This window comes from Brevibacillus thermoruber 423 (assembly GCF_000454065.1).
Classification (GTDB): Bacteria; Bacillota; Bacilli; order Brevibacillales; family Brevibacillaceae; genus Brevibacillus; species Brevibacillus thermoruber.
In genome coordinates this window covers 366,828-421,997 of sequence record NZ_KE695652.1, presented here as the reverse complement: position 1 = coordinate 421,997, position 55,170 = coordinate 366,828, and the positions used below count along the sequence as shown (strand labels likewise).

Sequence of the window (55,170 nt, the reverse complement as noted above, 5' to 3'; positions counted from 1 at the left end):
ATAATTGTTTAAATATTTAAAAAATGCCGTGAACTGATTGTACTAAAAGGGAGGACCTCCCTGTGTAAATTGCTTAACGTTCCAATCCCTTTTTTCGAACCCTTCCGTCACGCCGGTTGTAAACCAGTTAACATTTTTTCAGACTTTTTTTCGCGACGAGAATGTTTACGTTGTACATATGCTCTTCGCCCATTTATAATTGTGCTGGTGGTTTCTAAAAATTTTGATTTATGAAACATGGGAGCTTGAAGGGTATGAGCCTGCTGGAAAGTGTCGTACACGTATCTTCCATCATGCACAGGATGGTTTTGTGCTTTGAAGATGATTTTACGCTCGGGATCACGGATAGGGAGAAATTTTTAACCTACCTGCCCGGAAAGACCTTGCAATTCGGATTATCGCCGCATGATCCAATCAAGGAAGGCAGTCTGGCCAATACGATTATCAAGCAGGGAAGACCGATGACGAAGCTGATGGATTCCTCGGTGTACGGAATCGCCTACATTGCCGGCGGACTGCCGATTGAGGAAGACGGCAGGATTTCCGGTGCGCTCGTCTTCGGAGTCAGTCTGGATCGCCAAAATAAGCTGGCACAGATTGCCGAACACCTGTCGGCCATTGTGGAAGAGGTTTCCGCCCAGTCCGTGGTGATGCAGTCAAGCGCTGAGACGTTGTCGTCACACAGCGAGAAGCTTCATCAGGTCATGACCGGAATGCTGCAGCAAGTAGAAACAACCTTTTCCGTATTGAAATCAATCTCGGACATCGCCAAGCAGTCGGGCATACTCGGGTTGAACGCCTCGATTGAAGCCGCCCGTGCAGGGGAGCAGGGCAGAGGCTTTGCGATCGTTGCGGGAGAAATGCGTCGTTTGGCTTCGACGTCCGGCGATTTGGCAAAGGAAATCTCCAAGAGCCTTTCTTCGCTGCAGGAGGAGATCACCTCTCTTTCACAAATGGTGCTTGCATCAAAAAATCTCGCAAAGGCACAGACAGAAGGGATTATGGAACTGGCTTCCGCCATTCAAGACGTTACCAAGGAGGCATGCCTGCTGCAGCAGATGTCGCAGATCCAAGCCGGCAGCTAACCACAGCCGTTGATCGTTTACAACCATATTGAAAGGAGTGTTCGATATGGTATCCCCGTTTGAAACCGACCTGAAGTGGGAGACGTTTCTGAAGTACGGGAAGAGGCAATTCGTGAAAGGAAAATCCGTCATTTACTACCAGGGCAGTCTGGGAGACGGGTTTTATTACCTTCACAAGGGCTTGGTGAAAATCGTCACCTCCACGGTAAAAGGAAACGACCGGTTGTTGAACATCGTGGTTCCCGGCCAACTGCTCGGGATTCAAACCATGGACCGGCAAACGCACTTTACCACCGCGATCGCCGTTAAGGACTCGGTGGTCTATCATTTTTCCTGCGAACAGTTTGCGAAACTGATGAAAGAGCAGCCGGAATTACTGCCTCTGTTTGCTCAAACCGTCAATCAAAAAATGCGGATTCTTCTTTATGCGATTAATATGAAAGCGCTTTCTTCTGAAGAGCAGATCGCCGCGCTGCTCCTCAACATCTGCGATGAGTTTAAAAACTATGAAGTCCCCCTCACCCAACAGGACCTGGCGCACTGCACCGGATTAACCCGAATCACCGTATACAAAATCCTGAAACAGTGGAAAGAAGACGGACTGATCGACATCGAGAAGCGCAAATTTGTGATCAAGCGTCCGGATGTGTTGCGGAAGTTGAATCTGTCTGCACCGACAGCGAAAACGGTTTAGTCTGGAGCGCTCATTCCCTGTCCAATGTTGCGCAGAGAATGATGTTGGGAAGGAAAGGTGATCGTATGGTAAACCTTCGCTACAAGTGGACTCCGTTCTTACCATATGGACAAAAACTGGAACTGAAAAAGAATACGTTCGTGTATCGCCAGGGAGAAAACGGCAGAGGCTTTTATTACCTGGAGCAGGGCGGGGTGAAAATCAGCCTGCTATCCGATAACGGCCACGAGCGTGTCATTGACTACGTCCCGATCGGGACCCTGCTAGGGGAACACGGGGCTCACAGAGGAACCTATTTGACAACCGCGGTTACCACTACACCTTCGATTCTCTATCATTTCTCCGATGAAGCCTTGTCAAGAGTGTGCAAGGATCATCCCCATGCGGCGATGATCTTCACCAACTCCCATATCTATAAAGTACGACTCCTCGCCGAAATCATTTCCTATCTGGACAGCCCGGTCGAACAGCAAATGGCTCACTTTTTGTTGAAATTGATTCAAATTCATGAGAATGAAAACATCCCCATCGACCAGACGTCGTTCGCCCGGTACATCGGCACGTCCCGGATCACGGTCAACAAGATCATCCAGAAATGGCGCCAGCAAGGCTTTATCCAATTCTCCAACGGCGTGATTCGGGTGATTCAGATCGAGCGGATTCGAGAGATACTGACCCAGATGGAAAGTGAGCAGTTTGAGCAAAGTACGTCCTTGTAACCCCCTCCGCAGTGGGAGGGGGTCTCCCTTTTTTGAAGAATCGAGACTGCTCAACGGGGTCTTGACCGGTGGGCCGGGTGGTTTTTTGCTGGTCTGAATTGTCGCAAAGGTGGGCATAACTGAAAGAAAACGACGAAAGGAGAAGGATCGCATGGATGACGACATGTTGGAGGCGTATCTGGACCGGAGCGTGCGCGTTCACTTCGCCCCGGGCATGATCGGTCCCGGCCTGTCTTCCTTCGAGGAAGGAAAGCTGCACGACTACAGCGCGGCGGGGATGCTGCTGGAGGCCGCGGACGGTTCGCTCGCCTACATCCCGTTCACTTCGGTCCGGATGGTGCAGATCAAACCGCGACCCGGCTTTTGGGAGCGCTTGACCGGCACCTCCTGATCCGTTTTCCCTGCAAACAACAAAGCTCCTCTCCCCCGTCAGGAGAGAGGAGCAGGAGCCTTGATTCCGTTACAAAAAGACGTCGAAGACCACGTAACAGGCGGCCGCGAGCAGTCCCGTCGCCGGCAGCGTAATGACCCACGTCACCAGGATCCGGCCGGCCAAGCCCCACTTCACCGCGGAGAACTTTTGCGACGCGCCCACGCCCAGGATGGACGAGGTGATCACGTGCGTCGTGCTGACGGGCAGCTTCAGCGTGGTAAAGATGGTAATGATCAGGGCAGACGACAAGTCGGCGGAGAACCCGCTGATCGGCTTGATCTTCATGATCTTGCCGCCCATCGTCTTAATGATCCGCCAGCCGCCAAACGAAGTGCCGAGCGCCATCGCGATCGCCGCCGAGATTTTCACCCAGAGCGGGATGGTGATCTCTCCCGTCTCCGAGGTCAAAAAGCCGCCGGAGATCAGCGCGAAGGTGATAATCCCCATTGTCTTCTGGGCGTCGTTGGCCCCGTGGCTGAACGACTGCCAGGACGCCGCCAGCACCTGCAGCGAGCGAAAGCCCCTGTTCGTGCGGTGGTACGGCATGTTGGCCACCAGTGCGGAGACCAGTTTGATAATGACAAACCCGACCACAAACGCGACGATCGGCGAGACGATCAGCGCCTGGACAATGCTGATGAAGCCCGCCATGTTGATCGCGCCGAAACCGGCTGCGCCGACAACCGCGCCGGCCACCCCGCCGATCAGGGCGTGTGACGACGAACTGGGAATCCCGAACCACCAAGTGATCAGGTTCCACAGGATGGCGGACGTGAGCGCGGCCAAGACGATGACCAGACCGTTCTCCAGCTTGAACGGGTCGGCGATGCTGCCCCCGATCGTTTTGGCCACCCCGGTGTAGGTGAGGGCACCGATCAGGTTCAGAACGGACGCGATGAGAATTGCCGTGCGCGGACTCAGCGCCCGGGTGGACACGGACGTGGCGATCGCGTTGGCCGTGTCGTGAAAGCCGTTGATAAAGTCAAAGCTGAGCGCCATGATGACGACAAGGATGAGAATGATCACGTCAGGCGAAAGACTAAGCATTCTTCAGCACGATCCCTTCTACCAGGTTGGAAACATCCTCGGCGAAGTCCGCACAGTCTTCCAGCTTGTCGTAAATCTCCTTCAGCTTGATGGCCTCGATCGGATTGGCGTCGGGCGCGTTGAGCAGGTCGGATACCATTTTCCGGTAGTTGGAGTCAGACTCATGCTCCAATTCCTTGATCTCGGCAGCGTATTGGGCCACGAGCTTGTGATCCAGTTTGCGCAGGGTGCGGATCAGCTCGATCAGTTTGGCCGAGCATTTCACCAGGATGTTGGCCTGAGCCAGAACGCGAGGGTCGGGCTGTCGCACCTGATAGAGGTACATCCGATCCGCTACCCCGTCGATGTAGTCGATCATTTCGTCCATCGTATGCGCGAGCTGGTGAATGTCCTCCCGTTCCAGCGGGGTGATGAACGTGGAGTTCAGCTCGTTCATGATGCGCCGAACGATTTCATCCCCTTCTTTTTCAACCGCCTTGATCGCTTTCACTTTGGCTTCCACATCCTGATAGTTGCCAATCATTTCGTAAAACAGGTGGGTCCCTTTGTGAACATTGGCGATTTGCTGTTCAAACAGGTCAAAGAAGATGTGTTTTTTGGATTTCAACATACGTTCCGTCGTCACTCCTTTGGAAAGATAACGCCTCACCGATTATAACCGAACAGCTTTCTAAAGGTAAATTTAAAAACAAGGACAAACGCGTGTTTTTTTCATTAAGATATTGTAAAGGTTTTGTAAAGGCGCATGACAAGCGAAAAACACCCGCCCTTTTCCGGATGCGAGTGTTCGTAACTGCCACCTGTTTCCTGGATTACTGTTCCGCCACCAGTATGCAGTCTTTCTTCTTTTTCGCTTCGTACATCAGGGTGTCCGCTTTCGCCGCCAGTTCCGTCGCCGTGGACGCGTGCGCGGGAAACGAAGCAATTCCGATGCTGACCGTCACGCCCCCCAGGTCTTCCCGCACATTGCGCTGGATTCTCTCCCCGACGGTCACGCCGTGCTGCGTGTCCGCATGGGGCAGCAGGATGACGAACTCCTCGCCTCCCCATCGGCCGACTGAATCCTGCGCGCGGATGCTGCGCTTCAGGATGTCGGCAAAGCGGCACAGCAGATTGTCTCCCGCCAGGTGACCATGGCTGTCGTTGAAGATCTTGAAATTGTCCAGGTCGATAAACAGCAGGGTAACCGGATAGTCGTGGCGGCGGGCCCGCTCCACCTCCCTTTCCAGCAGTTCAAAGAAGCGGCGGTTGACAAGCGCACCTGTCAGCGAGTCCAGATAGGCCGCCTCTCTCAGTCTGTCGGCGTACAGCCCCATCCGGTAGCCCACCGCTGCCTGCAGCACCGCGGCCGCTGCCGCCAGTACGGCCGTTTGCTGATTGGCGGGCAGCCCGTAGACGGCCGTCCACAGCAAGGTGAACAGGCAGGAAATCCCCAACCCTATCCAACGTAAGTCCAACGATATCCCCCTCCGACGTAGTTCACGAACAAAACGAGTTGAATATGATTCAAAAGACCTATTAAAACAGAAGTGAGATAGGACTTTTATCGTATTCATAGGAATATTTTACCTGCCTGTTCCAGCGAGTTCAAGGAAAAAAATCGCTAGCGCAGTGTCACGCGATAGCGTTTGAACTGGCTAGCGTATCCTTCGATCAGTTCGATATCCCTCTCATAGACGCCGTACAGCCGTTTGAGCGCGGCGCGGATCTCGGCATGCGTCCTGCCGTCGGAAATCGACCCTTGGACTTCCATGATCCGCATGCCCTTGTGCGTTTTGCAGGATCACATCGTACGGCGGCTCTTCTCCGCAGCGCTCCGTCACCACTTTATACAAGCCGTTTTCCACTGTCTCGGCGATCATCAGCCAGCCCGGTCCGTCCGCTTTGCGCACCGTCAGTTTCATCTCGCTTCCCCCTCTGTATAGTTGCATATACAACTATATGGCAGCAAAAAATTGATTGCATATGCAATCAATTTAATCGCCCAAGTGGGTGCGAAGCTTCAACAGGAGTCCCAACAGCACTTCCTGCTCGCCGTCTGTCATGGCGGTAAACACATGCTGAGCAAAGTGATCCCGCACCGCTTCCATCGACTTGCGGACGAGCGGCTTATGCTCCTGTGTCACGCGTACCAGATAGCTGCGAGCATCCTTTGGATTGGGCTCCGTCATCAGCCACCCCTTTTTCACCAGTCCGGGCAAAATGCGCGAGACTGTCGTCTTGTCGCGCAATGTACGTTCGCCCAGCTCCGAAGGCGTCATGCCGTCATGCTGCGCCAGCACCACCAGCAGCTGCCATTGCTCCGGCGTGAGCCGAAACGGCTGCAGGGCTTTCGCCGTCTCTTCCCGGACGAGCTGCCCGATCCTGTACAGGTTGTGTCCCAAACTGTCTCGAAACACGTCCGTCATGCTACCTCCCCTTCCCGTGTCGTTTTCTTCATCTAACCACATCTTTGCATCGATCTCCAGCGGGCCGGGAGAAACAAAAAACTGACTATTCCGATGGGTGGCAACCATCTTTCTTTTCACGCAAAAATCTCGTATACTTACAAAATATTCTTTTACCGGAAGAGAGGAATTTGCCAAATGGTTTGGCTTCAATCCGTCATCGCTCGTTATGACACGACCATCTGGATCCGCGTGATCGGGACGATCCTGACCACGTTTGCCGGATTCATGCTCCGTCCCTTCCTGGCCTTCTATCTGTATGAAAGGATGGACGGCAATCTGCTGGTGGCGGCCATGGTCACCAGCCTGCAGCCGCTGACCAGCATGATCGCCGGACTCTATTCCGGGGGAATGGCTGACCGCTACGGGCGAAAGCCGATGATGGTGGCTGCCCTGGCGATTGAAGCGATCTCCATGGCCGGCTACATCTGGGCGGAGTCCCTCTATGCCTTCGCCGCCTTGACCATTCTGAACGGGATCGGCGCCTCCCTGTTCTGGCCGGCAGCCAGCGCGCAGGTAACGGACGTGGTGCCGGAGGAGAAGCGCAGCGAGGTGTTTGCCCTGCTGCATACCGCCCTCAACCTGGGCGCGGCGGCGGGACCGCTGATCGGGGTTACCCTGTACAAAATCAACCCGGCGATCGTTTTCGGCATCTGTTCGGCCGCCCTCTTCACCTACGGGCTGCTGATCGTCTGGAAAGTGCCGGAGACGCTCCCCCGGGAGCTGCGGGAGCGCGGCGGCCAAGCGCAAGCAGACAAGCCAAAAGCACCCAAGCTGCGGCTGCACGAGCACACCACGCTGCTGTGGATGACGCTGGCCGCCGTTCCGGTCTCGCTCCTGTACTCCCAGGTGGAGATCATCCTGCCGCAGCACCTGCGGACGCGCTTTGACGATTTCCTGACCGTGTTTGCCACCTTGATCACGATCAACGGCCTGCTCGTCGTATGCTGCCAGATCGTGATCGCCAAGTTTGCCGAACGATTTCCGGCCCACCGCGTCATCCTGCTGGCCTACCTGCTCCTCGCCTGTGTCGGCATCGGCTACGGCTGGGCCCCCACCTTTTTCCTGCTCGTGGTGGCGGAGGCCATCTTTACGCTGGGCGAGATGCTGTACGGCCCGCAGATCCAAAAGGCGATTTCCGTCATGGCGCCGGAAGCGTACCGCGGCCGTTACTTTTCCATCTTCGGGGCCAACTGGGGCATCACCGGCACGATCGGCCCATCGCTTGGCGCCGTGTCGTTCCGCAGTATCGGCGGCGCCTACTGGTTTTCCCTGCTCGCCGTACTCCTGCTCGTCGCCGGCCTGTTCCAGTACCGGCTGGTGAAGCGGGCCATGAGCCAGCCGCAGCCGGCTCCTTTGGACGGTGCCAAGCCTCCGATTGCCGCCTCATAAAGAGCGCCTGCCGCCCGCCCGACGCCGCCTGTCGCGTTCCGGGCGGGTTCAGCTTTGCGCGGCGTAGCGCAGCAGCCGTTTGTCCCGCGTCGGCAGGAGGCGGACCGGCTCCCGGTCAAACACGTACGCCCGCTTCTCCCCGCTGTCCACGAATACGACCAACGATCCCCCACAGTCCGCGTACGCTTCCCCCACGGTCACAAACGAGAAGCAGGAATATTCGGAACAAACCTGCCGCTCTCCTTCGGCGGAGGTGAGTTTTCGCTCCGCACCCGGCAGATGCCGCACCATCGCATCCCCATCCCCCGGATACTCCAGGCCGTTATTGCCCGGCGTGGAAAAAATCAGCAGGTGAACCGGTTCGGAGCTGTCGTTGCGGTAGCCGTGAATCACCTGCTGCCAGCCGAAGACCACTTCCCCCGGTAAAACCGAAATGGTCTCGCTGTTGCTGACCCAGTAGGTGAGCACGCCGGACAGCACCAGCGCGCAGTCCTCTCCGGACGGATGCGTGTGCGGCCCGATCTCTCCCCCGGGGGCCAGAACCCCCTCGATCAGTCTGGTTTTTCCTCCCGCGCTTTGAAAGACAGTCCGCAATCCGTAACCGCCTGACTCGACCGCTCTCAGCTCAACCGTTTGCATCCTCGTTCCCCTCACCTTTCCATACTTTTTTATTTTATAACTTTACTATTCGAATTCCAGTGTACCACGAATCGGACATCCACGGCTAGGGAAAACTGGAACTACTTACCTGACGGAAGGGAGGGATTGCGATGCCCCGCATCGAAGCCGCGGCGACAGCCGTTCCCGAACACGAAATCACTCAGGACGGCTCCATGGCGGTCGCCCGCGCGTTTTTCCAACAGGCCTTCCCCGACATCGACCGCCTGCTCTCCGTCTTTGCCAACAGCCAGATCCGCAAGCGCCACTTCTGCATGCCGCTCGACTGGTTTCAAGAAGAACACGGGTTTGCCGAAAAAAACCGGCTGTACGTGGAGCATGCCGTCTCCCTTGGCGCCGAAGCCGCCCGGCGCTGTCTGGACAAGGCGGGAACGGCGGCGGCGGAGATCGACTGCCTGATCTTCGTCTCCAGCACGGGCATCGCCACCCCCAGCGTCGACGCCCGACTGATCAACCGTCTGGGGCTTCGACCGGACATCACCCGCGTGCCGCTGTGGGGACTGGGATGCGTCGGCGGGGCGATGGGCCTTTCGCGGGCATGCGAATACGCCCGGGCCTACCCCGCAAGCCGCGTCCTGGTGGTGGCGGTGGAGCTGTGCGGATTGACGTTTATCCGGCAGGATCTGTCCAAAAGCAATCTGATCGCCACCTGCCTGTTTGCCGACGGGGCCGCCGCCGTGCTGGTGGAAGGAGACGAGGTGAAGCGGCCGTCTACTCCGCCCCGCCTCCGTTTCATGGGCGCACGCACGACGACGTGGCCGGATACGCTGGACATCATGGGCTGGGAGCTGACCGAACCGGGCTTGAAAGTGATCTTTTCCCGCGACATTCCCAGCCTGGTCCGGCAGTCGATGCGGGACAACGTCGACGGGTTTCTCGGACCGATTGGCGTATCCGTCCCAGACGTGCAGCGTTTTATCTTCCATCCCGGCGGGGCGAAGGTGCTGGCTGCCTACCGGCAGGCGTTGGGGATTCCCGCCGAAGCCACGCGGTTGGCCGAAGACGTCCTGCGCGACTTTGGCAACATGTCGTCGCCCACCGTTTTGTTCGTGCTGGAAAAGTGCATGGAAGAGGGCTGGAAGCCGGGAGAAAAGGGGCTGCTGGCCGCCCTCGGACCCGGGTTCAGCTCGGAGTTGATCCTGTTGGAAGCGAGGTGAGCAAGCGTGGGCTTTTTTTTGGCCGTCTATGCCGCCGTCGTCGCCCAGCGCTTGCTGGAACTGGCCCTGGCGCGGCGCAACGCCCGCCACATCCGTTCCGCGGGCGGCCGGGAAGTGGGGGCCGGCCACTACAAGTACATCGTTGCCCTGCATGTGCTGTTTCTCGTAAGCCTGCTCGCGGAGGGACTCCTCCATGAAGGCAGGACCGCCCCGTGGTGGGCGTGGACCTTTTCCGTATTCGCGCTGGCTCAGGGACTTCGGTACTGGTGCATCGTCAGCCTGGGGAAACGCTGGAACACGCGCATCTACATCCTTCCCGGCGCCGAGCCCGTGCGGCGCGGCCCGTACCGCTTCCTGCGGCATCCCAACTACCTGGTGGTGGCGACCGAACTGATCGTCCTGCCGCTCACCTTTTCCGCCGTCGCCACCGCTGTCATCTTTTCCCTGGCCAACTTCTGGCTGCTGTGGCGCGTCCGGATTCCGGCAGAGGAGCGGGCCGTCTACGACCGGCCGTGAGCGGTACGCCGCGTCCCGATCGGGGAGGTTTCGGACCGGCTGCCGCTTTGACATGACAACAAACCCGGACGGGTACGCGGTCCGGGTTTTTGCCGTTTGCTGATCCTGCTGGCCGTCTCATCCGCATGGCCTTTTGCCGTCTTCGGCCCGGCAAGCGGGGACGGTCGGGAGCAGGACGTCAGTTCAGCCCTTGGGCATCGTCAATCGTCCCCATTTTGTACATGTCGCTCACCTGCTCCTGGGTGGCAGCCAACCCCTGGGACAGCTCCTCATCTGTCTCGGATGCCGCCGCAGATGGCCTGACGGCCGTGTCGGACGGGCGGTCGAAGCCGTATCGACGCTCATCAGCCATGCCTGTTCCTCCTTCCTGTCTTGGGTCAACTCGTAGTGTGTGCCGCTTCCCTGCCATTTAGCCAAAGAGACCGTCCAGGCACGTCAAAAAACCCCTTCCGAGTTCAGAAGGGGTTGGTAGGGTCAAGAAGATGTTTACTTGTCGCCGTTCGAATCCGGCACCGACCAGTTCCAGCCACGGGGCTGCTTGGCATCGTCGGCGCTGGCAGCCGGCTTCACTACAATCACGCTGTCCTCTACCGGAGCGGCCACCCAACCGTGAGCCACGGCGGTTTGCCCGCTTTTGGGCGACAGGACAATCGTTTGGTCTTCCACAGGCATTGCAACCCAGCCGTTTTGCGTGGTCACGTTCGCAGTGCTTCCCGGCTGAACTACCCATTGATCCTCAACAGGCAGGCTGATCCAGCCGTTTTGGGCGGCAACGTTCGCAGTGCTTCCCTGCTGAACCACCCACTGATCCTCTACCGGCATATTGATCCAGCCGCTTTGGCTGGTGACAGCCGCGTTGCTTCCCGGCAGAACCACCCATTGATCCTCTGCCGGCATGTTGATCCAGCCGTGAGCCTGTGCCGGTTGAGCGGCTTCGTTTGCAAAAGCAGCGTTCGCGAACAGAGTGGCGCTGAGAACCATGGTTCCCGTCAACAGTGTTGTCGCTTTTTTCATCGTCGTACACTCCCATCTTCTGTTTGTTCACGCTGTCCTGTGAAATATCCCCCGCCCGCTGCTCCGATGGCTGTATGTAGGTTACTGCAAGCCTTGCTTCACTTTTCGGAGATAGAGTGTAAACTGTTCCAGCTCGCTGTCGGTCAGGTTTTCCATCAGTTTGGCGATGAGTTCCCTCCGTCTGGACAACAACCGCTCCATCAGCGGAACCGCCTTGTCCGAGAGCGTCACCCAGACGACCCGCCGGTCCTGTTCATCACGGACCCGATTGACATAGCCCGCCTTGACCAGCCGATTCAGTGCGATGGTGGTGGCGCTGTTCGACTGCTTCAAGAGAGCAGCCAAATCGGACACCGTGCTGCGCTCTCTGTCGTAGAGCACCCGCAGCAAGATGAACTGCTTGGGACTGACTACCTCTTCTTCCAACAGCCAATGGCTGATAAAGAAGCGAGCCAATTCAACAAACACCTGATCCAGTTCCTCGATTTTACCGGCGCGGGACATTTCGCTCACATCATCACCCTTTTTCAAAGATACATACTTTTACTATAAAACTATATCGGCTGTCAACAGGTTGCGCAAGCATTTCTCGAGCCGGCCTTTGAAAAAGGGGATGTGAGTAGGACAATACGTTTACTATTTAATATTTTTACTGTAAAACTTTTTGCATCGTCATCTTACCGCAAAATGGGAAACATTGCAAGGGGCCAGTTTCGTGACAAATTCGTGACGGACGAATGGCCGTACCCCGTCTGTTTTCCACCCATTTCCATGAAATTGCTTCCGTATCTGTCCGTATCGTATGTATAATAAAAGATACGGCGGCGCGCCCCTGTTCTCGTTTTTGAATCGGCGGCCGCCCCGACAAACCTTGATACATAGGAGATTGGCATATGGAACATACGCAGAGCACGGCAAAATGGAAAACGGAATTGGCAGACTGGTTGAAATCGTTCGTCTTGATTGGCGGCTTGACCGCCTTTATCTATGTGTTCGTCATGGCCCCTTACGTCGTTCAGGGGCGCTCCATGGAGAGCACCCTGCACGACCGCGAACGGGTGATTGTCAACAAGGCGATCTATTACCTGCAGCAGCCCAAAAGAGGGGAAATCGTGATCATCCATCCCGACGCGAGCGGGGAAAACTGGATCAAGCGGGTCGTCGCCGTCGCGGGCGATACCGTAGAGGCGAAAGGCGATCAGTTGTACGTCAACGGCCAGCCCGTCAACGAGGAATACCTCACCGCCAACAAATTGAAAGCGGCCGCGAACGGCGTCACACTGACCGAAGACTTTGGCCCGATCACCGTACCGCCTGGCCACGTCTTCGTCATGGGCGACAACCGGAACAACAGCATGGACAGCCGAGTCATCGGCCCCGTCAGCCTGGATCACGTGGTCGGCCGGGCGGAACTGGTCTACTGGCCGTTGGGCAGCATCCGCCTGCCCAAGTGATCGCTGCCGGGACGCTTGGTTTCTGCACAGGAAAGACAAGCGTGACGGTTCCGGTGCACCTGACGATTTGACTGATAACCGCTCGAATTTTGCGCATGATAAGAGGGTAATCGCATGCAATCCCACAATCAGGAGGTCGTTTTTTCGTGCATACGATCACCCATGCCCAACAAGAGCTGGCTCAGTGCAGGCAGTCCATTCAGCAGTTGATCCAACAGACGATGCAGGCGAGCGCCACCTACCGGCAGCTTCTGCAGCAGGAACAGCAAAACGCCGCCACGCTGCAGCAGTTGGCCGCGCGCGAGCAGCAGGCGGTCCAGATGATTCAGCAGGCGCTGAACGGTCATGACACGGCGATTCGCCAGATGCAGCACGTGATCACGCTGTGCGATCAGATGGAGCGGGAGCTGCAGCAGTCTGCCGCGCAGCAGGTTCCCTTGCAGCAGCTATCCCCCCTGCCGACCTATCAGACCCGTCACTGATCCGGCCGCATTCACGGTGCGGCGGACACCGGCCGTCGGGAACAGCACACAGCTCTCCGCGTTTCCTGTCCGGATCACGCGGAGAGCTGTTTCCCGTTTTGGAGCAGGTGCCGTAAGCCGTACGTATACCCGATTACCGCCGGACAGCGGCGGCGAGGGAACGGGGAATCGTCAGTCGTTGGCGTTCCGAATGGGTTTCCCCTGCTTGCTGTTGTGTGCCGTGAGCACCCACTCGCCCCGCTCTTCCTCCCACGCGTAACGGTACAGGTGATTGACCGCATCGGACGACTTGTAGACGATCAGCGCTTCCTGGCCATCGTGTTTCAGAAACAGGCCGGGGATGATGTCGCCCTTTTCCAATTGGGTAATCACATCCCGCCAAGCCGTGTTCAACCCTTTCCGCGCTTCTTCCGGCAGGTCAATTTTGTGCCGCCCCTGTTTGAATCCTCGGTCGAATTCATACTGCCCCGGATCGATGCCGAAACTCTCAAACACATCCTGGTACACGTCGTGGAGGAAAAACATGTTTTTGAACGAAGCCAGGAATCCGCTCTTGTTCGTCAGCAGCAACAGCTTATCATGCGCGTACACATAGGTGGGGCCCGATGCTTTCATCGGAGTAAAGCCCGGCTTTAGCTCGGCGCCGGTGAAGGTAAAGGTAATGCGGCCCGGCACGGAAAAATCCTCGTCGATCTCCACCTTCTCCGCTTGCCCCGGATTGGGGAAAAACACGACGTCCAGCTTCCCTTGGTCGGTGGTCAGCCGGACGGCTTGGTCCGTAGCCGCAAAAACGTCAGCAAATGGCGACGGCTCGATTTGTCTGAGCTCCAGGTCGGTATACGCCTGCAGGAGATGGATGAATTCCGCCGCAAACGGGAACTGCTCCCCAACGGGCGGTTCAACCGGCTCCGCGACAGGAACGCGGCCTCCTCCCGCATCGCGCTGCCAGTCCGTGACAACAGGCGTCAGGAGGAACACGCCCGCCCCGCAGGCCGTTACCACGGCCGCGATGGGGACTGCGGCACGCCGGAACCTCCCCTGTTTTTGTCCGATCCTTTCGCGGATGTTCCGTTCCATCCGCTCCATGTCCGCCCTGGCCGGTTGAAAAGCCGCCCGCTTCGCCGCTGCCAGCTCGCGCAGCCTTTTGTCTAGATCCATCGCTCCTCCTCCTTGCGCATCAATGCTTTCACCTTTTCCCGCGCCCTGTGCAGGCGGGTGTAGACTGCTCCGGGTGTAATACCCAGGATTTCGGCGATCGTTTCCGCTCGCAGTTCTTCGTAGTAGTGGAGAATGAGTACCTGTTTGTGCCGAAACGGCAGCCTGTCGATCAGCCGTGACAACGCGGCCCGTTCGTCCTTCTGCACGACCTCCGTCTCGATGTCGGCGCATGCTTCACGGTTTGCCTGGGTGACGGAAAACCGTTTGCGAAACAACCCGGAGCGCAGGTACCGTTTGGACTCATTGACCGCAATCCGATAGAGCCAGGTCTCGATCCGGCTGTTTCCCCGAAACGCAGACAGATGCTTGTACGCCTTGAGGAAAACCTCCTGGGTGATGTCCTCCGCAGCCGTCCGGTCCTTGACCAACCAGCAGCACAGCCGGTACACCCGGGCCATCTGCGTCTGCATCAGTTGTTCAAACGCGGCATCCCTGGTCTGGTTCAGCACGGCACCGCCCGTCCACAGATGGTTCTGCTCCAGCGTTCTCCCCCCTTTCTCTTTATTTAGATACAAGCGGCCGTTTTTTCTTACAGAATGAAAAAAAACCGCCGGGACTCCTCGTTCCTGGCGGTTTCACTCCGGCGGCCGCACGGGCCGACGGCGAAAGAAGCGGCTGTCCGCCGTCCCCGGTCGTGTCCCCGGCGCGGAAAGCCGCTTCGTTTATCTGTCGGTATGCGGAAGGCTATTGTGCCTGCACCGGACCGGCGTCCTTGAAATACTCCTCCAGCGTCATGCCTTTGGACATAATCTCCTGGGCCACCGCTTTTCCGACGTAGCGCAGATGCCACGGTTCGTAGGCGTAGCCGGTGATCTCTTCTTTCCCTTTCAGGTAGCGGATGATGAACCCGAATTCGGCGCAGTGTTCCGCCAGCCATTTGCCCTCCCGCGTGTAGGCAAACGGCTCTTCCAGCAAGGTGCTGCGATCGGAGCCGGCTACGTCGATGGCGAGGCCGGTCTGGTGTTCGCTTTTCCCCGGCAGGGCGCTGTAGCGGGCCGCGTGCTCCGCTCCCTGGGTTTTCACGTAGCCTTCGTACAGGACCTTTTGCGTGTGGTACGAGCGGTAACCGGAGACGCCGTACAACTGGATGCCGTCCTGGTTCGCCTTGGCGAACAGTTCCTCCAGGGCACGGGCCGCTTCTTCCCGCAGCAGGCGCTTCTCCGCCTTGCCGGAAAACGTGAACGGCACGTTGGGTTCGACCAGACGGGGCGGCACGTAATCGGCCGGCAGGGCCCGTTCCTTGTTGACCACCACGACCAGATCGTCCGGATTGGTAACGGTCGGGACGCCGTTCACCATGGTCACGGTCGAAGCGAGCGACGGTTTGACGGTGATCGTCGCGGTTTTGCGTTCGCCCTGATACTCCACGGTAACGGTCGCTGTGGAACCGGTCGCCGCCCGGGAAGATACGGCGAGCTCCCCGTTGGGTCCGACTGTCACGACATCGGGCGCGGAAGAGCGGTACGTGACGCCATCCCCGTACGGCAGCGTCTGTTTGGCCCCCGGTGCCAGCACCAGGCTGGCCGGAACGGCGGCCAGGCTGATCGACGAGGATGACGGAGCGGCGGTCCCATCCGTCGATGGTTCCTCCGTCTTCGGCTGCACGTCTGCCGGAGCGGCCGGCTGCGGCTGGGCGCTTGCCCCCGGAAGCCATTGGCCGAGCTGCGGCGCTTCACATCCTCCCAAAAGCGCGGCGGAGAGTACGGCTGCAACTGCTAGACCGGCTGGTTGTCGTTTTCTCATGAGATGTACCTCCTGGTTCCTTGCACACACATGCGTCTTGTTCTACCTTACCATGTCGCATGACGTAATCATAGCTTCAAATGTCACGCTTTTTGCCGGGTTCGCTCCCTCGTCTGGACAAAAACAGGAAGCAGCCTTCCGACGATTCGAACGATTCCCCCCTATTATACACCCACGCCGAACCAACACAACGAACCGTTCCCTTTCTGGAAACGATTTGCCGGTTTCGCTGCCGACCGGCGTCTTGTGCTCTAGGGCGCGTTCGGGAAATCTTTTCGTTCCTGCTCCATCAACGTTTCCCCGTAGCTCTGCTGCAGGGAAGAAGCGGCCGGGTCGGCACGCCCTGATCGCCGCTTGGAAACAAACCGGTCACACAGCCATCCGACCGCCAACAGTCCTCCGCAGACAAGAAGCACAAACCCCCAGAGCGGCATCTTACTCTCCTCCTTTGCCCGAAACTTCGCCCATATGGATGAATGGTCGTATTCCTGTTTACGCGCGAAACGTCGTACCGTTTCTTCCCAAACGTGCATATCCGCCAAAAGGCCCTGCCGTTTTCAGCAGGGCCCCGAGGTGAACTGTCCGATTATGGTTTCTTGAGGAGGACGGCTGCTTCTTTCGCGTCCCAGCTTACCGTGTAGCCGAGCGCTTCCGCCACCGGTTTCACGGGCAAAAACGCTTTGCCTTCCAGCGTGACGACGTCCTGCTGGAACCGGGAGGGATTGCCGCCCAGTCCGATCAGGAGTTTTTTCGCCTCGACGTACGCGGTACCGTTGACCAACGCTTTCTGCTCCGCCGTGTACGGGTAGATGTGGCCGTTCACTTTCAGCACGAACGGTCCTGGCTTCGCCGGGGGGAGCGGCTCCGGTTCCGCCGACGTATACGCCACCGCGTCCACGCCAAGCACGGTTCCTTCCCGCGTGTTGTCGGCTCCCCCGTACATTTTGCCGGTCTCAAAGTCGTAGATGATCGCCTGCACGTTTCCGATGTGTTCCGGCTGTTCGTTGAACACGTGCCCCTTGGCCATCAGTTGGAGGATGACGTCCTGGTCGATGCCCGCCTCCCAGGTGACGTTGGGATAGCCACTGGTAAAGATGCGCGGCGCCAGGATGGCGTCCTGGATCTCCATGCCGTGCTCGATCACGTTCAAAATGGTCTGCGACACGGAGGCGATAATCGTGGAGCCGCCGGGCGATCCCACTGCCATGAACGGCTTGCCGTCCTTCAGCACGATGGTCGGGCTCATGCTGGAGCGCGGACGCTTGCCCGGCTCCACCTGGTTGGCTCCACCCGGCACGGCGTCAAAGTCGGTCAGCTCGTTGTTCAGCATGAAACCGTATCCCGGGACCATGATGCCGCTGCCGAAGACATCTTCGATCGTCGTCGTGTAGGAGACGAGATTGCCCCATTTGTCCATCACGGCAAAGTGGGTCGTCTGCTTGACGGGATGGGTGTCGGTCAGCTTCAGGGCCGGCACCGGCTTCTTGTCTGTTTCGTACTTCCAGGGATCGCCGGCTGCAATCTCAGGGTTGGCCGCGTCCGGTCGGATCAATTTGCGCCGCTCCTGTATGTAGTCGTCGTGGATCAGGCCCTGTTTCGGCACGGGGTAGAAGTCTTCGTCCGCCATGTACGCGGCCCGGTCCGCGTAAGCCAGACGGTTGGCTTCGATCAGATTGTGCAGGTATTCCACCGAGCCGAACCCCGCCTTTTTGTTGTCAAAGCCCTCCATCAGCTTGAGGATCTGGATCACCGTCAGTCCGCCGGAACTGGGAGGGGACATGGAGACCACCTCGTAGCCGCGGAACATGGCCCGCACCGGCTCGCGTTCCTTGACCTCGTACCGCTGCAAATCGTCCATGGTCATGGAACCGCCGGTCCGCTGTACTTCGCGCACGAGTGCCTGGCCGATTTCTCCCTTGTAAAAGGCGTCCGTCCCCTTTTCCTTGATCAGCCGGAAGGTCTTCGCCAAGTCGGGCTGGATGAGCAGGTCGCCTTTTTTCAGGGGCGTACCGCCTGGCACAAACACCTCTCCGGCCGTCTTGTGCTTCTGCAGTTTGTCCGCTGCGTCGGCGATGGTTTGGGCGGTCACCCAGTTTACCTCCACGCCCTTCTCGGCCAGTTCGATCGCCGGCTCGATCACCTCGGCGAGCGACATCGTGCCGTATGATTTCAGCGCCTTGTCCACGCCGAGCAGCGTGCCGGGCACCCCGACCGCCTTGCCGTTGGTGTGCCGCTCGGCAAACGGGATCGGCTCGCCGCGTTCATCCAGAAACATCCTGGCGTCCACTCCCTGGGGAGCCGCTTCCCGGCTGTCAATGACCGTGATTTTGTTCTGATCCTTGAGGTAAATCATCATGAACCCGCCGCCGCCGATTCCCGACATGTACGGCTCCGCCACGTTGAGGGCAAATTGAATTGCCGCCGCGGCGTCCACCGCATTGCCGCCTTTTTGCAGAATGTTCCGGCCCACCTGTGCCGCCGCCGGATGGGCGACAGCCACGATGCCCTGCGTCGCGCCGTCCGCACCCTCGGGAACTCCCGGCACGGCCGCCTGCACCGGCGCGGCCAGCGACACCAGCGCCGCCATGGACGCGATCAGCACTTTTGCCTTTTTCATCCAATCCCTCCTCGACCTTCCATCATCTATAAAATTTATTATATTTCTGAATATTTGACTTGGTCAACGTGAGAAAGGCGCGAGTGCGTCTGGGAAAAAAGAACCGGACCCAACGAAAAAAGCCACCCGCATGACGAGTGACTTTTTTCGGAGCGATGATCGATCCGGCCGGCCGTTCCCGGCAGCCGCCGCCGCGCCGTCTTGCTACGGCATGATCACCAGATTGCTGACCACCGGACGCTCTCTGCCGTCGGAGGGCCGGTTCAGAATCCTGCCTTTGTAGTAGAAGGCGCTGGAACCGCCGCCGTCTAGATTGTAGGCGTCCACCACGTGAAACTCCTGCAGTTTGCGCTGCGCTTCTTCCAGCGTGACGCCGCTGCTCCACCCCTTGCGCCGCCCGTCGATGACGATCAGCAAGAGGTCGCCGTTGTCAAAGTGGCCGATCAGCGTCCGCGGCTGCCGGGCATTGGCCCATTCGCGCGGGATCGGCATGCGCTTGCCGTCCTTGAGGAGCGTCGGCAGGAAGCTGGCCCCCTGCAGAATGCCCTGCTGGGCGATCTGCTGCTGCGAGGTGATTTTGCCGCCGACCAGCCGCCCTTTGTTGTTGAATCCGACGAAGCTCAGATTGGTATTCGTCGAAAAGGTGCGAATCTTGCCGTCAACGACCGTAATGCCGAGCGGGGTCAGATAACCGTTTTTGTCCTTCATGAAGCCGCCGGCGTTGATCGCCAGCACCGCTCCCGTGCGTTTGCCGGCGCTGCTGGTCGTCTCGCCCTTGCTCCTGACCGCGTCATGCGCCAGCACCATCCGCAGCGCGTTGGGATTTTTCAGCCGCACCTTGGCCATGTAGCCGCGGTATCCCGCTTCTTCCAGGGAGTACACTTTGACGATGGCGTTGGGCCCAAAGCTCTGCCCGACCGGATTGCCCAGCATGCTGGACAAAATCGTGTCCAGCACGTCGGCCGATTTTTGCGTCTGCGATTTGCTGGCCTCCAGCAGGTTGTTGATCGATTTGTGCTGCTCCTCGTACTCCTGTTTCTCCTTGTCTGCCCGGCTGCGAATCTCCCCGATGATGGATGACGTCTGGCGCAGTTGGACGTTGGCGTCATCGAGCTGCTTCATCAGCGCCGCCACCTGTTTGCCGGTCGCCTCTGCCGGCGGCGTCAACTGCTCCACCGGCAGCTTGTCCACCGGGTTGGCCTGGGAAAACGCCAGCAGAAACCCCACCGCCGGTGCCAGGAGAAACGCAAAGAAGCGATGAATCTTACCAGGCACGGGCCGCATCCTCCAGTTTTTTCAGCGACGCCTTCAACTCGACCAACTGCTTGTTGAGCTGATCGATCCGATCCTGCAGGGCCTGTTTGGTCTTGTTGGTGCCGCCGATGGTTTCGCCTGTCAATTGCAGATCTTCCTGGAGATTCGCCAGTCCGTTCTGCACCTGTTTCATTTCGTCCTGGACGAGCGCCAGTTGTTCTTCCAACTGCCTCATCTGCTGCTCGTTCTGGGCCTGCACCTCCTGAATGCGCTGGTTCACGAACTGCTGCTGCTTGTCCAGCGTGTGAACGGCAAAAGCGTATCCGGCGCAGGCCAGTCCCCCCCACAGCAGCACGGCCATGACGGCGGGCACAAGCGAGCGTTTTTCGTCCGTCCGGGGAGCGATCGCCCGCACCAGACTGGCGAACAGGCCGTTCCGTCTGCGCTTTCCCCCCTGCCTCCCCTGTTCCGGGAGGCGCAGCGTGGTCGATGGAGTCGATGACGCGGAAACGTACTTGTCGCTCACCGGCTCTCCCTCCTCTCGTGCGACATGAGTTGACATTTTATTATAGCATAATCACAGCATGCGACACCTCTTTGCAGAAAGATCGGAACGCTCCGATCCTTCCGATTACGGTCCGATCTTCCACTCATGCTGAAGCTGATCGTGCAGCTTCAACAAAAATCCGACCGGATGAGCCTCCGCCGTCTGCCGGTCGGGCCAATCCAGCCTGTCGCACAGCCGTCGCGTGATCTCCAGGGCCAGTTCAATCCGCCTGTCGTCCGCCAGAGTCATCAGGCGGCCGACAAACGCGGAGAGAAGCTGCCAGTCTTCCCGGGTGATCGCCTGTTTGTGCCGCTCGCTCAACACAAAGGACGGCGCATCCGCCATCCAGCGCGCAAGCTTCCGCCCCTTTCGTCCGCGGATAAGCCGCATCCCCTCGTTTTCCAACACGACAATCGTCCCCGCCACCATGTCGCCGATCCGTTTGTCCCGGGGATGAAAAAACACGACCAACCCGCCGAGAAAGTAGCCGGTCGGCAGACTGTCAATGACGCGGAACAGGTTGCGGATCACGGCGGACAAAAACGTCAGCGACTGGCCGTTTTCCTGGATGACGCGGATGCCCATCAACCGCTTTCCCAGCGTCTGCCCGCCGCGAAAGTACTCCATCAGTAAAAAATAGCCGAAATTCAGCAAAAACAGACCAATCAGCAGGATGGCCAAGGCGTAGCTTTTCTCATCCTGGAAAAATCCATCTCCGCTGCCAAATGCGACTATGCCAAACAGCACAAATACAGTAAGATTAACCAAGAGAAGGAGCGCCATGTCAATCAACTGGGCCGCCGCCCTGCTGCCCAGCCCGGCCGTTTGAAAGCGGAGCTGGACGTGCTCGGGCGTGACGATGGCGGCTTCCCTGTATGGGCGGTCGATGCTTCTCTGTTCGCTCATGGGTGAAACGTTCTCCCTTCCCCGAAAAGTGACTACCTTTTTATCCTGAAAACAGACCTTGCGAAACGGAGGGTTCCTCGTGAATGTGACGTCGTTTTGGCACACCCACAAATCCACCTGGGCCGAGCTGGACCGGCTGCTGGATCGCTTTCACAACCGGCCGCGGGAGATCGGAGCGGCCGACATCGACCGGCTGACACTCCTGTACAAAAAAACCTCCGCCCATCTGGCCTACATCCGCACCTATCACCCGCACGACGAAGTGACCCGCTATTTGAACCGACTGGTGGCCCGCGCCCACAACGTCGCGTACAAGCAGCAGTCGACCAGCGGCGGACAGCTCTCCCGCTTTTTCTGGGTCCACCTGCTGGAGCTGATCCGCAAACGCCTCCCGTTCATCGGCTGGGCGGCCGTCCTGTTTCTGATCGGCGGCGTTTCCGGGTTCGCCGCCGTCATGGCCGATCCGCTGAATCTCTACTTTGTCCTGCCGGAAGGGATGGCCGAACAGATCGATCCCGGCCGGCTCGGCCAGGGACACGAATCGATCGACAGTCCGATGATCTCCACGCTGATCATGATCAACAACATCAAGGTAGCGATCCTCGCCTTCATCAGCGGCGTGACGCTCGGCCTGGTTCCGCTCTATCTGCTGCTGTTCAACGGGCTGTTGATCGGAGCGCTGGCCGCCGTCTACTGGCAGGCGAACGCCAGCTACGCGTTCTGGGCCTACATCCTGCCGCACGGCGTGATCGAGCTGACGGCCATCTTCATCGCCGGCGGGGCCGGTCTGCACATGGGCTACCGCCTGCTCGTGCCCGGACCGTACCACCGCAAATACCAGTTCCTGCAGGCGGCCAAGGAATCGGCCCAACTGCTGCTCGGGACGCTGCCGCTGTTTGTCGTCGCCGGAATCATCGAAGGGTACATCACGCCCTCCGCGCTCTCCCTCGAGGCGAAATACGCGGTGGCGATCCTCACCCTCATCGCCATTGCCGGCTGGTACGCATACGGGCTAAAGCGGCAGCGTCACAGCGCTTCTCTCGCCTTGATCTCCAAGTAGCGGTTCACTACCGCCAGCGTTAGCTGATCGGCCGGGACGTCCAGCACCTGGATGCCCACGCCGATCATGTTTTGTTGGAACGCTTTTCGGTCGAGCTGGAAGCGCAGGGCCAGCGCCTTGATATAGGCCAGGCGGCTGCTGGTCGTCTCCGCCTGGTTCCAGGCGTGCAGGAGCGGGTCGGCGAGGGAGAGCAAAAGCAGCAGGTGACTGCGCCGAATCCGCCAGAGGTACGCGGCCAACTGGTCTTCCAGCAGGTAGTTTTCCATGTCGGAAAACAGCACCATCAGGCTGCGCCGCTTCTGCTGCCGGTGCAGGTACTCCAGCGCCTGCAGCGGATTGGATTCGACGAAGTCGCTCTCCAGGTCAAAGACCGCTTCCAGCAGGGTGTGCAGGTGGGCAAGCCCCCTGCCTGGCGGGACGTACACCTTGATTTCATGAGAAAAGGCGAGCAGCGCCACCTGGTCCCCCTGTCTCAGGGCGACGGCGGCCAGCGTCAGCGCCGCTTCCAACGACAAGTCCAGCTTCGTCCGGCCGTCCAGTTCCACGCCCATCATCCGGCCGCAGTCCAGGAGAATCGTCACCACTTTCCCCTGTTCGGGGCGGTACTGGTTGGTCATCAGGCGGCGCGTCCGCGCGGAGGCCGACCAGTTGATGTGGCGGGGATCGTCATCGGGCACGTAGTCGCGGATCGCGTGAAATTCCGAACCCGACCGCGCCCGCCGCATCACTTTCCTGCCGTCGACGATCAGGCTCTCCTGGAGCGAGTTGAGGTACCCGCGCACGGCGGACAGATCGGGATACACCTTGACAGACTGCTCGCAGGACAGTTTGGCCTGCTTTTGCCACAATCCGATGTTCCCCCTGTAGCGCAGATACAGATGGGACCACGTGTACGTCCCCCGCTCCCTGGCGTGGGTCTCGTAGCGGACCGTGATGGTGCCCGGCGGCAGTGCTCCCGCAAGCGGCTCCAGCCGCTCAAACGAAAGCGGGAGGTCGTCGAGCAGTTCGTACCAGACGATTTGGCCGCTCCTGTTCTCCAGGCGGACGCAGACGGACAGCGCCCGGCCGAGATCAATCTGCTCCGGCAGTTCACGCGACGCGGTCAGCTCCCTACGCCTGGGAAGCGTCGCCAGGTCGATTACGCTCGCGATGACGAGCAGCCCGTTCACAATCCAGAACGCGGCATACCCCCAGCCGAGCAGGTACCCCGCCGCCGCCAGCGGGCAGCCGGCCAGCGCCAGGAGAATCAGCCGCCTGGTGGGCAGCACGAAGTCGTCGAGGAAAAACCTAGCGAGGAACCGGAATCGCGGCCAGCGTCTCATCGATGATGTGGTCACTGGTTCCCCCCTCCAATTCCACCTGCGGCGCGAGAATCAGCCTGTGGCGCAGCGCCGGTCGGGCGACCGCCTTGACGTCGTCCGGCGTGACGTACATCCGCTGATCCAAAACGGCCCAGGCCTTGCTCGCCATCAGGACGGCGATGCCGGCCCGCGAACTGGCCCCCAGCAGCAGCCGCTTGGTCTCCCGGGTCTTGCGAATCAGCGTGGCGATGTACTCGAGGATCGAATCTTCCACCACCACGTCGGCCAGCTTCCGCCGCTCGCGAGCGATCTCCTCGACGCTGATGACCGGCTCGCTCGCTGCTGCCGGTTCGGCAAAGAACGGCACGTGCTGCCTGAGAATCTGCGTTTCCTGTTCATGCGACGGGTAGCCGACCTGCAGTTTGAACAGAAACCGGTCCAACTGCGCTTCCGGCAGGACGTACGTACCTTCGTATTCCACCGGGTTTTGCGTGGCGATGACAAAAAACGGATCAGGCAGCGGATAGGTGAGCCCGTGAATCGTCACCTGCCGCTCTTCCATCGCTTCCAGCAGCGCCGCCTGCGTCTTGGGAGGCGTGCGGTTGATCTCGTCAGCCAGAAGCAGGTTGGCAAAGACCGGTCCCTTCACCGTTTCAAACCGGTTTTGCTGCATGTTGAACACGACGTGGCCGATGATGTCGCTCGGCATCATGTCGGGGGTAAACTGAATCCGCTTGTATTCTCCGCCGATCAAGCCGGCCAGGGTGCGGACCATTTTCGTCTTGCCGATCCCGGGCACCCCTTCGAGCAGCACGTGACCGCCGGCGAGCAGCGCCGCTAGCAGCAGCCGGATGTTGTGCCGCTGCCCCAACACGCGTTTCTCCATTTCTTGCAGCAATTGTTCCACGTCACATTCACTCCTTTTCCAAGCGCTCTGTCATGTCATCCAGCATGCGGCTGTCGGCCACCAACTGCTTGAGCGAGCAGCGCCCCGCCGCTTTTGCCGCCTCGATCCGCTCCAGCAGTCCGATGAGCGCGGCCGCCTCCGCTTCGCTCCATCTCGCCCTGGCGGCCGCCGCGATTTCATGGGACGAAGCCCGGGTGTGAAGCCCCCAGCGCTCCTGCATCATCTGCCGCAGGTACGCCTCCCGGATCTTCAAGGCATCCAGGGCCAAGCGGCGCCGTTCGTACCAGCTCGCCACGGCCAGCAGCGTTTCGTCCCCGCGCCGGACCGTCCATTCCCGCAGGGTGTAGACGGGGCCGAAGCGTTTTCCCTTCCGCCACAGCCAAAGCAGGAGCACCACGCCCAGTTGGGCCAGGGCCGCCACCAGCCACCCCGGGTAGACGGCGAGAATGCCCGGCTGCTGCCGATAGCCGTGATGGTATTCATCCAGCCAGGTGACGCTCCAGTCCCCCTGCAGGTGGGGCCAGATCAGTTCGAAGTGGGAATGGTTCATCACCTGCTCGTTCGTCAGCCACTCGGGCACGAGAAACAGCGTGACCGTACCCGCCCCCACCTTCGTCCGTCCGGCGATGATGCCCAGATCGTCGGAAAGGAGCGGCTCCAGGTCCGGCGTGTTGTCCAGCCGCATGTACGCATGCACCAGACCGGTCCGGCCCTGACCGGCGGAAGGGCCGTGGATGGGCCTCTCTTTCGCCTCATCTCCTGCCTCGCCCGCTGCGGAGGCCGACAGGTGGGCCTCCTCCCATCCAGACGGATTGCGTTCAAACACGATCAGGTCGTTGCCGCTCTCCACCCAGCGGAGGATATCCTCCCGTTCGCTGTCCGTCACCTGGCGCGGTTCGACCACAATCAGCGCCTGGCCGCTGCCCGGCGGCAGAAAGCGCCACGGTTGGCGCCACTCCTTGACGCCGTTCCGCTTTTCCCCCAGCAGCGTCGCGATTGCCTTGAGACCAGCCGGCTGAGGCGAAAACGAGACGTACGGCGGATACGACGGGGCGGCCGGTTTGATCAGCAGCCAGCCCAGCGCGAGAAACAGCAGTACGGCGGCGGCGAGAGCCGCACGGTATCTAGTGACGGTCCCCATGTTGTCCCTCCCCGCTCCACTGCCGTTCCAGTTCGCTCACATGCCGCCAAAAGACCGCCTCGTCCACGCTCTTCCTGCCGTACCACACCTGTTCAAAGGCGTGCGCATGACGGCGAAAGAGCGCTTCCAGGTCCGGCTGTCGGTCGCGCAGCTCATCCATATACTCCCAGTTGGTCTTCCACGTTTCCACCCGAATCCACGACCGCTCCTGCAGGTACAAGAGCAGGGACAGAAACATGAGGCGAATGCCTTCCCGCCACTCGCCCCGCTGTCCCAGCTCCTTGGCTTCCCGCAGGCAATCCGCGTGCGTGCGGATGTGTTCCCCCCTCGCCAGCAGCGCGGCTTTTCGCTGTTCCGCCCGCACCATCCGGCGGACCAGCCAGCAGATCAGCACAACCAGGCCGATCAGGGCGGCGGCGATGATTGCGCCGGACAGCGTGCTGGCCGCTCCGGGCGGCACGTCGGCGTGCCGCAGCAGGCGGGCGATGGTCTCCACGATGTGCTCCAGCAGCGAATCCAGCCAGCTTTCCCCCTCCCCGGACTGGACGGCATACTCGTCGGCGGACAAAATCTCCGCCAGCCGTTCCTTGTCGCGGGAGAGTTGATTCGCATCAATCATGGCTGCCATCCAACTCCGCCGCAGCCGAAGTCTCCGCCTGCCTCCTCAGCATCGCTTCCACGTCAGTCCCTTCATAGCGGACCTTCAAATCCAGATAGGCAAGGGCGTAGACGATCATCATCCACGGGATGAGCAGACACGAGACCAGCACCTGGATCAACTGGCTCAGGATGGATACGCCAAAAGCGGCGATCGACAAGGCGGAGATGCCGCCGGAGAAGATGGTATAGATCACCGTCAGCACCAGATACAGCGCCATTAGACGCCAGAAGCTGCCTTTCGTCAATTTCCAGCTCCGGCAGATGCCGATCCCCTCATGATCCAGCAGCACCACCGGCAGGTAAAACCCCCAGCGAAGCAGAAAAAAACCGAGAACAAGCACGATTCCGGCGAGAAACAGCAGGTACCCGCCAATCATCAAAACGATGACGGCGACCGGCGAAAGATCGCTGTCTTCCGCCGCCAGGCCGGCAATGCCGAATCCGAGCACGGATAAGAGAACGATGGCCAGAACAAAGGCCAGCATGATGCCTGCCATGATCAGTCCGAACACAAACGTGCTGCCGGCCAGCGGCCACACCCGGCTCAGCGCCTGCTTTAGCGCCGCTTTCACGTTGACCGGCTCCCCTGTCACCGCCGCCCTGGTCATCAGCAGCGCCGCCGAGAGCATCAGCGGATAGACAAACAGCATCGTCACCGGCACCCAGACGAGCAGGTACAACAGCAGGTGCCCCAGGTTGTCCGTCAGGGTGGCGTCGGACGCCCCCAGGCGGTTTTGCCAGAATTCCCAAAAGGTCGACGATTCGTCATCGCTCGTCACCAGGGGCATGCTGCCGAGATCGGTTATCAATACCTCCTGAATCAGGAGAAACGGTCCAAACAGCAGCATCGTCAATAGAAAAAACGGGACAAAATGATGCCGGTAGACGGAGAAGCTCCGATCCAGCAGGCTTCCCACTCCCATGGGTTCAAGCTGCAAGTGATTCATGCACGAGACCTCCAGCATACGTTTTAGGGATTTCCCGATCATTATACACGATTTTCCTTCCTTTTTAAAAAATTCCTCTGCATTTGGAAAAATGCGTCGAATGATCTCCTTCCGCAGTTCATCCCGCCCCAAGCAGGCAATGCGCCGCTTCTGATGACCGGACTCGGCTTGATCTGCACGGTCCAGACCTTTCTGCTTTTCGCCGCCGCGGCAGTCTCCGCCAGTCTGTTCGGCCATCAGCCGGACGTCCCGCCGTGGGCAGGTACGTCCCTTACGCAAAGCTGCGCGATTTGCCTTCCTCGGAATCCGGCTGGCGATTTCGCACAAGTGGCGGACGGATCGGCCGACATTCGCGAACGCGCATATCCGGTACGGGCCCTGGCCCGTTCGGCAAGGACTGGCTCATTTTTTCGCCTGCTGGATATTTGTCCATTTCCGGCACTTCCGCCGTGCATATCCTACACCATGCACAGATGGAGGTGTCAGCATTGAAATCGGCCAAAGCAGCGAAAAAGAGGGGTGCCCGTACCGCGTCCCGCTCCCGTTCTCGCGCCGCCAGAACAACGCGGCGCAGGAAGAGAAGCGGCAAGACGTTGCGCGTACATGTCCGATCGCCGCGGGTAAACGTCACCACGCCTGTCCCTCAGGTGAACGTCGCGGCGCCCGAGGTTCGTGTGGACGCACCGCCGCCCGCCATCATCCCGCCTCCTGTCGTCAAGGTGAATGTCGACTCTCCGGAGACGGCGGATTGCGTCAGCATGAACAGCCTGCGAAAGGAACTGGAACGATACATGAAGCACAAGCAAACGGTCGAAGTCATCCTGTCCGTCGATTGGGGAGCGCAAAGCCGCCGTTACCGGTTCGGGAACCTGGTTCGCGTGGAAGACGGCATCATCGAGCTGAAGCCCGCTCCCAGCGACGAGACTGCCCCCGGCAGTGTCATCATTCCGCTGAATCGGATTGTGGCCGTCATCCCGACCTCCTGAACGCATGTGAAATCAGACGTGTCTGCCTGACGGCTCGGGCGAATCCCGGATCGATTCGCTGTCGCGCGTACGGTCCGCGCCCGAGCCGAGCAGCGTTTTCCCTCGATCATGCCCCTTGGCGTGTTCGCTTTCCACAGGCGGACAAGCCTGTTCCGCAGGTGCTCCCGGCGCCGCCTGGCCGTGGACCGTGCCTTTTCGCCGTTCCGGCTGACGCGCTGCCCCTCTGCGTTCCTCAAACGGCCCGGTGAGATGCTGATCGCGGGCCCGCTGAAAAAAGAGAACAGGGAGGCGTATCCCGGCACGTGCCAGCCGCGCGAATCGGTTTTGCACCGATAAACGATCCCGCAGCAAACGTGTGCCGGTCATACCCTCCCTGTATACTTTCCAAACGGACGCGCTTTTTGGTTTGCCATCCACAAGGCGGACGATTCAACGGGCAGCTATCCGTTCCAGACTTGCAGCACTTCACTTGCCACCCGGTTCCACGTGAATCGTTCCTCGGCCAAACGCCGGCCGGCATTGCCCATTCTCCGCTGCAGATCGCGGTTGGAGAGCAGCGTGTGCAGCTTCTCGGCAAACGCCTGCGGATTTTCCGGCTGTTCGACCAAAAGGCCGTTGCCGTTGACGATCACCTCCGGATTCCCGCCTCGCTGCGTCGTGACAAACGGCAGTCCGGCGGCCATCGCTTCATAGTGGACGCGGGCGAGCGGTTCCTCCCACTGCGAGGGGCAGACAAAAATATCGCCGGCCCAAAACCAGTGGTGAATCTGTTCGGCCGGCACGTATCCCGTCGTGATGACCGGAACGGGGGAACGCGCCGCCAGAGCGCGGACGTAGGCCACGTAATCGCTCACTTTGTCCACGCTGTACCAGGAACCTCCGACCAGGACGAGCGCAATGTCGGAATGGCGGCGTGACAGTTCGTTCATCGCCCGGACCAGGATGTCGGCACCTTTCTTCGGAGTGAGCCGTCCGACAAACAAGATGACCTGCTTTCCGTTCAGTTTGTACTGCGAGCGGAGCTGGTTGCGAATTTGCTTGGCCGCCTGCGACCGCTCCCAGGGAACGAACAGGTCCAGATTTACACCCGAATAGATGGTGCGTACCTTGGGCGCCGCCTGCGGATACAACCCGCAAATCACCTTGCCCACGTAATTGCTGATGGTGATGATCCGCTCCGTTTCTTCGATCGCCCTGACCGCTACGTCGGGATCAATTTTGGCAGGATCGAACATGTCGTTATGCATGCTTAAAATGATCCGCGCGCGAGGACACGCTTCCCGGATCAACGGCACCAGGCGCGGCCGGTTGAAGACGTGAATGATGTCGTACGAATTGCTGCGGAGAAATTGGATCACTTCTTTCGCGTACAGTTCATAGGCGCCCTGTCCGTTGACGCGCACGTACCGAACATTCCCTTTTGTTTCCTCCTGCGGAAGCGACGGATCCGACGTCCCCAACACCGTCACGTTGTGATGCTTGCCGAGAACATTGACGATACCGGCGATATAGGTTTGAATGGCACCGCCCCGGATTGGCGGTACGGGCAATTTTTCCGTACAGATTAGTAACCCCTTCATCCGAATTCTCCTTTCCCATCACGCCGCTTGGTTCAAGCCGGCGGTCAGTCTGGCTCACTTGTCGCCGTACGGCTTTCGGACGGCAGCTTTGGCCGCCTTGGTTCAAGTCGCCGCTGTTTGGCCGAAGAGGCGTTTTCTGTTTTTGACTGCCTGCTTTTTGTCTTTGTCCGCTCTCCTTGTCAATGCGGATGGTTTCTGTACCTTTCGTTTGCGCTGCACCGTTGAGGCCGCTCGTTTGATCAACTTTTTCAGCTTGATGACGCCGGTTTTGCTTTTCTGCTTCGGTTTGCGCTTCGTCGTCGACCGGGACGTCTGGACCGGTTTGCGCTTCGTCGTCGACCGGGACGTCTGTACCGGTTTGCGCTTCGTCGTTGACCGGGACGTCTCCGGTTTGCGCCGGCTCACGCTTGTCGCCGTTTTCACCGACGGCCGTCTTTTCTGCAGGCGGCTCTCTTCTCGTTTCACCTTGCGGACACGCTTGCGGTAAACGCCCTTGGCGCCTGCGGCTTTGAGTTTTACCCGCGCTTTATCCCGCACGACGGGTGCCTTCGATACGTCGGCGGGGTCTTTCACCTCGGTTTCGGACGGCGAAGCGCCGACCCGTTCCTTTTCCTTCAACACGGCAGCAGGCTCTTCTGCCGTACGCCGTTTCCCTTTCTTCGCCGATTCAGGCTGCGCGTCTGCTTGTGCCGGCTTTTGCAGGACCCATTTGTCCGCATCCGGCACGCTTTCCCTGACCGGCCGGCGCGGTTGGCGCAACGCCGCCAACTGCTCGTAATGTTCCGCTTTGTATTTGGATTTGTCCTTGGCCAGCTCCGCCAGCGCCTGCCACTTGGATTGGTCCGCGGCGACAATCCGCTGCTGGATGGCTTCCACTCCTCCCGTGCTCAAAAACGTCACCGGATCGAAAAACACCTCTTTGAGATGCTTGTAAAACTCGTTGGGGAGAGCCATGTCGATCAGCAGCACGTCGAAGCTTTCCGCACTGAGCGGATTCGCCTCGTGGTAAGCCTCGATCATGCCGCGCATCCAGGTGGTATCCCAGACGCCCATGTCATCCATCGTGCTCGTAATCAGCTTGCGCAGGTCGCGAAAGGGGAGGTCGTACGCGACCCCGTCCAGGTCTATCACCCACAGACCGCCCGGCCCCATCTGCCCGTTGGACCATCCGTAATCCTGGTGAACCAGTCCCCAATACGGTTCGCCCATCGCCACCATGTGCCGGTAGGGAGACTCGTTCAGCTTTTGCAGCGCGTCCCAGGCCTGCCGCTCAAACAGGTCGACAACGGAGAGAATGGACTTGCTGGCAGGAATGTCGTTGTACACTTTGGCGACTTCGCGCAGCCAACCGATCTTTTTGGCCACCTTCTTGTAGTAGTTGGGCCATTTGTGCAGCCGTGACGCGTTCTTTGCCCCTTGCGGAGGGACGTACCCCTTGGAGTAGCGATGAAACTCACCCAGCCCGTAGCACAACTGCTGGGCCCCTGCGAGGTCGATTTTGGTCGCCGGCGTGAGGGGTTCCACCCAGTCGGTGACGATCCAGAGCTTCCCGCCGCTCTCGACAAACAGTTTGCCGTCTTTTGCCGGGATGAGTGCGGGAACCCTGCCCCCCTGTTGGTGAATGTACGCTTGCGCCCCGACACTAAACATGCTCCTCGCCGGAGCGCGGTGCAGCAGCTTCAGGCTGCGCGGCCCCTTGTTGGTCTGGATCCGCCAAATGGCACCGCCCTTGTCAGGTTTCGAGGTGATCAACCTGCGATCGCTGACAGACATGTCGTAGTGAGTCATCACTTTCACCGCCAGCTCGTCGATCTCCGGCGGCACGTGCAAATCCCAATCTACAGGCTTCGGTCCTGTTGCCTCTGGGTTATCCCACGGCTTGATAACATATTGATCCATTGTCTCCCTCCGAAGTACGTTTTGTAAATCGGTGTAAATCTTTTATAAGGTATTCGTTGCGAAGGGATCACGTAACGGACAAATATCTATCCGCACTTGAGAAATCGTGCCAACCGCCCTCTCGTCCGCACCGGAAAAAGAAAAATCGATGCGCCTGCTCGGCGCATCGTCTCGACGCGTTGTGTGCTGATGCTGTTCTTAGTCGTCGTCCTCTTCTTCGTCCTCATCTTCGTCTTCTTCTTCGTCCTCATCTTCGTCTTCTTCTTCGTCCTCGTCTTCCTCGTCCGTTTCTTCGTCTTCACCGGACCCGTCTGCGTCTTCTTCCTCGTCTTCCTCTTCGTTCTCTTCCTCGTCGTCGCCTTCGTCCCCATCCTCGTCTTCTTCTTCGTCCTCGTCTTCCTCGTCCGTTTCTTCGTCTTCATCGGACCCGTCTGCGTCTTCTTCCTCGTCTTCTTCGTCCCCATCTTCGTCGGCTTCTTCCTCGCCGTCTTCTTCTTCGGATCCTGCCTCGTCTTCGTCTTCGTCGTCTTCGTCCTCTTCATCTGCGGCCGCTTGCGAGACGACGTTTTCCGTTTCTTCGTCGTCTTCCTCGTTCAGGTCCTCTTCCAGGACCGGGTCATGGCCGGACGAATAGATCAGTTTCTTCTTGTTGCCGTCCGCGTATTCGATCCCAACCTCCAATTCCTCGATCCCGTTTTCGCCCTTCAGCGTTTCGCTCAGATGCTCCAACCAGGTTTCTTGTGCCATCTGCCTATGACCTCCCACCATCAAGTGTCATGCTTGCATGTTGTCATCGGATTCCCCTTTGACTTGTAACACTATATGAACCTGTCTGCTTGTCGGTCTGAGCAGATGTCCACTCTCCATAGCGGAATTTTGGTTCCTGTCCAAAGGGGGGATCGAGGCGAACGACCGATTCGCTGTGCACCGCCGCCGGTGCTGTTCGCTGCAGTCGTTCAGGGAAGCACGGAACGGATGTCGGCGATCTGCCGGGCCAGGCCGTCTGCCAGGGAAACAACGGGCCGGTACCCCAGCAGCCGCTCCGCTTTTGAGATGTCAGCCCACGTGTGTCTCGGTTCCCCGTGGAGATTTCCCGTGAAACGGAGCGTGGCCTTCTCTCCCGTCAACCGCTCCAGCATGGCGATGACGTCCAGTACGGAGGCCCGTTCCAAACCGCCGATGTTGATCGTCTCGCCGATCACCCCGTTTGCCGTCAGCGCCGCAGCCGTGGCCTCCACACAGTCGGCAACGTACGTAAAATCGCGGGTCTGCCGGCCGTCTCCAAAAACCGTAATCGGTTCGTGGTTCAGCAGGCTGCGGATAAACAAATGGAACGCCATGTCGGACCGCTGGCGCGGGCCGTACACGGTAAAATACCTCAATATCACAATCGGCACCCCGTAACAAAGCCGATACACATTGCACAAATGCTCGCCGGCCAACTTGCTGACACCGTATGGGGAAAGCGGCACGGGCGGAGCGTCTTCCGGGACCTGTCCGGTCTTTTCACCGTAGACGGACGAGGTGGACACGTAGATGAACCGATCCAGCTTGCTCATGCGGGCCGCCTCCAGCAACCGCTGGGTAGCCAGGATATTGTGCGTAACATACAACTGAAAATCGCTGCCCCAACTGGAACGAACACCAGGCATGCCAGCCAGATGATACACCACATCGACTCCTTGCAGCAGGGCGGGGAGGTCGGCCTGGAGCAGGTCTTCCTGGATAAACCGAAAGCGCGGATGGTTGACGAGCGCGGCGATATTTCTCTGTTTGACAGGAGCGAGCGACGGATTGACAAACACATCGAGGCCCACCACTTCCGTTCCCTCCATCTGCAGCAGCCGTTCGCACAGATGGGAACCGACAAAGCCGGCGGCGCCTGTCACCAGTATGTTCATGGTCGCGATACCCCCTTTCTCGGAATGCACAATCGCTTCATAGCCGAAGCCTCCGCTCGTTTTGGCCGACAAGCAGCACGCTGCTGCAAAACGCTTGCTAAATAGTATGCAGACAAAAGACGAACACTTGGACGCATACCGCTTTCCGCGCAAATTTGGCTCTTGTCTACCCGGCCCCGGACAAGCGGATCAGACGCGGCACGGTCAGCGTCGTGGCGCCGGCAAGCGCCTGGCGTCCGCCTTCACGCAAAAAGGAGCCGGCGGTTTTTCCGTCGGCTCTCTCGCTTTGTACCGGCAAGTCGATTGGTCAGCTTGCCGGTCTTCAAATGACACCGGCTTTTTCCTGAAACCATGGCCCGCCTCATTCGTAAGCGTATATAACCAGCAGTCTGAAGGAGTGGTCATGTTGTTCAAAAAACTGATAAACAGCCTGCTCGGCAGCCGTCCCGCTTCCCGTACATACCGGCGGTACAGCAGCAGCGATTACAAGCACGGCGGCTATCACAAGCAGCATGATGGCCGCGGTCATGGACACGGACACGCGTACTACGGAAGCGCCCATTACAAGAAAAAGCATTCCAGCAGCGGCTTTTTCAGCAGTTGACTCATCCGCTCGGCAGCGTTTCCCGTATGGCCCCGCCGCGTTACGCGGGGCTCTTTGTGTTCCCGACCACTCCAAATTGTGGTATCATTAGAAATATTCTTTCGTTGGGTGGGAAATGGATGATCGAATACGTGAAAGACATGAGAAAGATCATCGGAACCAAACCGCTGATGAAACCGTTTCTAAAGATTTTGCCGCTATCTTTAAGGAATCCCAGGATACTCACGGCCTTCATTTTCAGCATCGCCGCACATAATAGCGCTGAGGTCTCAGTAAGGAGGTTGCTCGACTTTATACCAATCCGTTTTACCAAGCAGGGCAATCAGTCTCTCCGCATCTTTTTGCTTGTAAGAGTCAAGGTCAAAATCTGGCCTCATTTCGAACAGTTTGATGTAGTGGTCCCCCTCTTTTGTCTTTGCGTACATGAGGTATTTTCGTTGTGTGACGACCTCGTTCGTTCCATATTCTAAAATCAATACGGAAAGGGAGTTTACCGTTCCGTCAAGGTTTTTTTTGGTTCCTTTGTTCATCCAATTCACAAATTGCTTTCGTTTCGATTCTTCGGAAATGGTTGAAATCAGTTCCGGTTGAGCTTTTTCCGAGCCTTCTCTATACATTAGAATCGAAATCGCCGTCAGGTTTTCTTTCTGAATCACGGATTCCGCTTGACTCTCGGATGACGGCGATTCCAGTCTCCCAGAACATCCCGTAATAACCACAAAACAAGAGATCAACAGCAAAAAAACAAGTTTATTTCGAATCATATACGTTTGTCCTCCTCTTTAAGAAAGAAGCAACCTTCATAAGCATCGAAGGTTGCTTATAACGGGATGATCCTCTTAAGACCAATCCGTCCCCCAATAACCTTTAAAGATTTGATAGAACAAATAGTTTCCTCCACCGATTGTCGGCAGCAAATTAATATCCAATGCATGTGGCGTATACTTAAACAGTGCCCAGGTCCCCCAGTTCTTTGTCCAAATGTAGTTTTTATAGGTTACACCGTTTGAAGTAACCGTTTTATTATAATTGATGCCATCAAACCGAGACGGTTGATTGACTGGTGCTTGCCACCAGAGATCCTTGAGCAGTTTCGTACCTCTGTCAATTTGAATATCAAAGCCGCTTGTACCGTTAATGTCACCGCCATCAGTTGCCCCATACCCCATAGCGTAATAGAATCGACGAGAAGAATAACTCACGCTGCCAGGGGCGGCGCTAACTAAACTAGACTCCTTTTGCAAGGTAGCAATCACCACCTTGGGATTCATAACGTAGGTTGTAGCGGCAGTCGCAATAGCTTTCGAAGGAACGATTGTTTTCCCAGTATTATAAACATTTCCATTTGAGTCTTTTCGCCATATCTGCACCGGATCCTTCAAGATTGAGTTTTTGTTTTGAAAAAATGTCTGGATTTCACTCTCACTCATAGCACTTGCATAATTGAACCTTTCTTCTGAATGGTTCGGTTGGGAAACCGCAATATCATTCATGAGAACGCCATTGACGTAATAATTTTCGTATTCGGTTAAACTAAGAGAGCCTACAGAGTCGCTCGCCTTTTTCGCTTCCTCAATTTTTTCCATATCCATTTTTTTCTTTCTTCGGTTGTCACTTCAGGAAACTTGTAGTGCTTGGAAGAGAGTCCGCGTCTGTATATCTCTTTGTCATTCTCGTATTCTACGATTTCCACAAAATCATCGTTAGAAATATACTTCTGCTTTTTGCCTTTATTATCTATGGATGAAACCATTTTGCCATTTTGATACTCATAGGTCACTTCCAATCCGTCGGTGTGGAACTCATTCTCAATTTTCCCTTCTTCATTATAGAGCATGATGTTAACATGTTTCTCCAAGGCGTACTTTTCCAAGTCCTCGATACTTGTAACCTCTTTTTTCGCCAGTGCTGTGTTCAGAGCAAGCATTGACGTAACCGAAATACCAACAACCAATGCCGATAACAGTCCATTTCTTACTTTTTCAGCGGCATAAATCTAGATCAACCTCCCGTTATTTCTAATATTTTACATATTCATTCTGCAATCTATCCCTAAATCTTGTAAACTACTTTTTTGTAAAAAAATGTTGGTTTTTAATCTTCACAAATAGACGACAAATAAACTGCAGCCTCGGACATGGTTGTCACAAGCTCCCCGCTGCAAAAGCAAAAAGCCATCCGCTGCCTGAACGTGGATGGCTCTCCGATATACCCAAACGCTTTCCTACTCCCGGTACGGATTCTCATACGGATCATACAGCCACCGAAACAGCGTGCCCGCTACCAGCGCTTCCGGCAGCGAAAACTGGTCCATGTACGGGTCGGGCGGGTACGGTTTGGCTGGAGGCAGATTCACGGGCGGATAGCTTCCCGTCCCCGGCGGGTAAAAGCCGACCCGCGGGGGAAAGTGGCCTGCCCGGGTGACCGGATGCGGGCTGCCTTTGGCGGCGGTTTCGCGGGATTGTTCCTTCTTCATGCGCGCATCCCTCCTTCGTCAAAAATACTTTTTCGTCTTGTAGTGTTCTTCCACGATGCACAGTGCTTCGCGGAAGCGTTGGGAGTGGACCACTTCCCGCTCGCGCAGGTATTTTAAGACCTGGATCACATCCGGGTCGTCCGTCAGGTTGATCAGCCATTGGTAAGTGGCACGGGCCTTTTCCTCGGCGGCGATGTCCTCCGCCAGATCGGCGATCGGGTCGCCCTTGGCCTGGATGTACGCCGCAGTCCAGGGGTTGCCGTTGGCGTCCGTATAGAACAGCGCCTTTTCGTGTTCGGCGTACATCGATCCCAACCCGGCTGCCCTCATCTGCTCCGGCGTGGCGTCTTTGACCAGCTTGTGGACCAGCGTGGCAATCACTTCCAGGTGCCCCAACTCTTCCGTGCCGATGTCCGTCAGCAGCGCCTTGGCCCGCTCGTTCGGCATCGTGTAGCGCTGGTTCAGGTAGCGGAGCGCCGCAGACAGTTCGCCGTCCGGCCCGCCGTATTGTCGCAAAGGGATGAGTTTCCCGGACAGCATGAGCGCCCTCTTTGACGCGAAGGCTTCGACGATTGCGCATGTGCTTGTCCCGTTTTGCTGTACAATTCAATCGCCCACTCGTCCGAGGAGTTCATGGGGATTCACGGTCCATGACTCATATGGCACCATACTCTTCTTCGCCATCGCGTCAAGCGTTCGGGATTGAAAATGAGGTCGTGTGATGTACGCGTCTATGTTTGATTCGTGCAACGCTACAAATTTGGCTTCTTGGATTTTCTTCCGGTTGAATCTGGATCGTACCGCTTACATATTCGCCGTAGAACACAACGGTAAGAATATGACTGGCAGCATTATAGTAAACACCTGTGATGCCTTTGGGCTGTATGGTTACATTCGTTTCCTCCAAACATTCCCGAACAACCGCTTTGTCCAAAGGTTCTCCTTCTTCCACCTGGCCTCCCGGAAGCTCCCACGTATCCGAGCGCCGATGGGTCTTCACCAATAGTACGTGCCATTGTTGATTGGTCACAAAAGCCGAAACGGCTACAATATGCCGTGGAACATGATGGACGTGATCCAGTGAAAGCACCTCACCCTTCTTTGTTTTCTCAGGCTATGTGCGAAATGAATCAAGATGTGCGTGATTACACCTTCATCCGAATGAATGATCGATTTCCGTTCACTCAAAAAATGAAGTACGCTCCATACGTTTTCTTGCGGTATTAAGTTCATTGGTAATTCGCACATGCGAGAATGCTTTAGCCAAACCATATATTGGCATGTTAATATAAAGGGATTCATTTTTTTCAACTTTGTAGGTTTCATGATATAAACCTACCGCTCCGCTTTTCTCTATTTTTTGGTAAAACATTTTCATCGCTTTTGAGTGTGTAGTTCCATATGTATATGCTTCCAAGTGTTCATACGACTTCCAGTATTGAATCGTCGTTACTGTACGCCAGCCAATGACAGTTGTCTCTTGAAGGAATCCTAACTCTGGATTTTGATAAAGTTCCTTAAGCATTGGTGTCATTGCCTGTATGGCTGATATCCATTTAAAAAAACCAGAAAGTTTATTTAATCGCACACCGATAATAAATACTACAAATCCATCTTCGGTTTTTGCGGTGAACGCACCCTTATGTATACTTGTCGACATAGTTGGTCATCCCCATTTCTAAGAAATTTTGGATATATCATAGCATAAAAATCAGATAAAATTTTAAATATTACTTATTTTTATACCACTCTCTCCTTAAACCAGATTGACCGTTAGCGAAATGAAAAAACGGCTGCCACAGCAACCTTCTGTAATGCTTTTTTACTCATCCTTACCAGGATTTTGTAAAACCATGTTTGAAAACACGCTGGATTTCGTAATAAGTGAAGCTTTTGATAACAAATCAGAAAAGCATCTTGCACGATCTCTTCAGCCAATTCCTTATTCTGTGTAATCAGGTATGCAGCTTGTTTGGCTTTGTAGTAGTGCGTTGAAATTGAACGCTACTAACAATTTTTTCGGACATTTTGTGGGCAGGCGATGAACCAGGGACACTTAGGATAAGAATCAATTTGCACTGATCGATTACGATGACTCTTAAACGAAAATCGTCGTACGCAAATGCGAGAAAAACCATGACGACACGAAATCGCCTATGTGACTCATTACTCGTCTCCACGTCTGTTTATTTTTTTGCTTAGGAATTGGACACTCCTGTGGAGTCTGCCCACTTCCTCGTAAAACAACTGGGTGAGAAAGAGTAACGTCCCGATAATGATCCCACCGGCGATGATGACCCCAACCATTCCTGCAAAGGTTAACACAACGCAAACGAACGTACTGAGCAGGACAAAACCAAACCATTTTCCAAATACACGCATCGAATCCCCTCCTACCTTACATGGTAACATTCACCAGAAACAGTCGGCATCACCAATTTGGTTGCTTTCCACTCCCGATACGGCCGTCGTTTTCCTGTATCCGCCATCCTGGTGCCGCCTCTCCCATCCCCCTCCTGCCAGGGGTTGTCCCATCCGGCATCGGTCACCCGATGCCCAGTTCCTCCATCACGGAGGCTTTTGCCCATCGCACCAGGACGTCTGCACACTTCTTGCTGACTTGTTTTCGAAGGTCAGGGGTCATGTCCACCGTTTCACCTGCTGCCCGGATATAGACCTTGTGCGGCAAGACCACAAGCGGTTTTGGCTTTCTTGCCACACCATCACCCCCTCTCCGTACTCTTTGTATGCGGGGTGGACACGTGGACGGGACTGTTTGCTGCGAACACCTCGCCGAGGCGCAGATCGCCCGACGTCCCGGCATATACCTGTTCTATGAGGCCGCTTTGCGCATGGCGTACGCGTCTGGCCGTTTCAAAAGCATCACGATCGTTGGGATGCTTCCAGTGAAAAGACGGCGCGAACGCCCCTTGTCTTTGTGTTGATCGCGGCGGCCGAGGAGGAACCGACTGGCGAGGGGGGATTGCACCCATGACGATTGCTCTTTACATCCGCGTTTCCACGGAGGAACAGGCCCGCGAAGGGTTTTCCATCCCGGAACAGCAGGAGCGCCTGCGTGCCTTTTGCACCGCGCATGGATGGACGGATTACGCGTTCTTCATCGATGACGGTTACTCCGCCAAAGACACCAACCGACCGGCCTTCCGACGGATGACGGATGACATTCGGGCCGGCCGCATCCACATGGTCATCACGACCAAAATCGACCGGCTGACGCGGCGACTCATCGATCTCCTTACGTTCGTCGATGAACTGGACATGTACGACTGCACCTACAAGTCGGCATCCGAGACGTTTGACACCGGCACCGCCGTCGGCCGGATGGTGCTGCAGCTCCTCGGCGTCTTCGCCGAATTTGAACGGGAACGGATCGCGGAGCGCGTTCGTGAAAACATGTACCACGCTGCCAAACAGGGCAGGCCGGTCACCGCTCCCTGCTTTGGGTACGACGTGGCGGACGGTCAATACGTCATCAACGAGGAAGAGGCGCACTGGGTACGAAAAATGGTAGACATGACGCTAAACGGCCACGGCACCTGGAGCGTAGCCAAGATGTTGAACGAAAACGGCGTACGGACCAAACGGGGACGGGAGTGGACATTGAAGGCCGTCCGGGTCTTCCTCTGGAAAAACGAAATGCTGCGGGGCAATACGGTGTGGAATCAGCATGCGCGGAAAAACGGCAGGCTGATCCAACGCCCTCCGGACGAGTGGCTGCTGGTCGAGGGAACCCACGAGCCCATCCTTGACCAGGAGACGTACCGGAAACTCCAAGACGTCCTCGACCGCAGCCAGCGTGCCGCCCCGCGCTCCAAAGGGAGCCGCTATCTCCTCTCCGGGCTCGTGTTTTGCGGCCACTGTGGAGCGAAAATGTACGGCATGGACACCACCTGCAAAAAGAACGGCAGGGAGTACCGTCCACCGGCCCGATACCTGTGCGCGGGCTACACCAAAAAAGGCCAATGCTTTTACCACTACATCCCGTGTTCCGCTCTGGACCAACAGGTCATTCGGGAAATCGTCAGCCTGAGCCAGACTGACCTGGACGTTCCGCTGCATGCCGTCTCCGTGCAGGAAAACCACATCCGTGGGGAGCTTTCCCAGTCCAAACGGCAGCTCGCCTTCATGGACGAAAGGTTCCAGCGGCAGATTCGCGCATTCGAGCTCGGGATTCTGGACGAGGCCGACCTGCTGGAAGCCAAGACGAGGCTGAACGAGGAAAAACGGGCATTGCGTGAAAAGATACGGACGCTGGAGGAACGTGTGGAGGCCGAGGTATCCCCGGAGGCGGTACAGGCGAAGATACGGAACAGAATCACCACCCTCCAAGAGGCCGTGGAAAACGACGACCGGGAACGGCTGAAAAATGGAATCCGGGAGATCGTTCACCAGGTCACCGTATACGACGGCAGCCGGATCGAGATCAGCTTTTGGGTGTAGTCATACCTTTGCGCCGGTCCGGCCCGCCGTACTGGGTGATCAGAAATTTGGCCATTTGCAGGTCCGGCCTGCTTACGCGGACGGGGATTTCCAGCTTCTTTTCATAAATCCACATCGCCGTTCACCTCAATACTCGATTTCCCACGGCCACGGCGTGGCGGTCCACACCCAGCGGCTGGGGGAAGACGAAAAACCGTACTGCATCAGCGGGCCGCACTTCGTTTCATACTCCGCTTTCAAGACCATCAGCTCTTTGGACAAGCAGTTGTATTGATGAACGGCGCGCTGGTCTCCCGGGTTCACGTCCAGATATAATTGCAGCTCGACGAGCGCAAACTGCACCTCCTGCAATTTGCGAAGCGCATTGCTGGGCTCCATGAGACTCCTCCTTTTGCTTCCCGCTGCCTCTGCCGGTGACGGGGCGAGCTTGTTTGCTCCGCACGTGCCCGGCGGGCGCTTTTTCTTCTCGTTACCACCGTATGCATCTAGGCGTTTGTCGGTCCCTCTCGCCGCGGCACAAACAAAAAACCTTTCGTCGTCCCGCTTCCGGGATGAGAAAGGTTTGCGTGTGCGTATTCGTCTCTGTGCAGCGGCCGTGCGGTCTGCCCGCTAGGTGGTGACGGCCTTGGCCTTGGGTTTGGTGATAATGTGATGGCCGCGCGGCAGGCCCCGCTGCTGCAGTTCTTCTTCCGTCAGGATATGGAGCGTCTCGTCCTTGCACGGCATCGGCACCAATCCGCCAAACGGGCTCATGACCCGCCCGTTCGTGTCCGTTTCGATGACCACGTACAGTCCCTTGTTCTCCAACTGCTGAATAAACTCCGTCCAGCGTTTGGCGGTCATCTGCTCCGCGTGCCTGGTAAAAATGACACCCATTTCTTGTGCTAACATGTACAATCTCCTTTAACGTACGCATCAGGTCTTGATCGGAAAGATATCCTAACGATACTCTGAAACGTCCTGTTCTGGCAAAAAGCATTTCGCGCAAAAAACAGCGAAAAAATGCTGATTTTCCCCGCCTGCCGTTTCAGGAACAGCACGTCACCACCGCGCACGGCATTTCACCGTGCCACGCTGTTTTTTGCGGCTTGCCTTTTCCTGGCTGCCCGTACTGCTAGCGATAGGTAATGGCCTGTCTGCCCAGGGCTTCCCAGCTTCTTTTCAGGGCCTGGTGGGAGACGCGCCGCTGCTTGTCGCCGGACAGCGGATCGTTGACGTAAGCGTACCGCTGGTCATAGCCGACCAACAGCACGACATGTTCGTCAAAAGGGGCGGCGATTGGCCTGCCGTCCTTGTGCCATCTCTCCCATTCGGTCGGCAGGGTAAAATCGCCGGTCGTCCATATGACCACCGGCCGCCTCGCCGCCACGCTGTCCAGCAGCGCCTGATAGGTCCGCCCCGTCAAGTTCACCGTCCGTTCTCCCATGTAGCGGCGCAGCAGTTCTTCCAGGGGCTTGTTGTAGACCGCAAATCCCTTTCGTTTGCCGGTCATATCCCCGACGAATCCTTTGTTGGGATCGCCCCATTCCTTGATGTCGCCGTTTTTCTGCACCAGCGGCTCGGGGTCCTTTTTCACCTGGCGGGCCAGTGTCAGTTTATCCACATCGCGGCCGGCATACCGCAGCAGCATCGCCAGGCTGGTCACCTCACAGCCGTTCTTCAGCTCCGGCTTTTGGCTGATGATCGGGACATCGAGGATCATGTTGGACGGCCGGGGAGGCTGGGGAGCGGCAGGAGATGCCCCTGCGTACGGGGATTGTTCCGGAGCCGGCGCGCTCTGCACCCGGGGCGGCGGTGTACGCTCCCCGGCCTGGGGAGCCGTACAGCCCGCTGCGAAGGCGAGGGCTGCTGCGATCACAATCGGCCTGATGCGTTGGTTCACGCTGAACGCCTCCTTTGGTTTTATCCAAAGGGTGCCCCGCCGTCCGGCCGGCCATGTCCCCTCCGCTCAGGAGATTGCTGTCAGTTCCGCGTCCAGCAGGCGGGCAAACGGAATCCGCAGCGTCTTCTCCCCGCTCCTCAGCTTCAACTGCCGGCTGGCCGGATCGATGTGAACCACCCGGCCGCTCAGGCGGCGGGCCGCCTCGCCGTCGTAGTAGGTCAGGCTCACGACGCCGCCCGTCTGGAACGCTTCCCAGATCCGCTCGCTCACGGCCGCCAGTTGTTCCTCGTCCAGTTCCGGGGGGATGTAGCGTCGCTCTTCCGCCTTGATCCGCAGGTACATCTCCCGATGCTCGGGCAGTACAAAACGGCTGGCCGCAAACAAATTGTCCTTCTTCGACACGCGTTTTTCCCTCATGTTGCCTTCTCTCCTTCTTCGCGGCCGATCCGCCGCGCATGACGTTCCGGCACCATCGCGCCCGGGTCCTGGCAGGGGGCTTGCTGCCGCATGATCCACAGCCGGGCCAGTTCCTGGCATTCGGCGCGCAGCACCTCAATGGAGTAGACTGCCTCCCGCACGTACCCGCGCTGCCGGTACTGCACCACGTAGACGCCTCGCTCCCGGCGGGCGCTCAGCAGGACGCACCCCCGCTGCCGCAAATGGCGGCGCAGTCTGTGATGCTGCCGCTCCGCCCAGCGGGACAGTTCCTCGAAAAACCAGTGGTACGACAGCTTCAAGGGAACCTGCCGCACCTGCCCCCAATCCGCCATGGCGGTGCGAAACAGCAAACCGAACAGGATGTACAGGCGCAGCAGCTCCTGTTCTCCCTCCGCCGCCTGCCCGTCCCGCTCCGTCACTTGTAGTGCCCCCCGATCTTGCGGGCACGCTCCCGCGCCTGCCCCGCTCCCAGCAGGGAAACGGCCCGCAAAATGGCATCCTGTCCGTAGCGGGCGCGGATGTCGTCCATGGCGCGGGCGAGCGAACGCTGCCTGTGCGTGTCGGTAAACAGGTTGAGCTGAACCACATTGTCGGGCACCAACTGTTCCAGGCTGACACCGACGCTGCGCACCGGCGTCTGCTGCCAGTGCCGGTCAAACAGGCGGCAGGCCGCTTCGTACAGCGTCATCGCGTCATGGGTCGGCTCCGGCAGCTTCAACTGCCGCCCAAAGCCGGCAGGGGCATCAAAATCGGCCCCGCGGCATCCGACCGAGACGACCGATCCCATCAGCCGCTTGCTCCGCGCCCGGCGGCATACCTCCTCGCACAGCTCCAGGAGCACCACCTTGATCTCGGCGGCGGTGTGATAGTCGCGCGGCAGCGTCATGTGATGGCCGATGCCCTTTTGCGTCTCGTGGGTCTGAAGCGACACCGGCGAATTGTCCAGGCCGTGAGCCGTGCGCCAAAGCACCTCGCCGTTTACGCCCCAGCGGCGGGCGAGCACCGCCGGAGACATGCGGGCGAGCTGCCCGATCTGGTAGATGCCCATGCGGTGAAAGTGGCGCTTCATCCGCGAGCCCACCCCGAACAGCTTTTCGATCGGCAGCTTCCAGAGCGTGTCGGCCAGCTCTTCCCGCTTCAGCCAAAAGATCCCCTCCTCCCGTTTTTTGGCGAAGTTGTCGCAGGCCATCTTGGCGAGCACCTTGTTCTCCCCGATGCCGATCCGGGAGTTGATCCCCGTCTCCAGCCGGACGCGGCGGCGGATTTCCTCGGCGATCCGCCAGGGGTCGCCGAACAGCCGGACGCTTCCCGTCACGTCCAGAAACTGCTCGTCGATGGAATACGGCTCCACCAGATCGGTAAACGACTCAAAGATGCGGGTAATCTGCACGGAGACGCGGAGGTACGTCTCCATCCGCGGGCGAACGACCACCAGATGCCGGCACTTTTGCTGCGCCTGCCACAGCGCCTCCGCCGTGGTGACACCGTACGACTTGGCAATCGGGCAGGCGGCCAGAACCACGCCGCTGCGCCGTTCGGGATCGCCGGCCACGACGATCGGTTTGTCCCGCAGCTGTGGATGGGCCGCCTTTTCAATACTGGCGTAAAAGCTCTGCATGTCAGCCAGGAAGATGATCCGCTTGCTGTCCTTGGTCATGATGTTCATCCCCCAACAAGAACATTTGTTCTCATTTCAAATCTGTTCTTAGTATAGCAAACAGATGTTCGCTTTTATACTCCCTGCTTGCAAAAAAGGCGCTGGTAATTTTTTCTTCCGCTTTCTGCCGAACGGCAGGGAGGACGGCGACCGGCAGAGAATCCCGATAAGCAGGAAGCCGAAAGATAGCTTCGTCCACACGGCTGTAAAAGGCGCCCCAGGAGCAGGCGGCGGGCGGCGCGGGACGGAACCCCTTCGCCCGAGGCGAACACGATCCGGCATGCGTATCCGATCCCGAATGCCCCCACGCTGCAGCGAGCCGGTGGAAACCCCGACCGATCAGAAAGGAGAATCGCCCATGAGCGTTCAGCTTCGGCCAACCCGTCCGGCCGACATACCGTTTGTGTACGAGACCGAACACGCGGCGGAAAATCGCCCGTTTCTCCTTCCATGGACGGAGGAACGGCACCGGCAGGCCCTCGCCCATCCAGACATCCGCCACCTGATCGTGGAGGAAACGGAGAGCGGCAGAGCGGTCGGCTACGTGATCATCGCCGGGCTGACCAACCCGCACGGCAGCATCGAGCTGATGCGCATTACGATCTCCGCGAAAGGGAAAGGATACGGCCGCCGGGTCCTGCGGCAGGTCAAGCGCTGGGCGTTTGAGGAACAGCAGGCTCACCGCCTCTGGCTGGACGTGAAGGAGGAAAACGAACGGGCCCTGAACCTGTACCTGTCCGAGGGATTTGTCATCGAAGGAAAACTGCGGGAATGCCTGAAAACCGGCGAACGGTACGAGTCGCTGCTCGTCCTGTCGATCCTTTCGTCCGAGTACAGGGACTGACGCTGGGAAGCAGCCATCCGCCTTTTCCCTGCCTGATCAAGCATGCGAAGCGGCCAGGACCCGTAAAACCATCATCTGCCCTTCTCTCCTTGCCGGCCAAACGGGACAAACGGGAATTACACGCGCAAAAGAGACGTGAAAAGCCGTACTGAAAATCGTTCTGAAACATTACAATGTTGGTAACGATCAAGGCTTTGGCTTTGGCCCGTCCTTGGTCGCGCAGCACATCCAGAAAGGAGTTGACATGACGTTGCGACACATCAGGATGACCGCAGGTTTGCCTCCTTTCGCCCGTGTTTTTCTCGTTTCCCTGTTGGCCTTGTTTCCCTTTTTCAGCGCTTCTCCGCCCGCTCATGCCCAAGCCTCGATCACGATCGACTCGCACGCGAACGGAGATCAAATCAAAGCGGGAACCATCCGGGTGTCCGGCACATACGTGGACGGTGCGCGACGTTCCTGGACAATCCGCTTAGAAATGGGCGGCAAAACCAGGGGGCTCCCCACTTCGGGGGTCTAACTCTGTATCCGATTCGGCGGGGGAAGCGCCCGCCCGGAATGAAAGTCGGCATTCCTGCCTGATCCTCCGACATGCGCGGCCGATTTGCCTCGGACGCGTATGAAGCTCGGTGAAGCGCGGCGTCTTTGCTTCGGACAAAGGTGCCGGGGGGCCATAAAGCTGCTATGCCCAGGAGAACGCCTCGGCGTTGGCACGAATCCTCGGAAGAACGACCCGTCCGGCGGGGACATGGCGAGTCCCCTCCTCCCCGCGTTGCGCGGGGCAGTCGCGGAAGGAACTTCGTCCGCGTTCCTTCTGTTCCACTCCGGTAAGGGAATGGAGTTCCCCCGTCCATCCGACTGCGGGCGGGTGAACGGCTGACGGGTCAGAGAGGAGGGCTACGGCAGCAGATGCAAGGCTAGGGTACAGGGAACGTCGGAACTTCGGACGAAGATGCCAAGCGGGGCAAACCGCGATGCTTCGAAACGGCAGGAAATGGCCGTTGCATCCGAAGGACAGCAGCCCGTAGTAGCGAGGAAGCAGGGTAATGCCTGTGGAGCGAAGGGGCATAGCCATGCGCTCCGCTGGGGAGAACATGGCGGAACGCCGTGTGCGGTGAAAGCCGCATGCACGGTGTGACGTGGGGGAAAAGGGGATCCGCACGATGCGCGCCCCGCGCAGGCGAGGACGCACCCTTACCTATCACGGTCGTACGAGCTAATGCTCGTGATCAACGCCGAGACACTCGCAGACGTTCACACGGACGATCCTGACGGAGACGGATCCGGCACGTGGTACTGCGACATCGACGCCAGCCGGTACGACGGACCCGTCGAGATCGCCGTGAAAGGCTGGGACGCGGGGACCCGCTACGGGGTCTGGTCCCCATTTGTCACGCTGCAGGTGGAGAATCCCGCGGCCAGCAAACCGGTCGTCACCATCGACAGCCCGGCGGATGGCACACAGGTGGACGGGGCGGTGATGATCGAAATGTCGGTGCAGGCGAAAAACCCGCTCTCCTCCGCGGAAGTGAGGATCGACGGAGGGAAATGGCTCAAGGCCAAGGCAGACGGTTCCAGCGGCCGCTACAAGTACCTCTGGAAGCCGCTGTCCGGAGCCTCCGGAACGAGCCGGATCGAAGCGCGGGCCACCGACCAACGGGGAAATGTCGGCACCAGCCTGACCACGTACGTCCGCCTTGGCGGCGCCGCAGCCGAACCCGTCACCGTGGAACCGCAGGACCGGGCCATCTGGATCTGGGAAAAAGCGTCGTACAACCTGTTTTACAACGACGGCTCCAAGGAGGTGCTGGACGCCCTGGCGCAGGACACCGCCACCTTCCAGTCGGATCCCGTCACGACGTTTTACCTCGGCATCGACCAATTGTACGGAACGCGCGTGATGCAGGAAGCGCCCGAGAAGGTGCGGGCGTTCGTCTCCTGGGCCCACTCCAGGGGGTACAAGGTGCACGCGACCATCGCGGGCGGAACGATCCTGCCCTACATGGGCGCGTACAGCCGCTACCACGAGATCGCCGTCCGCACGATGGAAGACGTGATCAACTACAACCTCTCCGCCGCTCCCGACGAACGCTTTGACGGCGTCAACGTGGACATCGAGCCATACATTCTGCCCGATTTCAAAACCGCCCAGCCTTCCGTCCAGATTCAGTACCTGGACGGTCTCTCCAAGATGATTCAGCGAAGAGACGCTGCCGGGATCAACCTGCCGTTTGGCACCGTGATCCCCAGATGGTACGATTCAGCCGCCCAAGCGCAGAACATCCCCTGGAGGGGAACGGCGACATGGCTGTCCGAACACGTCCAGAACATCAGCGACTACGTTGCCATCATGGACTACCGGGACACGGCCGACGGATCGGCCGGCATCATTCAGGGAGCGCTGGGAGAACTGGCCTACGCCAATGCCATTGGCAAGCCCGGGTCCGTCGTGATCGCGGTGGAGACGCTGGACATCGCCGACGGGGGCGATCCCGAGACGATCACCTTCCGCGAAGAAGGGCGCACGCACATGGAAAGCGAACTGGACAAAGTGTACGCGGCAGTCGGGAGCGATCCGGCTTTCGCCGGCATCGCCATGCACCACTACGATCCGCTGCGCCAGCTCCCCTCCGACTGGGGGCCGGACCGGATCACGTGGGAGCCGCCGGCCGACGACAGCTCGCCTTCCGCTGTGAGCGTCCGGCCGACCGCCGCCGCGTTTGATCACCAGCGGATCGACGTCACCTTTGGCCGCGCCTTTGACAACACGGAAGTGGAGGAATACTACGTCTACCGCAGTACCGACAGCGGGTTTGAACCCGACGAGTCCAACCTGGCGGGCAGTACGAGAGGCCTCCTCTTCTCCGATACGGGGCTGTTGCCCAACACCACCTACTACTACAAGGTGGCCGCCGTCGACGTGAGGGGCAACCGGGGCCCCGCCTCGGACGAAACGTCGGCCGTCACCGGCGACACGCCGCTCGCGCCGATGGTCGTGCGCGGCATGGAGATCACCCATACCGGCACCAGCGCCAAGGTCAGCCTGCGGGTCGTCGACAAGGAGACGAACGCACCGATCCCGGCCGCCATTGTCCACGGCCGGTTCGCGTACGGAGCCGGAAAGTTTGTGGACATCGTGACGGATGCGGACGGCATGGCGTCGGCCACCTCCGAAGCGGTCGCCGCTGACCGGCAGGTGGACTTTATCGTGCGGCGGATCACCGCCCCCGGATACTACTGGGCGAAAGCCTACGACGTGCGGGAGCCGCTGTCGGCATACGAACAGCAGGCGGAGACGCCGTCGGTACTGCCGGAGGAGGAGCATGCCGACGACGGGCCGCATCAGGAGGGCAGCGCCGTCGACGGGCCGCATCAGGAGGGCAACGCCGTCGACGGGCCGCATCAGGAGGGCAGCGCCGCCGACGGCTCGCGTCAGGAAGTCAGCGCCGCCGACGGGCAGCCTGGGCATGCCCTCGCCGGACTCCTCGCGCTGACGTTCGGCCAGGGCGAGTTAAGTCCCGTTTTTTCTCCGGACATCACCCGCTACACGCTCACCGTCGAGCGAGATGTAAGCGCTGTCAACATGACGGCTGCCGCTGCCCCGGAGACGGCGGTCGCCGTAAACGACGTGCCGCTGTCCGCCGAGCAGCCGTCCGTGGAAATTCCGCTGGACACCGACGACACGACGGTCGTGATCGCGGTCACCCCGCCGGGTGGCCAGACCGTCACCTACACGGTCACCGTCGTGCGCCAGGGGGCAGAGGCGGCCGCTCCTGCGGGTCCATAAATCCGCCGGTCCGTAAATCCACCGGTCCTCCTAAAAGAGAAAAAGCCTGCCGAGGGCAGACTGGGCAGGCTGCTGCGAGCGGCGCACTTCCCGGGTGAACGCCGCGGGACTGGCGCAACCACGGGCGGACAACGCCAACCCACCTGACCGCTTGCAGGCAGGTGGGTTGTGTGCCGCGCAGCCCGATCTAATCGAACACGATTCCGTCCAGCACGCCCTCGCGCTTCAAGTAGCCGCGCAGCCACGCGTACTGGTCGTCCCGCCAGAACCGCTCGTCCTCCACCAGGCGGGCCGTTTCCTGGCGGGCCACCTCCAGCGCCTTGTAGTCGCTCAACAGATCAGCCACCTTGAACTCCGGCAGGCCGCTCTGCTTGGTGCCGAAAAAGTCGCCGGGACCGCGCAGCTCCAAATCGCGCCGGGACAGCTCAAAGCCGTCCGTGGTTTCGCACATGACGCGCATCCGCTCTTTGCCGATCTCCGTCTTGGGGTCGGCGATCAGGACGCAGTAGGACTGCTCGGAGCCGCGGCCGACACGCCCGCGAAGCTGGTGCAGTTGGGCGAGGCCAAACCGCTCGGCGTCGTAGACGATCATGAAGGTGGCGTTGGGCACGTTTACCCCTACCTCCACCACTGTCGTGGAGACGAGCACGGCGTACTCGCCGGCGAGAAACGCCTGCATCACGGCGTCCTTTTCCTTGGCGGGCAGGCGGCCGTGCATCAGGCCGATGCGGTATTCGGGAAAATACTGCGTGAGTTGGGCGTGAACGTCAATCGCGTTTTGCACGTCCAGCTTTTCCGACTCTTCGATCAGCGGGCAGATCACGTACGCCTGCCGCCCCTTGCGCAGCTCGCCGCGCATCTGCTCCAGCACGAGGTGAAACTGCTCGTGCTTGCGCCAGGTGGTTTCGATCGGCTTGCGGCCGGCCGGCATCTGATCGATCGTGGAGACGTCCATATCGCCAAAGGCCGTGATCGCCAGCGTCCGCGGAATGGGCGTCGCCGTCATGAAGAGCACATCCGGGGACAAGCCCTTGCTGCGCAGGATGCGCCGCTGCTCCACGCCGAAGCGGTGCTGCTCGTCGGTGATGACCAGCCCCAGGTTGCGGAAAAAGACGTCTTCCTGGATCAGCGCGTGCGTGCCCACGACGACGTCGATCAAGCCCATCTGCAGGGCGGAAATCACGTCCCGCCGCCGCTTGGTTCCAAGCGAACCGGACAGAAGCGCCACCTGGATGCCGTGCGGGGAAAGCAGTCCCGTGAGCGACTGCAGATGCTGCTCGGCGAGAATCTCCGTCGGCACCATCAGCGCTCCCTGATAGCCCGCCTTGACAGCGGCAAACAGGGCGATGGCGGCCACCACCGTTTTCCCCGAGCCGACATCCCCCTGCAGCAGCCGGTTCATCGCGTAGGGGGAGCGCATGTCGGCAAGGATCTCCCTGACGACCCGCTTCTGTGCGTCGGTCAGCGGAAACGGCAGCGAGGCGACGAACCGGCGCACTTCGTCCATCGGCACGTCCAGCGCCCTGCCCTCCGTCTGCTGCCGGGTGATGCGGCGCAGCGCCTGCATTTTCAACTGGAATAAAAAGAGTTCTTCAAACATGATCCGGCGACGCGCCTGCCGTCCGTCCTCGGCGCTCCTCGGAAAGTGAATCGCGTGAAACGCCTCCGCCCGCGGCATGAGCCGGTAGCGGGCGATGATGTCGGCGGGCAGGATCTCCGGAATCTCGGTCCCGTACTGCTTGAGCGCCTGCTGGATCGCCCTGCGCAGGAGCGAATGCGTGACGTCGCCGCCAAGCGGGTAGATCGGTGCCAGTTCGCCCCGCTTTTGCGCCCGGTCGGAATCCGCCTCCGTCATTTCGCTCACCGTGATCTGCAGCTTGTGCCTGTCCCATTTGCCGGTGACGAGAATCTCCTTTCCGGGGGACAGCCGGCTTTTGACAAACGTCTGGTTGAACCAGACGGCGGTCACCACCACTTTGTCGATGACCAGCTTGACCGCGATGCGAGACTTTCGCCTGCCGTAAAAACGAACAGAGGGTTCGCCGTACACCGTCCCCTGCAGCGTCACCCTCTCCCCGTCCTTTGCTTCTGTCACGTCGCGCACGCGGTAATCTTCATAGCGGGAAGGGAAATACTCCAGCAGGTCGCCCACGCTGTGTATGCCCAAACCGGCCAGCGCTTTTGCCCGTTCCTCGCCTACCCCGTGCAGAAGCGAGACGGGCGTTTGATACACGTCCGTCATTTTGCATCCAACCGCACGCCGAAAATCTTGGCTTCGATTTGCCGGCCCGTCTGGGTGGCGGCCAGACCGCCCTGCGCCGTCTCCTTCAGCGCGGTCGGCATGGAACAGCCGATGCGGTACATCGCTTCGATCACCTCATCCGTGGGCACGACGCTCTTGATCCCGGCCAAGGCCATGTCCGCCGCCACGGTCGCGATGGCCGCTCCCATCGCGTTGCGCTTGACACAGGGGACCTCCACCAGTCCGGCCACGGGGTCGCACACCAGACCGAGCATGTTTTTGAGCGCGATCGCGACAGCCTGAGCCGACTGCTCCGGCGTGCCGCCCGCCATTTCCACGATCGCCGCCGCCGCCATCGCCGTCGCCGATCCTACCTCCGCCTGACAGCCGCCGGCGGCGCCGGAGATGAAGGCGTTGTTGGCGATACAGTAGCCGCCCCCCCCCGCCGTAAACAGGAAGTTGACCATTTCTTCGCGGCTCGGCTTCAGCCTGTCGGAGACGGCAAACAGCGTCCCCGGCACAATCCCGCACGCCCCCGCCGTCGGCGTCGCCACGATCGTGCCCATCGCCGCGTTTACTTCGTTTACGGCCACCGACATCGACACTGCGTTCAAGAGGGTCGGGCCGGAGAGAAACGGCTTGGTCTTCATGTATTCCTGCAGCTTCTTGGCGTCGCCGCCGGTCAACCCGCTGTGGGAGCGGATATCTTCCGTCAGGCCGCGCCGCACTGCCTTTTCCATCACGTCCAAATTGGCGTACATGTCGTTTAAGATCGCCTCCCGGCTGCGCTGGGAGACTTCCATTTCCGCCTCGATCATCACCTGGGAGATCTTTTTCCCTTGGGATTCCGCCAATTCCACCAGTTCGGCCACATTGCGAAACATGTTGTCGGGTTCACTCCTCTTCATCCCGCTTCAGCCAAGCGAAAGCAGGGAGACGTCAAAGATGTGGGGAATCTGCCTGATCTCGTCCAGCACCTGCGGCGATACCACCGCGTCGGTCTCGATCGCCATCAGGGCCCGCGAACCGCGGTCGTGCCGGGAGACTTCCATGTGGCCCACGTTGATGCGGTGCTGCGTCAGCACCTTGGCCACGCCGGCAATCATGCCGAAACGATCCTCGTGAAGCACCATCAAGGTCGGGGTGTCAAAGCCAAGCTGAAAGGAAAAGCCATTGATCTCCGAGACTTCGATTTTACCGCCGCCGATGGAAATGCCGACTACTTCGATCACCTGATCGTCGTCGGCCAGCCGGATGCGGGAGGTGTTGGGATGGCCGGTCAGCTCGTCAGACGTTTTCACCTGTACGTCGACGCCCAGGTCTTTGGCAATCCTGAGCGAATCCTTCAGGCGCAGGTCGGACGTCTCGAAGTCGAGAATGCCGGCCACCGTCGCCACGTCCGATCCGTGTCCCTTGTACGTCTTGGCAAACGAGCCGTAAAAGGTGATCTCCGCCCGCTTCGGCTGACGGCCGAACAGCTTCCGGGCCACGCGGCCGATGCGGGCCGCGCCGGCTGTATGGGAACTGGACGGTCCGACCATGATCGGACCGATAATGTCAAACACGCTTTTGTATTTCACCCGGTTCTCCTCCTGAATGGCAAGGGGTTCATCAGCAAGATTCACTCTCATTGTATCGTACCACTTTCGAAAGCGCTACATGAAGGGAAAGTGAAAAACCTCCCTGAACTGCTCAGGGAGGCTGTCGCCTTTACGCTTTTATCATCATGACGGCTAATAGACCCGGTCCCGCGTGGGTGCCGACGATTGGGCCAATTTGCTGCAGGTAGGCATCGGCCACGTTGAACTCCTGCTTGATCCGCGCCAACTGCTCCGCCGCTTCGTCGGGGATCGCGCTGTGCAGCACGGCCACCTTGACCGGATCGTCGCCGGCGTACTCCTTCAGCGTCTCCATGACGCGCGCCAGCGCCTTTTTCGTCCCCCGCACCTTGTCGTACGGAGCGACGTACCCGGCCGGGTCCAGCGTGAGGATCGGCTTGATGTTCAACAGCGAGCCGATCAGCGCCGACGCCTTGCCGATCCGGCCGCCTTTTTGCAGGTATTCCAGCGTGTCGACGATGAAGTAGACCCGGACCTCATCCAAAAAGTGGTCGATCATGTCCAGGATCTGCTGCTTGGACTTCCCTTCCCGGGCCGCCCGGGCCGCCTCCACGCAGATCATGCCGTAGACGAACGACGCCTTGCGGGAGTCGATCACCGTGATGTCCGCCTGTTCCTCCAGCATCGACCGGGCAATCAGCGCGGACTGGTACGTGCCGGACATCGCTCCGGACAGCATGATGGCAATAATCTGAACGTCTTTGCCGTGCGTGTCGATGATCGCCTTGTACGCCTCCACAAAATCGAGCGGCGACGGCTGCGACGTGGTCGGCAGCGTCTCGGACTGCTTCAGCTTTTCGTAAAAAGCGGAAGCGGTAATGGTGACCCCGTCCGCGTAGGTCTCCTCGCCAAACATCACCTTGAGCGGCACGGACACGATACCGAGAGACTCGCGCAGCGATTGATCGATGTCCGATGCGCTGTCGGTCAAAATCACGATAGACATTTCGCGCAAAACTCCTCTCACAGCACACGGCTGCGGTTATTCCACGGAGAAGATGAACGGGTAGAGCGGCTGGCCGCCGACGAGGATTTCCACTTCCACGTCCGGATGCGCTTCAGCCAGCGCCTGCTGCAGTTCTTCGGCCTGCTCCTCCCCGGCCCCTTCGCCCAGAAAAACGGTCACGATACCCGTCTCTTCGTCGACGAGACGGTCCAAAAGCGCCTTGGCGCTCTCCAGCAGATCGGTGCCGGCGGTGACGATTTCCTTTTCGGCAATGCCGATAAAATCGCCTTCCTTGATCTCCACATCCCCCATCCGGGTGTCGCGGACGGCGCGGGTGACCAAGCCGGTCTTGACCTGGCCGATGGCGGCGGTCATCGCCTGGGTGTTGGTTTCCAGGTCCGCTCCCGCGTTGAACGCCACCAGTGCGGCCAT

General features: G+C 58.8%; 63 protein-coding genes and 2 pseudogenes (1 of these 65 cut by a window edge). 15 read left to right on the top strand and 50 right to left on the bottom strand.

Going from position 1 to position 55,170, the window contains the following annotated elements:
* The first annotated feature begins 254 nt into the window (after positions 1-254).
* The 4 genes from M516_RS0116660 to M516_RS0116645 all read left to right on the top strand — a co-directional run bounded on the left by M516_RS0116660 (position 255) and on the right by M516_RS0116645 (position 2,889).
* The gene (locus M516_RS0116660) at positions 255-1,085 is read left to right on the top strand and encodes a methyl-accepting chemotaxis protein (RefSeq protein ID WP_029100127.1); all 831 of its coding nucleotides are present in this window, start codon (positions 255-257) and stop codon (positions 1,083-1,085) included.
* Positions 1,086-1,131: 46 nt separating this feature from the next.
* On the top strand, positions 1,132-1,779 hold the full coding sequence (locus M516_RS0116655; protein WP_029100126.1) for a Crp/Fnr family transcriptional regulator: 648 nt from the start codon (positions 1,132-1,134) through the stop codon (positions 1,777-1,779).
* A gap of 65 nt (positions 1,780-1,844) precedes the next feature.
* Positions 1,845-2,498: a Crp/Fnr family transcriptional regulator gene (locus M516_RS0116650; RefSeq protein WP_029100125.1), complete on the top strand. Its 654-nt coding sequence runs from the start codon at positions 1,845-1,847 to the stop codon at positions 2,496-2,498.
* Between the two features lie 151 nt (positions 2,499-2,649).
* A complete protein-coding gene (locus M516_RS0116645) occupies positions 2,650-2,889 on the top strand; it encodes a hypothetical protein (protein ID WP_029100124.1) in 240 nt (79 codons plus the stop codon).
* Between the two features lie 69 nt (positions 2,890-2,958).
* Here the strand turns inward: M516_RS0116645 and M516_RS0116640 are convergent, their stop codons facing one another.
* The 5 genes from M516_RS0116640 to M516_RS0116620 all read right to left on the bottom strand — a co-directional run bounded on the left by M516_RS0116640 (position 2,959) and on the right by M516_RS0116620 (position 6,386).
* Complete coding sequence (locus M516_RS0116640) at positions 2,959-3,978, bottom strand: inorganic phosphate transporter (protein WP_029100123.1); 1,020 nt, start codon at positions 3,976-3,978, stop codon at positions 2,959-2,961.
* The gene (locus tag M516_RS0116635; protein ID WP_029100122.1) at positions 3,971-4,588 is read right to left on the bottom strand and encodes a DUF47 domain-containing protein; all 618 of its coding nucleotides are present in this window, start codon (positions 4,586-4,588) and stop codon (positions 3,971-3,973) included. Before M516_RS0116635 ends, M516_RS0116640 begins: the two co-directional genes overlap by 8 nt.
* Before the next feature lie 202 nt (positions 4,589-4,790).
* Complete coding sequence (locus M516_RS0116630) at positions 4,791-5,435, bottom strand: GGDEF domain-containing protein (RefSeq protein WP_029100121.1); 645 nt, start codon at positions 5,433-5,435, stop codon at positions 4,791-4,793.
* A gap of 146 nt (positions 5,436-5,581) precedes the next feature.
* Entirely contained in the window at positions 5,582-5,731 is a 150-nt protein-coding gene (locus M516_RS25695) for a hypothetical protein (protein ID WP_193746986.1), read from the bottom strand.
* Between the two features lie 223 nt (positions 5,732-5,954).
* Positions 5,955-6,386, bottom strand: coding sequence for a MarR family winged helix-turn-helix transcriptional regulator (locus tag M516_RS0116620; protein ID WP_029100119.1), 432 nt, complete (start codon positions 6,384-6,386; stop codon positions 5,955-5,957).
* A 177-nt stretch (positions 6,387-6,563) separates the two neighbouring features.
* Here M516_RS0116620 and M516_RS0116615 point away from each other — a divergent pair, with 177 nt between their 5' ends.
* Complete coding sequence (locus tag M516_RS0116615) at positions 6,564-7,817, top strand: MDR family MFS transporter (RefSeq protein ID WP_029100118.1); 1,254 nt, start codon at positions 6,564-6,566, stop codon at positions 7,815-7,817.
* Between the two features lie 48 nt (positions 7,818-7,865).
* Here the strand turns inward: M516_RS0116615 and M516_RS23705 are convergent, their stop codons facing one another.
* Positions 7,866-8,456: a cupin domain-containing protein gene (locus M516_RS23705; protein WP_051188258.1), complete on the bottom strand. Its 591-nt coding sequence runs from the start codon at positions 8,454-8,456 to the stop codon at positions 7,866-7,868.
* A gap of 131 nt (positions 8,457-8,587) precedes the next feature.
* On the opposite strand from M516_RS23705, the gene M516_RS0116605 reads away from it, so the two are divergent.
* Together M516_RS0116605 and M516_RS0116600 are read left to right on the top strand one after the other, a co-directional pair.
* Positions 8,588-9,652 (top strand): type III polyketide synthase, encoded by a 1,065-nt coding sequence (locus M516_RS0116605; RefSeq protein ID WP_029100117.1) that lies wholly within the window; start codon positions 8,588-8,590, stop codon positions 9,650-9,652.
* A 6-nt stretch (positions 9,653-9,658) separates the two neighbouring features.
* On the top strand, positions 9,659-10,168 hold the full coding sequence (locus tag M516_RS0116600) for an isoprenylcysteine carboxyl methyltransferase family protein (RefSeq protein WP_029100116.1): 510 nt from the start codon (positions 9,659-9,661) through the stop codon (positions 10,166-10,168).
* Positions 10,169-10,346: 178 nt separating this feature from the next.
* Here the strand turns inward: M516_RS0116600 and M516_RS24920 are convergent, their stop codons facing one another.
* The 3 genes from M516_RS24920 to M516_RS0116585 form a co-directional block, all read right to left on the bottom strand.
* Entirely contained in the window at positions 10,347-10,520 is a 174-nt protein-coding gene (locus M516_RS24920; RefSeq protein WP_081904112.1) for a YozQ family protein, read from the bottom strand.
* Positions 10,521-10,654: 134 nt separating this feature from the next.
* Entirely contained in the window at positions 10,655-11,182 is a 528-nt protein-coding gene (locus M516_RS0116590) for a hypothetical protein (RefSeq protein WP_029100115.1), read from the bottom strand.
* 81 nt (positions 11,183-11,263) lie between these two features.
* The gene (locus M516_RS0116585) at positions 11,264-11,686 is read right to left on the bottom strand and encodes a MarR family winged helix-turn-helix transcriptional regulator (RefSeq protein ID WP_176703240.1); all 423 of its coding nucleotides are present in this window, start codon (positions 11,684-11,686) and stop codon (positions 11,264-11,266) included.
* A gap of 389 nt (positions 11,687-12,075) precedes the next feature.
* Between M516_RS0116585 and lepB the strand changes: the two genes are divergently transcribed.
* Positions 12,076-12,636 carry a signal peptidase I gene (lepB, locus tag M516_RS0116580; protein ID WP_029100113.1) on the top strand — a complete coding sequence of 187 codons (561 nt, stop codon included), beginning with the start codon at positions 12,076-12,078 and terminating at the stop codon, positions 12,634-12,636.
* Positions 12,637-12,782: 146 nt separating this feature from the next.
* Positions 12,783-13,118, top strand: a complete 336-nt coding sequence (locus M516_RS23700) for a hypothetical protein (RefSeq protein WP_051188257.1) — start codon at positions 12,783-12,785, stop codon at positions 13,116-13,118.
* Positions 13,119-13,289: 171 nt separating this feature from the next.
* On the opposite strand, the gene M516_RS24400 is transcribed toward M516_RS23700, so the two are convergent.
* The 8 genes from M516_RS24400 to M516_RS0116535 form a co-directional block, all read right to left on the bottom strand.
* Positions 13,290-14,276, bottom strand: a complete 987-nt coding sequence (locus M516_RS24400; RefSeq protein ID WP_029100112.1) for a hypothetical protein — start codon at positions 14,274-14,276, stop codon at positions 13,290-13,292.
* Complete coding sequence (locus tag M516_RS0116565) at positions 14,267-14,851, bottom strand: RNA polymerase sigma factor (protein WP_238550989.1); 585 nt, start codon at positions 14,849-14,851, stop codon at positions 14,267-14,269. Before M516_RS0116565 ends, M516_RS24400 begins: the two co-directional genes overlap by 10 nt.
* A 169-nt stretch (positions 14,852-15,020) precedes the next feature.
* Entirely contained in the window at positions 15,021-16,079 is a 1,059-nt protein-coding gene (locus M516_RS26010; RefSeq protein ID WP_029100110.1) for a M15 family metallopeptidase, read from the bottom strand.
* Positions 16,080-16,330: 251 nt separating this feature from the next.
* Entirely contained in the window at positions 16,331-16,513 is a 183-nt protein-coding gene (locus M516_RS0116555; protein WP_029100109.1) for a hypothetical protein, read from the bottom strand.
* 152 nt (positions 16,514-16,665) lie between these two features.
* Positions 16,666-18,696, bottom strand: coding sequence for a gamma-glutamyltransferase (gene ggt / locus M516_RS0116550; protein ID WP_029100108.1), 2,031 nt, complete (start codon positions 18,694-18,696; stop codon positions 16,666-16,668).
* 204 nt (positions 18,697-18,900) lie between these two features.
* A complete protein-coding gene (locus tag M516_RS0116545; protein ID WP_035289948.1) occupies positions 18,901-19,980 on the bottom strand; it encodes a phosphodiester glycosidase family protein in 1,080 nt (359 codons plus the stop codon).
* Entirely contained in the window at positions 19,961-20,476 is a 516-nt protein-coding gene (locus tag M516_RS0116540) for a coiled-coil domain-containing protein (protein WP_029100106.1), read from the bottom strand. The genes M516_RS0116545 and M516_RS0116540 overlap by 20 nt, the downstream gene beginning before the upstream one ends.
* Before the next feature lie 105 nt (positions 20,477-20,581).
* Positions 20,582-21,403 carry an RDD family protein gene (locus M516_RS0116535; RefSeq protein WP_029100105.1) on the bottom strand — a complete coding sequence of 274 codons (822 nt, stop codon included), beginning with the start codon at positions 21,401-21,403 and terminating at the stop codon, positions 20,582-20,584.
* A gap of 79 nt (positions 21,404-21,482) precedes the next feature.
* On the opposite strand from M516_RS0116535, the gene M516_RS0116530 reads away from it, so the two are divergent.
* Positions 21,483-22,463 (top strand): stage II sporulation protein M, encoded by a 981-nt coding sequence (locus M516_RS0116530; RefSeq protein WP_029100104.1) that lies wholly within the window; start codon positions 21,483-21,485, stop codon positions 22,461-22,463.
* Here M516_RS0116530 and M516_RS0116525 read toward each other — a convergent pair.
* The 5 genes from M516_RS0116525 to M516_RS0116505 are packed head-to-tail and all read right to left on the bottom strand — an operon-like array spanning position 22,430 to position 27,419.
* Positions 22,430-23,800 (bottom strand): DUF58 domain-containing protein, encoded by a 1,371-nt coding sequence (locus M516_RS0116525; RefSeq protein WP_029100103.1) that lies wholly within the window; start codon positions 23,798-23,800, stop codon positions 22,430-22,432. The genes M516_RS0116530 and M516_RS0116525 overlap by 34 nt on opposite strands.
* Positions 23,751-24,671: an AAA family ATPase gene (locus M516_RS0116520; protein WP_029100102.1), complete on the bottom strand. Its 921-nt coding sequence runs from the start codon at positions 24,669-24,671 to the stop codon at positions 23,751-23,753. Before M516_RS0116520 ends, M516_RS0116525 begins: the two co-directional genes overlap by 50 nt.
* A gap of 7 nt (positions 24,672-24,678) precedes the next feature.
* On the bottom strand, positions 24,679-25,812 hold the full coding sequence (locus M516_RS0116515) for a DUF4350 domain-containing protein (protein WP_029100101.1): 1,134 nt from the start codon (positions 25,810-25,812) through the stop codon (positions 24,679-24,681).
* Positions 25,796-26,431 (bottom strand): DUF4129 domain-containing protein, encoded by a 636-nt coding sequence (locus M516_RS0116510; RefSeq protein WP_029100100.1) that lies wholly within the window; start codon positions 26,429-26,431, stop codon positions 25,796-25,798. The genes M516_RS0116515 and M516_RS0116510 overlap by 17 nt, the downstream gene beginning before the upstream one ends.
* Positions 26,424-27,419, bottom strand: a complete 996-nt coding sequence (locus tag M516_RS0116505) for a DUF7847 domain-containing protein (RefSeq protein WP_029100099.1) — start codon at positions 27,417-27,419, stop codon at positions 26,424-26,426. Before M516_RS0116505 ends, M516_RS0116510 begins: the two co-directional genes overlap by 8 nt.
* A gap of 593 nt (positions 27,420-28,012) precedes the next feature.
* On the opposite strand from M516_RS0116505, the gene M516_RS24395 reads away from it, so the two are divergent.
* Positions 28,013-28,405 (top strand): hypothetical protein, encoded by a 393-nt coding sequence (locus M516_RS24395; protein WP_152523414.1) that lies wholly within the window; start codon positions 28,013-28,015, stop codon positions 28,403-28,405.
* A gap of 12 nt (positions 28,406-28,417) precedes the next feature.
* Here the strand turns inward: M516_RS24395 and M516_RS0116495 are convergent, their stop codons facing one another.
* From M516_RS0116495 to M516_RS26175, 6 genes are all read right to left on the bottom strand, one after another.
* On the bottom strand, positions 28,418-28,771 hold the full coding sequence (locus tag M516_RS0116495) for a hypothetical protein (RefSeq protein WP_029100097.1): 354 nt from the start codon (positions 28,769-28,771) through the stop codon (positions 28,418-28,420).
* A 74-nt stretch (positions 28,772-28,845) separates the two neighbouring features.
* Complete coding sequence (locus M516_RS0116490; RefSeq protein ID WP_029100096.1) at positions 28,846-29,985, bottom strand: glycosyltransferase family 4 protein; 1,140 nt, start codon at positions 29,983-29,985, stop codon at positions 28,846-28,848.
* Between the two features lie 102 nt (positions 29,986-30,087).
* Positions 30,088-31,884 carry a CotS family spore coat protein gene (locus tag M516_RS0116485; RefSeq protein ID WP_029100095.1) on the bottom strand — a complete coding sequence of 599 codons (1,797 nt, stop codon included), beginning with the start codon at positions 31,882-31,884 and terminating at the stop codon, positions 30,088-30,090.
* 198 nt (positions 31,885-32,082) lie between these two features.
* Positions 32,083-32,631, bottom strand: coding sequence for a hypothetical protein (locus M516_RS25690; protein WP_051188255.1), 549 nt, complete (start codon positions 32,629-32,631; stop codon positions 32,083-32,085).
* Between the two features lie 209 nt (positions 32,632-32,840).
* Positions 32,841-33,785 carry an NAD-dependent epimerase/dehydratase family protein gene (locus M516_RS0116475; RefSeq protein ID WP_029100094.1) on the bottom strand — a complete coding sequence of 315 codons (945 nt, stop codon included), beginning with the start codon at positions 33,783-33,785 and terminating at the stop codon, positions 32,841-32,843.
* Between the two features lie 166 nt (positions 33,786-33,951).
* Positions 33,952-34,083, bottom strand: coding sequence for a hypothetical protein (locus tag M516_RS26175; protein ID WP_271139618.1), 132 nt, complete (start codon positions 34,081-34,083; stop codon positions 33,952-33,954).
* 108 nt (positions 34,084-34,191) lie between these two features.
* Here M516_RS26175 and M516_RS0116465 point away from each other — a divergent pair, with 108 nt between their 5' ends.
* Complete coding sequence (locus M516_RS0116465) at positions 34,192-34,389, top strand: hypothetical protein (RefSeq protein ID WP_029100093.1); 198 nt, start codon at positions 34,192-34,194, stop codon at positions 34,387-34,389.
* A gap of 269 nt (positions 34,390-34,658) precedes the next feature.
* On the opposite strand, the gene M516_RS0116455 is transcribed toward M516_RS0116465, so the two are convergent.
* The 10 genes and pseudogenes from M516_RS0116455 to M516_RS25685 form a co-directional block, all read right to left on the bottom strand.
* Entirely contained in the window at positions 34,659-35,153 is a 495-nt protein-coding gene (locus M516_RS0116455) for a hypothetical protein (protein ID WP_029100091.1), read from the bottom strand.
* Between the two features lie 75 nt (positions 35,154-35,228).
* A complete protein-coding gene (locus M516_RS24390) occupies positions 35,229-35,975 on the bottom strand; it encodes a hypothetical protein (RefSeq protein ID WP_152523413.1) in 747 nt (248 codons plus the stop codon).
* On the bottom strand, positions 35,933-36,343 hold the full coding sequence (locus tag M516_RS24385; RefSeq protein WP_152523412.1) for a hypothetical protein: 411 nt from the start codon (positions 36,341-36,343) through the stop codon (positions 35,933-35,935). The genes M516_RS24390 and M516_RS24385 overlap by 43 nt, the downstream gene beginning before the upstream one ends.
* A 270-nt stretch (positions 36,344-36,613) precedes the next feature.
* A complete protein-coding gene (locus M516_RS0116445; protein WP_029100090.1) occupies positions 36,614-36,865 on the bottom strand; it encodes a spore coat associated protein CotJA in 252 nt (83 codons plus the stop codon).
* A gap of 18 nt (positions 36,866-36,883) precedes the next feature.
* Positions 36,884-37,405: a manganese catalase family protein gene (locus M516_RS0116440; protein WP_051188252.1), complete on the bottom strand. Its 522-nt coding sequence runs from the start codon at positions 37,403-37,405 to the stop codon at positions 36,884-36,886.
* Between the two features lie 66 nt (positions 37,406-37,471).
* Positions 37,472-37,946: pseudogene (locus M516_RS24905) on the bottom strand (NUDIX hydrolase).
* Positions 37,947-38,045: 99 nt separating this feature from the next.
* The gene (locus M516_RS0116430) at positions 38,046-38,525 is read right to left on the bottom strand and encodes a DUF4188 domain-containing protein (RefSeq protein ID WP_029100087.1); all 480 of its coding nucleotides are present in this window, start codon (positions 38,523-38,525) and stop codon (positions 38,046-38,048) included.
* 113 nt (positions 38,526-38,638) lie between these two features.
* Positions 38,639-38,863: an RNA polymerase sigma factor gene (locus M516_RS26360; protein ID WP_081656571.1), complete on the bottom strand. Its 225-nt coding sequence runs from the start codon at positions 38,861-38,863 to the stop codon at positions 38,639-38,641.
* A 168-nt stretch (positions 38,864-39,031) separates the two neighbouring features.
* Positions 39,032-39,247, bottom strand: a complete 216-nt coding sequence (locus M516_RS0116425) for a hypothetical protein (protein WP_029100086.1) — start codon at positions 39,245-39,247, stop codon at positions 39,032-39,034.
* A 163-nt stretch (positions 39,248-39,410) separates the two neighbouring features.
* Positions 39,411-39,584 (bottom strand): hypothetical protein, encoded by a 174-nt coding sequence (locus tag M516_RS25685; RefSeq protein WP_156110336.1) that lies wholly within the window; start codon positions 39,582-39,584, stop codon positions 39,411-39,413.
* A gap of 272 nt (positions 39,585-39,856) precedes the next feature.
* Between M516_RS25685 and M516_RS0116415 the strand changes: the two genes are divergently transcribed.
* Positions 39,857-41,326: a recombinase family protein gene (locus M516_RS0116415; RefSeq protein ID WP_029100085.1), complete on the top strand. Its 1,470-nt coding sequence runs from the start codon at positions 39,857-39,859 to the stop codon at positions 41,324-41,326.
* Between the two features lie 16 nt (positions 41,327-41,342).
* On the opposite strand, the pseudogene M516_RS25255 reads toward M516_RS0116415, so the two are convergent.
* The 7 genes and pseudogenes from M516_RS25255 to M516_RS0116380 form a co-directional block, all read right to left on the bottom strand.
* Positions 41,343-41,441, bottom strand: a pseudogene (locus M516_RS25255) (manganese catalase family protein); the annotation flags it as partial.
* Positions 41,442-41,452: 11 nt separating this feature from the next.
* Positions 41,453-41,704 carry a spore coat protein CotJB gene (locus M516_RS0116405; RefSeq protein WP_029100084.1) on the bottom strand — a complete coding sequence of 84 codons (252 nt, stop codon included), beginning with the start codon at positions 41,702-41,704 and terminating at the stop codon, positions 41,453-41,455.
* 231 nt (positions 41,705-41,935) lie between these two features.
* Complete coding sequence (locus tag M516_RS0116400; RefSeq protein ID WP_029100083.1) at positions 41,936-42,217, bottom strand: hypothetical protein; 282 nt, start codon at positions 42,215-42,217, stop codon at positions 41,936-41,938.
* 223 nt (positions 42,218-42,440) lie between these two features.
* Positions 42,441-43,208, bottom strand: coding sequence for a C39 family peptidase (locus tag M516_RS0116395; protein WP_029100082.1), 768 nt, complete (start codon positions 43,206-43,208; stop codon positions 42,441-42,443).
* A gap of 66 nt (positions 43,209-43,274) precedes the next feature.
* The gene (locus M516_RS0116390; protein ID WP_029100081.1) at positions 43,275-43,625 is read right to left on the bottom strand and encodes a YolD-like family protein; all 351 of its coding nucleotides are present in this window, start codon (positions 43,623-43,625) and stop codon (positions 43,275-43,277) included.
* On the bottom strand, positions 43,622-44,065 hold the full coding sequence (locus tag M516_RS23680) for a YhjD family protein (protein WP_051188251.1): 444 nt from the start codon (positions 44,063-44,065) through the stop codon (positions 43,622-43,624). Before M516_RS23680 ends, M516_RS0116390 begins: the two co-directional genes overlap by 4 nt.
* Positions 44,062-45,303, bottom strand: coding sequence for a DNA polymerase IV (locus tag M516_RS0116380; protein ID WP_029100080.1), 1,242 nt, complete (start codon positions 45,301-45,303; stop codon positions 44,062-44,064). Before M516_RS0116380 ends, M516_RS23680 begins: the two co-directional genes overlap by 4 nt.
* Positions 45,304-45,661: 358 nt before the next feature.
* On the opposite strand from M516_RS0116380, the gene M516_RS0116375 reads away from it, so the two are divergent.
* Positions 45,662-46,147, top strand: a complete 486-nt coding sequence (locus M516_RS0116375; RefSeq protein ID WP_029100079.1) for a GNAT family N-acetyltransferase — start codon at positions 45,662-45,664, stop codon at positions 46,145-46,147.
* A 1,222-nt stretch (positions 46,148-47,369) separates the two neighbouring features.
* Positions 47,370-49,931: a cadherin-like beta sandwich domain-containing protein gene (locus tag M516_RS23675; RefSeq protein WP_238550988.1), complete on the top strand. Its 2,562-nt coding sequence runs from the start codon at positions 47,370-47,372 to the stop codon at positions 49,929-49,931.
* A gap of 187 nt (positions 49,932-50,118) precedes the next feature.
* On the opposite strand, the gene recG is transcribed toward M516_RS23675, so the two are convergent.
* The 5 genes from recG to M516_RS0116340 form a co-directional block, all read right to left on the bottom strand.
* On the bottom strand, positions 50,119-52,173 hold the full coding sequence (recG, locus tag M516_RS0116360; RefSeq protein WP_029100077.1) for an ATP-dependent DNA helicase RecG: 2,055 nt from the start codon (positions 52,171-52,173) through the stop codon (positions 50,119-50,121).
* Entirely contained in the window at positions 52,170-53,057 is an 888-nt protein-coding gene (gene sdaAA, locus M516_RS0116355) for an L-serine ammonia-lyase, iron-sulfur-dependent, subunit alpha (RefSeq protein WP_029100076.1), read from the bottom strand. Before sdaAA ends, recG begins: the two co-directional genes overlap by 4 nt.
* A gap of 30 nt (positions 53,058-53,087) precedes the next feature.
* Complete coding sequence (gene sdaAB, locus M516_RS0116350) at positions 53,088-53,753, bottom strand: L-serine ammonia-lyase, iron-sulfur-dependent subunit beta (RefSeq protein WP_029100075.1); 666 nt, start codon at positions 53,751-53,753, stop codon at positions 53,088-53,090.
* A gap of 130 nt (positions 53,754-53,883) precedes the next feature.
* Positions 53,884-54,738 carry a DegV family protein gene (locus M516_RS0116345; RefSeq protein WP_029100074.1) on the bottom strand — a complete coding sequence of 285 codons (855 nt, stop codon included), beginning with the start codon at positions 54,736-54,738 and terminating at the stop codon, positions 53,884-53,886.
* A gap of 36 nt (positions 54,739-54,774) precedes the next feature.
* Positions 54,775-55,170: the final stretch of a DAK2 domain-containing protein gene (locus tag M516_RS0116340; RefSeq protein ID WP_029100073.1), read on the bottom strand. 1,299 nt of this gene lie beyond the right edge of the window; 396 of the gene's 1,695 nt are visible here — the last part of the coding sequence; its start codon lies beyond the right edge, outside the window; its stop codon occupies positions 54,775-54,777.

What these genes read in the sequence shown, in the direction of transcription:
- M516_RS25690 (WP_051188255.1), bottom strand. Translation starts at nt 32,631, where the DNA reads ATGGCACAAGAAACCTGGTTGGAGCATCTGAGCGAAACGCTGAAGGGC.
- M516_RS0116495 (WP_029100097.1), bottom strand. Translation starts at nt 28,771, where the DNA reads ATGACCGGCACACGTTTGCTGCGGGATCGTTTATCGGTGCAAAACCGA.
- M516_RS0116440 (WP_051188252.1), bottom strand. Translation starts at nt 37,405, where the DNA reads ATGCTGTCCGGGAAACTCATCCCTTTGCGACAATACGGCGGGCCGGAC.
- M516_RS0116645 (WP_029100124.1), top strand. Translation starts at nt 2,650, where the DNA reads ATGGATGACGACATGTTGGAGGCGTATCTGGACCGGAGCGTGCGCGTT.
- M516_RS0116615 (WP_029100118.1), top strand. Translation starts at nt 6,564, where the DNA reads ATGGTTTGGCTTCAATCCGTCATCGCTCGTTATGACACGACCATCTGG.
- M516_RS0116555 (WP_029100109.1), bottom strand. Translation starts at nt 16,513, where the DNA reads ATGCCGCTCTGGGGGTTTGTGCTTCTTGTCTGCGGAGGACTGTTGGCG.
- M516_RS24390 (WP_152523413.1), bottom strand. Translation starts at nt 35,975, where the DNA reads ATGGAAAAAATTGAGGAAGCGAAAAAGGCGAGCGACTCTGTAGGCTCT.
- M516_RS0116590 (WP_029100115.1), bottom strand. Translation starts at nt 11,182, where the DNA reads ATGAAAAAAGCGACAACACTGTTGACGGGAACCATGGTTCTCAGCGCC.
- M516_RS0116455 (WP_029100091.1), bottom strand. Translation starts at nt 35,153, where the DNA reads ATGATTCGAAATAAACTTGTTTTTTTGCTGTTGATCTCTTGTTTTGTG.
- lepB (WP_029100113.1), top strand. Translation starts at nt 12,076, where the DNA reads ATGGAACATACGCAGAGCACGGCAAAATGGAAAACGGAATTGGCAGAC.
- M516_RS0116490 (WP_029100096.1), bottom strand. Translation starts at nt 29,985, where the DNA reads ATGAAGGGGTTACTAATCTGTACGGAAAAATTGCCCGTACCGCCAATC.
- M516_RS0116505 (WP_029100099.1), bottom strand. Translation starts at nt 27,419, where the DNA reads ATGAATCACTTGCAGCTTGAACCCATGGGAGTGGGAAGCCTGCTGGAT.
- M516_RS0116650 (WP_029100125.1), top strand. Translation starts at nt 1,845, where the DNA reads ATGGTAAACCTTCGCTACAAGTGGACTCCGTTCTTACCATATGGACAA.
- M516_RS24920 (WP_081904112.1), bottom strand. Translation starts at nt 10,520, where the DNA reads ATGGCTGATGAGCGTCGATACGGCTTCGACCGCCCGTCCGACACGGCC.
- M516_RS0116515 (WP_029100101.1), bottom strand. Translation starts at nt 25,812, where the DNA reads ATGGGGACCGTCACTAGATACCGTGCGGCTCTCGCCGCCGCCGTACTG.
- M516_RS0116425 (WP_029100086.1), bottom strand. Translation starts at nt 39,247, where the DNA reads ATGCGTGTATTTGGAAAATGGTTTGGTTTTGTCCTGCTCAGTACGTTC.
- M516_RS23705 (WP_051188258.1), bottom strand. Translation starts at nt 8,456, where the DNA reads ATGCAAACGGTTGAGCTGAGAGCGGTCGAGTCAGGCGGTTACGGATTG.
- M516_RS0116380 (WP_029100080.1), bottom strand. Translation starts at nt 45,303, where the DNA reads ATGACCAAGGACAGCAAGCGGATCATCTTCCTGGCTGACATGCAGAGC.
- M516_RS0116390 (WP_029100081.1), bottom strand. Translation starts at nt 43,625, where the DNA reads ATGAGGGAAAAACGCGTGTCGAAGAAGGACAATTTGTTTGCGGCCAGC.
- M516_RS0116510 (WP_029100100.1), bottom strand. Translation starts at nt 26,431, where the DNA reads ATGATTGATGCGAATCAACTCTCCCGCGACAAGGAACGGCTGGCGGAG.
- M516_RS0116430 (WP_029100087.1), bottom strand. Translation starts at nt 38,525, where the DNA reads ATGTCGACAAGTATACATAAGGGTGCGTTCACCGCAAAAACCGAAGAT.
- M516_RS0116485 (WP_029100095.1), bottom strand. Translation starts at nt 31,884, where the DNA reads ATGGATCAATATGTTATCAAGCCGTGGGATAACCCAGAGGCAACAGGA.
- sdaAA (WP_029100076.1), bottom strand. Translation starts at nt 53,057, where the DNA reads ATGTTTCGCAATGTGGCCGAACTGGTGGAATTGGCGGAATCCCAAGGG.
- M516_RS0116405 (WP_029100084.1), bottom strand. Translation starts at nt 41,704, where the DNA reads ATGGAGCCCAGCAATGCGCTTCGCAAATTGCAGGAGGTGCAGTTTGCG.
- M516_RS0116635 (WP_029100122.1), bottom strand. Translation starts at nt 4,588, where the DNA reads ATGTTGAAATCCAAAAAACACATCTTCTTTGACCTGTTTGAACAGCAA.
- M516_RS0116445 (WP_029100090.1), bottom strand. Translation starts at nt 36,865, where the DNA reads ATGAAGAAGGAACAATCCCGCGAAACCGCCGCCAAAGGCAGCCCGCAT.
- M516_RS0116545 (WP_035289948.1), bottom strand. Translation starts at nt 19,980, where the DNA reads ATGCGGCCCGTGCCTGGTAAGATTCATCGCTTCTTTGCGTTTCTCCTG.
- M516_RS0116620 (WP_029100119.1), bottom strand. Translation starts at nt 6,386, where the DNA reads ATGACGGACGTGTTTCGAGACAGTTTGGGACACAACCTGTACAGGATC.
- M516_RS0116660 (WP_029100127.1), top strand. Translation starts at nt 255, where the DNA reads ATGAGCCTGCTGGAAAGTGTCGTACACGTATCTTCCATCATGCACAGG.
- M516_RS0116400 (WP_029100083.1), bottom strand. Translation starts at nt 42,217, where the DNA reads ATGTTAGCACAAGAAATGGGTGTCATTTTTACCAGGCACGCGGAGCAG.
- M516_RS24400 (WP_029100112.1), bottom strand. Translation starts at nt 14,276, where the DNA reads ATGGATCTAGACAAAAGGCTGCGCGAGCTGGCAGCGGCGAAGCGGGCG.
- M516_RS0116345 (WP_029100074.1), bottom strand. Translation starts at nt 54,738, where the DNA reads ATGTCTATCGTGATTTTGACCGACAGCGCATCGGACATCGATCAATCG.
- ggt (WP_029100108.1), bottom strand. Translation starts at nt 18,696, where the DNA reads ATGAAAAAGGCAAAAGTGCTGATCGCGTCCATGGCGGCGCTGGTGTCG.
- M516_RS26010 (WP_029100110.1), bottom strand. Translation starts at nt 16,079, where the DNA reads ATGAGAAAACGACAACCAGCCGGTCTAGCAGTTGCAGCCGTACTCTCC.
- M516_RS0116640 (WP_029100123.1), bottom strand. Translation starts at nt 3,978, where the DNA reads ATGCTTAGTCTTTCGCCTGACGTGATCATTCTCATCCTTGTCGTCATC.
- M516_RS25695 (WP_193746986.1), bottom strand. Translation starts at nt 5,731, where the DNA reads ATGGAAGTCCAAGGGTCGATTTCCGACGGCAGGACGCATGCCGAGATC.
- M516_RS0116605 (WP_029100117.1), top strand. Translation starts at nt 8,588, where the DNA reads ATGCCCCGCATCGAAGCCGCGGCGACAGCCGTTCCCGAACACGAAATC.
- M516_RS0116585 (WP_176703240.1), bottom strand. Translation starts at nt 11,686, where the DNA reads ATGTCCCGCGCCGGTAAAATCGAGGAACTGGATCAGGTGTTTGTTGAA.
- M516_RS0116475 (WP_029100094.1), bottom strand. Translation starts at nt 33,785, where the DNA reads ATGAACATACTGGTGACAGGCGCCGCCGGCTTTGTCGGTTCCCATCTG.
- recG (WP_029100077.1), bottom strand. Translation starts at nt 52,173, where the DNA reads ATGACGGACGTGTATCAAACGCCCGTCTCGCTTCTGCACGGGGTAGGC.
- M516_RS0116415 (WP_029100085.1), top strand. Translation starts at nt 39,857, where the DNA reads ATGACGATTGCTCTTTACATCCGCGTTTCCACGGAGGAACAGGCCCGC.
- M516_RS0116375 (WP_029100079.1), top strand. Translation starts at nt 45,662, where the DNA reads ATGAGCGTTCAGCTTCGGCCAACCCGTCCGGCCGACATACCGTTTGTG.
- M516_RS0116655 (WP_029100126.1), top strand. Translation starts at nt 1,132, where the DNA reads ATGGTATCCCCGTTTGAAACCGACCTGAAGTGGGAGACGTTTCTGAAG.
- M516_RS0116535 (WP_029100105.1), bottom strand. Translation starts at nt 21,403, where the DNA reads ATGAGCGAACAGAGAAGCATCGACCGCCCATACAGGGAAGCCGCCATC.